This is a genomic window from Roseateles sp. AC306 (assembly GCF_979253795.1).
Genome location: NZ_CEEDEB010000001.1, coordinates 685946 through 739529, shown reverse-complemented (window position 1 = coordinate 739529; position 53584 = coordinate 685946). Strand labels below are relative to the sequence as shown.

General features: G+C 65.8%; 58 protein-coding genes (1 of these 58 only partly in view). 47 read left to right on the top strand and 11 right to left on the bottom strand.

Annotated features, from left to right (window positions below):
- Positions 1-39: 39 nt before the first annotated feature.
- Positions 40-354 (top strand): MerR family transcriptional regulator, encoded by a 315-nt coding sequence (locus AC0IZJ_RS03065; RefSeq protein ID WP_471846523.1) that lies wholly within the window; start codon positions 40-42, stop codon positions 352-354.
- Between the two features lie 7 nt (positions 355-361).
- Entirely contained in the window at positions 362-949 is a 588-nt protein-coding gene (locus AC0IZJ_RS03060; RefSeq protein WP_471846521.1) for an RES family NAD+ phosphorylase, read from the top strand.
- 58 nt (positions 950-1007) lie between these two features.
- Here AC0IZJ_RS03060 and AC0IZJ_RS03055 read toward each other — a convergent pair whose 3' ends face one another.
- Positions 1008-1646, bottom strand: coding sequence for a DUF6988 family protein (locus AC0IZJ_RS03055; protein WP_471846519.1), 639 nt, complete (start codon positions 1644-1646; stop codon positions 1008-1010).
- A 148-nt stretch (positions 1647-1794) separates the two neighbouring features.
- Between AC0IZJ_RS03055 and AC0IZJ_RS03050 the strand changes: the two genes are divergently transcribed.
- From AC0IZJ_RS03050 to AC0IZJ_RS03010, 9 genes are all read left to right on the top strand, one after another.
- Complete coding sequence (locus tag AC0IZJ_RS03050; RefSeq protein WP_471846517.1) at positions 1795-2121, top strand: ArsR/SmtB family transcription factor; 327 nt, start codon at positions 1795-1797, stop codon at positions 2119-2121.
- Between the two features lie 12 nt (positions 2122-2133).
- Positions 2134-2628 carry an arsenate reductase ArsC gene (locus AC0IZJ_RS03045; RefSeq protein ID WP_471846515.1) on the top strand — a complete coding sequence of 165 codons (495 nt, stop codon included), beginning with the start codon at positions 2134-2136 and terminating at the stop codon, positions 2626-2628.
- Between the two features lie 8 nt (positions 2629-2636).
- Entirely contained in the window at positions 2637-3140 is a 504-nt protein-coding gene (locus AC0IZJ_RS03040) for an arsenate reductase ArsC (protein ID WP_471846513.1), read from the top strand.
- A 2-nt stretch (positions 3141-3142) separates the two neighbouring features.
- Positions 3143-3835, top strand: coding sequence for an aquaporin (locus AC0IZJ_RS03035; protein WP_471846511.1), 693 nt, complete (start codon positions 3143-3145; stop codon positions 3833-3835).
- Positions 3828-4559 (top strand): arsenical resistance protein ArsH, encoded by a 732-nt coding sequence (arsH, locus tag AC0IZJ_RS03030; protein ID WP_471846509.1) that lies wholly within the window; start codon positions 3828-3830, stop codon positions 4557-4559. Before AC0IZJ_RS03035 ends, arsH begins: the two co-directional genes overlap by 8 nt.
- A gap of 105 nt (positions 4560-4664) precedes the next feature.
- On the top strand, positions 4665-5162 hold the full coding sequence (locus AC0IZJ_RS03025; RefSeq protein WP_471846507.1) for a MarR family winged helix-turn-helix transcriptional regulator: 498 nt from the start codon (positions 4665-4667) through the stop codon (positions 5160-5162).
- Positions 5153-7048 (top strand): arsenic resistance N-acetyltransferase ArsN2, encoded by a 1896-nt coding sequence (gene arsN2, locus AC0IZJ_RS03020; protein ID WP_471846505.1) that lies wholly within the window; start codon positions 5153-5155, stop codon positions 7046-7048. The genes AC0IZJ_RS03025 and arsN2 overlap by 10 nt, the downstream gene beginning before the upstream one ends.
- Positions 7049-7050: 2 nt before the next feature.
- Positions 7051-8256, top strand: coding sequence for an MFS transporter (locus AC0IZJ_RS03015; protein WP_471847135.1), 1206 nt, complete (start codon positions 7051-7053; stop codon positions 8254-8256).
- Entirely contained in the window at positions 8253-8789 is a 537-nt protein-coding gene (locus tag AC0IZJ_RS03010; protein ID WP_471846503.1) for an arsinothricin resistance N-acetyltransferase ArsN1 family B, read from the top strand. Before AC0IZJ_RS03015 ends, AC0IZJ_RS03010 begins: the two co-directional genes overlap by 4 nt.
- On the opposite strand, the gene AC0IZJ_RS03005 is transcribed toward AC0IZJ_RS03010, so the two are convergent.
- The 3 genes from AC0IZJ_RS03005 to merR form a co-directional block, all read right to left on the bottom strand.
- Positions 8786-9121 (bottom strand): YnfA family protein, encoded by a 336-nt coding sequence (locus AC0IZJ_RS03005; RefSeq protein ID WP_471846501.1) that lies wholly within the window; start codon positions 9119-9121, stop codon positions 8786-8788. The genes AC0IZJ_RS03010 and AC0IZJ_RS03005 overlap by 4 nt on opposite strands.
- Before the next feature lie 247 nt (positions 9122-9368).
- Positions 9369-9989 (bottom strand): class I SAM-dependent methyltransferase, encoded by a 621-nt coding sequence (locus AC0IZJ_RS03000; protein ID WP_471847133.1) that lies wholly within the window; start codon positions 9987-9989, stop codon positions 9369-9371.
- A 114-nt stretch (positions 9990-10103) separates the two neighbouring features.
- Positions 10104-10499 carry an Hg(II)-responsive transcriptional regulator gene (gene merR, locus AC0IZJ_RS02995; protein WP_471846499.1) on the bottom strand — a complete coding sequence of 132 codons (396 nt, stop codon included), beginning with the start codon at positions 10497-10499 and terminating at the stop codon, positions 10104-10106.
- Between the two features lie 46 nt (positions 10500-10545).
- Here merR and AC0IZJ_RS02990 point away from each other — a divergent pair, with 46 nt between their 5' ends.
- The 5 genes from AC0IZJ_RS02990 (at position 10546) to AC0IZJ_RS02970 (ending at position 12682) form a co-directional block, all read left to right on the top strand.
- Positions 10546-10920: a mercuric transporter MerT family protein gene (locus tag AC0IZJ_RS02990; RefSeq protein ID WP_471846497.1), complete on the top strand. Its 375-nt coding sequence runs from the start codon at positions 10546-10548 to the stop codon at positions 10918-10920.
- Positions 10921-10930: 10 nt separating this feature from the next.
- On the top strand, positions 10931-11209 hold the full coding sequence (locus tag AC0IZJ_RS02985; protein ID WP_471846495.1) for a heavy-metal-associated domain-containing protein: 279 nt from the start codon (positions 10931-10933) through the stop codon (positions 11207-11209).
- 2 nt (positions 11210-11211) lie between these two features.
- Positions 11212-11436 (top strand): GDCCVxC domain-containing (seleno)protein, encoded by a 225-nt coding sequence (locus AC0IZJ_RS02980; RefSeq protein ID WP_471846493.1) that lies wholly within the window; start codon positions 11212-11214, stop codon positions 11434-11436.
- Positions 11437-11842: 406 nt separating this feature from the next.
- Entirely contained in the window at positions 11843-12202 is a 360-nt protein-coding gene (locus tag AC0IZJ_RS02975) for a hypothetical protein (RefSeq protein ID WP_471846491.1), read from the top strand.
- A 9-nt stretch (positions 12203-12211) separates the two neighbouring features.
- Positions 12212-12682 (top strand): MerR family transcriptional regulator, encoded by a 471-nt coding sequence (locus AC0IZJ_RS02970; protein WP_471846489.1) that lies wholly within the window; start codon positions 12212-12214, stop codon positions 12680-12682.
- Positions 12683-12701: 19 nt separating this feature from the next.
- Here AC0IZJ_RS02970 and cadR read toward each other — a convergent pair whose 3' ends face one another.
- On the bottom strand, positions 12702-13154 hold the full coding sequence (gene cadR, locus AC0IZJ_RS02965) for a Cd(II)/Pb(II)-responsive transcriptional regulator (RefSeq protein WP_056192253.1): 453 nt from the start codon (positions 13152-13154) through the stop codon (positions 12702-12704).
- Between the two features lie 93 nt (positions 13155-13247).
- On the opposite strand from cadR, the gene AC0IZJ_RS02960 reads away from it, so the two are divergent.
- The 16 genes from AC0IZJ_RS02960 to AC0IZJ_RS02885 all read left to right on the top strand — a co-directional run bounded on the left by AC0IZJ_RS02960 (position 13248) and on the right by AC0IZJ_RS02885 (position 33458).
- On the top strand, positions 13248-15527 hold the full coding sequence (locus AC0IZJ_RS02960; RefSeq protein WP_471846486.1) for a heavy metal translocating P-type ATPase: 2280 nt from the start codon (positions 13248-13250) through the stop codon (positions 15525-15527).
- A 55-nt stretch (positions 15528-15582) separates the two neighbouring features.
- Positions 15583-17523 carry an FTR1 family protein gene (locus tag AC0IZJ_RS02955; RefSeq protein ID WP_471846484.1) on the top strand — a complete coding sequence of 647 codons (1941 nt, stop codon included), beginning with the start codon at positions 15583-15585 and terminating at the stop codon, positions 17521-17523.
- Positions 17524-17574: 51 nt separating this feature from the next.
- Positions 17575-17961, top strand: a complete 387-nt coding sequence (czcI, locus tag AC0IZJ_RS02950) for a cation efflux protein, CzcI family (protein ID WP_471846482.1) — start codon at positions 17575-17577, stop codon at positions 17959-17961.
- A gap of 68 nt (positions 17962-18029) precedes the next feature.
- Positions 18030-19253 carry a TolC family protein gene (locus AC0IZJ_RS02945; protein WP_471846480.1) on the top strand — a complete coding sequence of 408 codons (1224 nt, stop codon included), beginning with the start codon at positions 18030-18032 and terminating at the stop codon, positions 19251-19253.
- A gap of 15 nt (positions 19254-19268) precedes the next feature.
- Positions 19269-20510: an efflux RND transporter periplasmic adaptor subunit gene (locus AC0IZJ_RS02940; protein WP_471846478.1), complete on the top strand. Its 1242-nt coding sequence runs from the start codon at positions 19269-19271 to the stop codon at positions 20508-20510.
- 14 nt (positions 20511-20524) lie between these two features.
- The gene (locus AC0IZJ_RS02935) at positions 20525-23689 is read left to right on the top strand and encodes a CusA/CzcA family heavy metal efflux RND transporter (RefSeq protein WP_471846476.1); all 3165 of its coding nucleotides are present in this window, start codon (positions 20525-20527) and stop codon (positions 23687-23689) included.
- Between the two features lie 10 nt (positions 23690-23699).
- Positions 23700-24686, top strand: a complete 987-nt coding sequence (locus AC0IZJ_RS02930) for a cation diffusion facilitator family transporter (protein ID WP_471846474.1) — start codon at positions 23700-23702, stop codon at positions 24684-24686.
- A gap of 33 nt (positions 24687-24719) precedes the next feature.
- Complete coding sequence (locus AC0IZJ_RS02925; RefSeq protein WP_471846472.1) at positions 24720-24851, top strand: hypothetical protein; 132 nt, start codon at positions 24720-24722, stop codon at positions 24849-24851.
- Between the two features lie 42 nt (positions 24852-24893).
- On the top strand, positions 24894-25127 hold the full coding sequence (locus AC0IZJ_RS02920) for an RES domain-containing protein (RefSeq protein WP_471847131.1): 234 nt from the start codon (positions 24894-24896) through the stop codon (positions 25125-25127).
- Positions 25124-25396, top strand: coding sequence for a hypothetical protein (locus AC0IZJ_RS02915; RefSeq protein ID WP_471846470.1), 273 nt, complete (start codon positions 25124-25126; stop codon positions 25394-25396). The genes AC0IZJ_RS02920 and AC0IZJ_RS02915 overlap by 4 nt, the downstream gene beginning before the upstream one ends.
- A gap of 109 nt (positions 25397-25505) precedes the next feature.
- On the top strand, positions 25506-25805 hold the full coding sequence (locus AC0IZJ_RS02910; protein ID WP_471846468.1) for a BPSL0761 family protein: 300 nt from the start codon (positions 25506-25508) through the stop codon (positions 25803-25805).
- A gap of 988 nt (positions 25806-26793) precedes the next feature.
- Positions 26794-27243, top strand: a complete 450-nt coding sequence (locus AC0IZJ_RS02905; RefSeq protein WP_471846466.1) for a hypothetical protein — start codon at positions 26794-26796, stop codon at positions 27241-27243.
- Between the two features lie 235 nt (positions 27244-27478).
- Complete coding sequence (locus AC0IZJ_RS02900; protein WP_471846463.1) at positions 27479-30190, top strand: TonB-dependent receptor; 2712 nt, start codon at positions 27479-27481, stop codon at positions 30188-30190.
- An 80-nt stretch (positions 30191-30270) separates the two neighbouring features.
- On the top strand, positions 30271-30963 hold the full coding sequence (locus AC0IZJ_RS02895) for a PepSY domain-containing protein (protein ID WP_471846461.1): 693 nt from the start codon (positions 30271-30273) through the stop codon (positions 30961-30963).
- A complete protein-coding gene (locus AC0IZJ_RS02890) occupies positions 30960-32783 on the top strand; it encodes a 2Fe-2S iron-sulfur cluster-binding protein (protein ID WP_471846459.1) in 1824 nt (607 codons plus the stop codon). Before AC0IZJ_RS02895 ends, AC0IZJ_RS02890 begins: the two co-directional genes overlap by 4 nt.
- A gap of 186 nt (positions 32784-32969) precedes the next feature.
- On the top strand, positions 32970-33458 hold the full coding sequence (locus AC0IZJ_RS02885) for a hypothetical protein (protein WP_471846457.1): 489 nt from the start codon (positions 32970-32972) through the stop codon (positions 33456-33458).
- A 13-nt stretch (positions 33459-33471) separates the two neighbouring features.
- Here AC0IZJ_RS02885 and AC0IZJ_RS02880 read toward each other — a convergent pair whose 3' ends face one another.
- From AC0IZJ_RS02880 to AC0IZJ_RS02870, 3 genes are read right to left on the bottom strand one after another with little or no spacing between them, the layout of a single operon-like run.
- Positions 33472-33636 carry a hypothetical protein gene (locus AC0IZJ_RS02880; RefSeq protein WP_471846455.1) on the bottom strand — a complete coding sequence of 55 codons (165 nt, stop codon included), beginning with the start codon at positions 33634-33636 and terminating at the stop codon, positions 33472-33474.
- A 38-nt stretch (positions 33637-33674) separates the two neighbouring features.
- On the bottom strand, positions 33675-34133 hold the full coding sequence (gene cueR, locus AC0IZJ_RS02875) for a Cu(I)-responsive transcriptional regulator (RefSeq protein ID WP_471847129.1): 459 nt from the start codon (positions 34131-34133) through the stop codon (positions 33675-33677).
- Positions 34134-34171: 38 nt separating this feature from the next.
- A complete protein-coding gene (locus tag AC0IZJ_RS02870; protein WP_471846453.1) occupies positions 34172-36574 on the bottom strand; it encodes a heavy metal translocating P-type ATPase in 2403 nt (800 codons plus the stop codon).
- 169 nt (positions 36575-36743) lie between these two features.
- Between AC0IZJ_RS02870 and AC0IZJ_RS02865 the strand changes: the two genes are divergently transcribed.
- Positions 36744-36998 carry a heavy-metal-associated domain-containing protein gene (locus tag AC0IZJ_RS02865; protein WP_132572759.1) on the top strand — a complete coding sequence of 85 codons (255 nt, stop codon included), beginning with the start codon at positions 36744-36746 and terminating at the stop codon, positions 36996-36998.
- Between the two features lie 145 nt (positions 36999-37143).
- On the opposite strand, the gene AC0IZJ_RS02860 is transcribed toward AC0IZJ_RS02865, so the two are convergent.
- On the bottom strand, positions 37144-37440 hold the full coding sequence (locus tag AC0IZJ_RS02860) for a CopK family periplasmic copper-binding protein (RefSeq protein ID WP_132572762.1): 297 nt from the start codon (positions 37438-37440) through the stop codon (positions 37144-37146).
- Positions 37441-37615: 175 nt separating this feature from the next.
- On the opposite strand from AC0IZJ_RS02860, the gene AC0IZJ_RS02855 reads away from it, so the two are divergent.
- Positions 37616-38878 carry a type II restriction endonuclease gene (locus AC0IZJ_RS02855; protein ID WP_132572765.1) on the top strand — a complete coding sequence of 421 codons (1263 nt, stop codon included), beginning with the start codon at positions 37616-37618 and terminating at the stop codon, positions 38876-38878.
- 9 nt (positions 38879-38887) lie between these two features.
- Here AC0IZJ_RS02855 and AC0IZJ_RS02850 read toward each other — a convergent pair whose 3' ends face one another.
- Both AC0IZJ_RS02850 and AC0IZJ_RS02845 read right to left on the bottom strand, forming a co-directional pair.
- Positions 38888-40243, bottom strand: a complete 1356-nt coding sequence (locus AC0IZJ_RS02850; RefSeq protein WP_243655720.1) for a heavy metal sensor histidine kinase — start codon at positions 40241-40243, stop codon at positions 38888-38890.
- A 10-nt stretch (positions 40244-40253) separates the two neighbouring features.
- Positions 40254-40934 (bottom strand): heavy metal response regulator transcription factor, encoded by a 681-nt coding sequence (locus AC0IZJ_RS02845; protein WP_132572947.1) that lies wholly within the window; start codon positions 40932-40934, stop codon positions 40254-40256.
- 202 nt (positions 40935-41136) lie between these two features.
- On the opposite strand from AC0IZJ_RS02845, the gene AC0IZJ_RS02840 reads away from it, so the two are divergent.
- The 13 genes from AC0IZJ_RS02840 to AC0IZJ_RS02780 form a co-directional block, all read left to right on the top strand.
- Complete coding sequence (locus AC0IZJ_RS02840; protein WP_132572768.1) at positions 41137-41556, top strand: hypothetical protein; 420 nt, start codon at positions 41137-41139, stop codon at positions 41554-41556.
- A gap of 115 nt (positions 41557-41671) precedes the next feature.
- The gene (locus AC0IZJ_RS02835; protein WP_132572771.1) at positions 41672-42079 is read left to right on the top strand and encodes a hypothetical protein; all 408 of its coding nucleotides are present in this window, start codon (positions 41672-41674) and stop codon (positions 42077-42079) included.
- An 11-nt stretch (positions 42080-42090) separates the two neighbouring features.
- On the top strand, positions 42091-43518 hold the full coding sequence (locus tag AC0IZJ_RS02830; RefSeq protein ID WP_471846448.1) for a TolC family protein: 1428 nt from the start codon (positions 42091-42093) through the stop codon (positions 43516-43518).
- 16 nt (positions 43519-43534) lie between these two features.
- Positions 43535-44944, top strand: a complete 1410-nt coding sequence (locus tag AC0IZJ_RS02825; RefSeq protein ID WP_471846446.1) for a multicopper oxidase family protein — start codon at positions 43535-43537, stop codon at positions 44942-44944.
- 55 nt (positions 44945-44999) lie between these two features.
- Positions 45000-45524: a cupredoxin domain-containing protein gene (locus AC0IZJ_RS02820; protein WP_471846444.1), complete on the top strand. Its 525-nt coding sequence runs from the start codon at positions 45000-45002 to the stop codon at positions 45522-45524.
- Positions 45505-45984 carry a DUF411 domain-containing protein gene (locus tag AC0IZJ_RS02815; protein WP_471846442.1) on the top strand — a complete coding sequence of 160 codons (480 nt, stop codon included), beginning with the start codon at positions 45505-45507 and terminating at the stop codon, positions 45982-45984. Before AC0IZJ_RS02820 ends, AC0IZJ_RS02815 begins: the two co-directional genes overlap by 20 nt.
- Positions 45985-45994: 10 nt before the next feature.
- Positions 45995-46354 (top strand): copper-binding protein, encoded by a 360-nt coding sequence (locus tag AC0IZJ_RS02810; protein ID WP_471846440.1) that lies wholly within the window; start codon positions 45995-45997, stop codon positions 46352-46354.
- Between the two features lie 149 nt (positions 46355-46503).
- Positions 46504-48927 carry a copper-transporting P-type ATPase gene (locus tag AC0IZJ_RS02805; RefSeq protein ID WP_471846438.1) on the top strand — a complete coding sequence of 808 codons (2424 nt, stop codon included), beginning with the start codon at positions 46504-46506 and terminating at the stop codon, positions 48925-48927.
- A gap of 59 nt (positions 48928-48986) precedes the next feature.
- Positions 48987-49358, top strand: a complete 372-nt coding sequence (locus AC0IZJ_RS02800; protein WP_471846436.1) for a hypothetical protein — start codon at positions 48987-48989, stop codon at positions 49356-49358.
- A 77-nt stretch (positions 49359-49435) separates the two neighbouring features.
- Complete coding sequence (locus tag AC0IZJ_RS02795) at positions 49436-49888, top strand: hypothetical protein (RefSeq protein WP_471846434.1); 453 nt, start codon at positions 49436-49438, stop codon at positions 49886-49888.
- 257 nt (positions 49889-50145) lie between these two features.
- Positions 50146-51282 (top strand): TolC family protein, encoded by a 1137-nt coding sequence (locus AC0IZJ_RS02790; RefSeq protein WP_471846432.1) that lies wholly within the window; start codon positions 50146-50148, stop codon positions 51280-51282.
- 11 nt (positions 51283-51293) lie between these two features.
- A complete protein-coding gene (locus AC0IZJ_RS02785; protein ID WP_471846430.1) occupies positions 51294-52778 on the top strand; it encodes an efflux RND transporter periplasmic adaptor subunit in 1485 nt (494 codons plus the stop codon).
- Positions 52775-53584, top strand: partial view of an efflux RND transporter permease subunit gene (locus AC0IZJ_RS02780; protein ID WP_471846428.1) — the 5' end (the start) only. 2358 nt of this gene lie beyond the right edge of the window; 810 of the gene's 3168 nt are visible here — the first part of the coding sequence; its start codon is at positions 52775-52777; its stop codon lies off the right edge, out of view. The genes AC0IZJ_RS02785 and AC0IZJ_RS02780 overlap by 4 nt, the downstream gene beginning before the upstream one ends.

Sequence of the window (53584 nt, the reverse complement as noted above, 5' to 3'; positions counted from 1 at the left end):
AGCCTGGCGTTCCGAACGGAGCGCCTGAGTGCTGAAGACATGGTGAACACCGACGAGGCAGCCAAATTGGCCGGCACGACCCGAGTCACGATCAACGCATGGATTGCCAAGGGACGAGCCATCGGCTTGACCCAAACGCGCCGCGGCTTCCGGCTGCCGCGCTGGCAATTCGAGCCTGCGCTCTGGGACGCAATCCCGAAGCTCAGCGTCGCACTGGTGACGACGGATGGCTGGGCCCTGCTGGGCTTCCTCGAGAGCCCGTTGGGCGGCTTGAACGGGCGCACGCCCCGCCAGGCCATCGAACAGGGAAAGTTGGCACGGGTGCTGGAGTTGGCTGGAGCGGAGGGCACCTGAGCCCTCAATGAAACTCACAGACCTTGAGTACGCGCCAGCCTACGTGCTGCCGCCCTCCTTGGCCCTGTACAGGGTCCAACGCTTCGCCCCGCGGCGCGGCGACAAGAAGGCTGGTCGAATCCGGCTGGCACCGCCTGGCACGCTGAGCGGCCGATTTGATCTACCGGACGAATTGGTCGGCTACTTCGCAGAGCGGCCCGAGACCGCCGGCTACGAATGCCTCGCGCGCCGCGAGTTCGAGACGATGGACTTCGCGCAGCTGGCCCAGCGGGAACTCTTGTGCCTGACGGTCCGGCGCCAGATCCGGCTGCTCGACCTGCGGGCTCATGCGCAGTCGTGGCCCGTGCTGCAGTCACTGCGCTTCAACCTCACGCAGGAACTGGCTGCGAGCGCGAGGGACGGTGGTTTCGAGGGGATCATCTACAAGTCCGCCCAGCAGTTCGGCATGGATTGCATGGCCGTCTTCGGTCCAGCGCTCTCACGACTTCGCTACGAGTGGGCCGATCGCCTGGTCGAGCCCGGAACCGGCAACTTCCATTCAGTGGTGGCTGAGATCGCTCGCGGTGCGCAGATCAAGGTGTTGCCGCCGGCGTAGCTGCCTCAACGGAGCATCGCGTCTCTGTGCACCGGGCGTTGGCTGCACGCGCCGGTGTTCATGCCGCAAACCGTTGGCTACCGCCACTGAGCCGCTCGCCCACTTCGGCGACCACTTTCTCGCTGTTGGCGAGGCGCCCAATTTGCAAGAGCGCCAACAGGGCGAAAAGGCCCGAAGCTTTCAGAGCCTCGATGATCTCCTCCGGCGCGTAGTTCGGCTCGATGCTTCCAGCCTTCACCCGACGCGCGATCTGATGCATTCCGCCATGGGTGTACCCATTCATGGCCTTCCACCCTTCGACCTTGTAGCCGGACAGGACCTTGTCTCCAAAGTCAGCATGCTCCTCGATCTTTTCGAGCATCTGGCCAAATTTCAACGGGAGACGATCCGTCTCCATAAACGCCTGAAGCTCGTCAGCGCTGGCGCACAGATGCAGCCAAAGCCCGCGGACCAGCGCTTCGAACTGGCTTCGAATCAGGGCGAATGCCGAGCCGTTGATCTGGCTTGTCACCAGCCGGACGATGCCGACGTGATGTTCAAGACAGAGGTCCAGCAGGACGCCAGGAACCCTGGAGGCATTGTCGGTCTTGATCTCGAGCCCGTCGTGGCGTTCGGCGATCCAAGTCACAAGCTGCTGAGCGCCTGCAAGGACCGCGGCAACGTCGTCGCGCAGTGGAGGTGGCTCTTGCAAGGGCATGGCTATTACGGCGAAGTGAGGCGGGCGGTCAGTATGGTGCCTCGGCAACTGTTGAAGCACGTCGGCACATACGGCGCCCAACCGCCACGCCGCCACAAAAACCCGTATCGCGCTTGCACATATTTCAATATTCCACCAAAATGGAATAATGGAAGATAACGAAGTCATCAAGGGCCTGGCGGCTCTTGCCCAACCTCTGCGGCTGCAGGTGTTCCGCGCCCTTGTGGTGGTGGGCGACGCGGGCCTGACCCCGGGCGCGATCCACGAAGCCCTGGGCACGCCGCCAGCGACGCTTTCCTTTCACCTGAAGGAACTCGTCAACGCTGGCCTCGTCACGCAAGAACGCGCCAGCCGCAACCTGATCTATCGCGCCAACTACGAGCGCATGAACGCGTTGCTCGGCTACCTGACCCTGAACTGCTGCCAGGGCGAAGCGTGCGCCGTGGAGAACAGCTCGACATCTTGCGCCTGCTGACCCAAGGTACCCATGCTCGACAACACCTTCAACGTTCTCTTCGTCTGCACCGGCAACTCTGCCCGGTCCATCCTGGCCGAAGGCCTGACGAACAGCCTGTCAGACCGGCGCTTCAAGGCCTACTCGGCTGGCAGCCAGCCTACGGGCGTCGTGAACCCGCTGGCACTGCAGACGCTCGCCGCGCTGCACCTGTCAACCGAGGGATTCCGCAGTAAGAGCTGGGAGGAGTTCGCTGGCCCGGGCTCGCCCATCATGGACTTCGTGTTCACGGTGTGCGACTCGGCGGCCGGCGAGGTGTGCCCTGTCTGGCCAGGCCAACCGATGACCGCGCACTGGGGCGTGCCCGACCCGGCCGCCTTGCAAGGCAGCGAGCAGGCCAAGCTGCAGGCGTTTCGCGACGTGGCCATCACCCTCAAGCGCCGCATCGAGCTGCTGCTGGCGCTGCCCATCCCCAAGCTGGAGCCTTTGGCCATCCAGCACGAGATTCGACAAATCGGCACCCGCTGAGCCCTTCCATGACGACACACGTTCTCATCCTCTGCACCCACAACTCCGCGCGCAGCGTCCTCAGCGAGGGCATGCTCAACCACTGGGCCAAGAAGCTCGGCAAGGACGTGCAAGCGCACAGCGCCGGCAGCGCCCCGAGTGGCCGCATCAACCCGTTCGCCGTCGAGGCGCTGCAGAACGCCGGCGTGGACAACAGCGGCTACTACAGCAAGAGCTGGGACCAGTTCAGCCAGGACGGCGCACCGCCGCTGTCCATCGTCATCACGGTCTGCGACAGCGCCGCTGCTGAGCAATGCCCAGTCTTCTTCGGTGGCAACGGCCAGCCTGTGAAGGTGCACTGGGGCTACCCGGACCCGTCCAACGCCGAAGGTGGCGATGAAGGCAAGCGCCGCGCGTTCGAACTGACGCGCCAGGCCATCGGCTACCGCATGCTGCAGCTTCTGCAGTTGCCGCTGGAGGATCTGAGCAAGGCTGACCTGCAGCAGGCCCTGGCCGAGATTTATAAGAGCTGAGCATGAATCTGTCCCGCAAGCTCCTTGCCGAAGGCCTGGGCACCGCGCTGCTGTTGGCTGTGGTGATCGGCTCCGGCGTCATGGCCGAGCGCCTGTCCGACGGCAACGTCGCCATCGCACTGTTGGCCAACACGCTCGCGACCGTGGGCGGCCTCTACATCCTCATCGAAGTGTTTGGCCCCATCAGCGGCGCTCATTTCAACCCCGCCGTCAGCGCCGTCATGGCCTGGCGCCGCGAATTGCCGGTGGCCGCCCTGGCGCCCTACATCGCGGTACAGCTCATCGGCGCCGTGCTGGGCGCTTGGCTCGCGCATGCCATGTTCGACATGACGATCGTGCAGTTCTCCACTAAGCAGCGCACCGGCACGGGCCAATGGATCGCCGAGGGCGTCGCCACCTTCGGCCTGCTGCTGGTCATCCTGCGCGCACCCGGTTCCCGCGTGGCCGCCATGGTCGCCGCCTACATCGGTGCGGCCTACTGGTTCACGGCATCGACGTCTTTCGCCAACCCGGCCGCCGTGTTCGGCCGCATGTTCAGCGACAGCTTCGCCGGCATTGCGCCCACCAGCGCACCGGGCTTTGTCGTCGCCGAGCTGTTCGGTGCCGCCCTGGCGGTGGGCGTCCATCAACTGCTATCCGCGCCGGCCGCCGCCGCTGCCGCTTCGACCGCCGCTGGCGAGGCACGCCATGTCTGAGCCCCTGTTCGCAGACGCCACTTTCCCCGCGCTGCGCGCTGACCTGTTCGACGTGCCCACCCAGGAGCGGCTGACCGTGCCGGCCCCGTCGCAGCACCGGCCGCGCATCCTCATGCTGTACGGGTCCCTCCGTGAGCGCTCCTACAGCCGGCTGCTGACCTTCGAGGCCGCCCGCCTGCTGGAGGCCATGGGCGCCGAGGTGCGCATCTTCAACCCCAGCGGCCTGCCGCTTCCCGACGATGCACCTGACACCCACCCCAAGGTCCAGGAGCTGCGCGAGCTTGCCGCGTGGTCGGAAGGCATGGTCTGGACCTCGCCCGAACGCCACGGCGCCATGACTGGCATCATGAAAGCGCAAATCGACTGGATCCCGCTGTCCACCGGCTCGGTGCGGCCCACCCAAGGCAAGACGCTGGCCGTCATGCAGGTGTCCGGCGGCTCGCAGTCCTTCAACGCGGTCAACCAGATGCGGGTGCTGGGCCGGTGGATGCGGATGCTGACCGTCCCCAACCAGTCGTCGGTGGCAAAGGCCTTTGGCGAGTTCACCGAGGACGGTCGAATGAAGCCCTCGTCCTTCTACGACCGCGTCGTGGATGTGATGGAGGAGCTGTTCAAGTTCACGTTGCTGACCCGTGACCTGGGTCCGTACCTCGTGGACCGCTACAGCGAGCGCAAGGAGAGTGCTGATGAGCTGTCCAAGCGCGTGAACCAGCGCGCCATCTGACACCCGACGGGGCCGAGGCCCCGTTTCTCTGGTCCAGATAGTTGCTATTGACAACGAAGAAGGCAAACATCAACATGCGCCCAGATAGTTGCTACACACATCCAAATGAACGAATTCAGCTCCGGCAGCCTGTTGCGCGAAGTCGCCCGCATGTACACGCGTGCCCAGCGCGTGGTGGCGGACTGCTGCCGTACGACCAACACCCAGTGCCACCTGCTGACCGAGCTTGGGCGTTCCGGGCCGCTGCCGCTGTCCGAGCTGGGCACGCGGGTCAGCCTGGAGAAGAGCTGGGTGTCGCGTGCCGTGGAGGCCATGGCAGCCCGTGGCTTGGTGACCAAGGAGCCGAACCCGTCCGACGCAAGGAGCTGGCTCGTCACGCTCACCGCCGAAGGCGAGCGCACCGTCCGTGAGCTGAACCGAACCCTCGACGACCACGCCCAGCGACTGCTGGCGAGCCTCAGCGCCCGCGAGCGCGACGCCGTCGAGAACTCATTGCTGACGCTCCTGAAGGCCCTGCGCGAAGACCCGGCTGCCATGTGTTGCCTGCCGCCCCAAGCAGACGCCCTGAAGGAGCCATCCAGGGATTCCAAATCATGCTGCTGAACAACTCCATCTCCCTGCGTCAAGCCGGCGCGTCCGACTGGCCCGGCGTCGAGGCCTTGCTGCAGGCCAACAAGCTGCCGACTAAGGGCGCGCAGGCGCATCTGCCCACTTACCTGATCGCCACGAGCAGCGGCGAAATCGTCGGCTGCGCCGGCGCCGAGATCTACGGCCGGGTTGCGCTGCTGCGCTCGGTCGCCATTGCGCCCGGCCTGCAGAAGCAAGGCATCGGGCGGCTGCTGGTCGAGCGGCTCCTGCTGGAGGCCCGTTCGCGCGACATCGCCGCGTTGTACCTACTGACCGTCACTGCGCCGGAGTACTTCGCGCAGTACGGCTTCAAGCGCATGAAGATCGAGGATGCGCCCCAGGCGCTGAAGGCCTCGGCCGAGTTCCAGGGCGCCTGCCCAAACTGCGCCGCGCTGATGGCGCTGACGCTGCGCGAGGCGCCGACTGTCGATGCCGGTCTGCCCGTGGCGGTGCTCGGCGCGGGTCCTGTGGGTCTCGCAGCCGTGGCCCAGCTCGTGGAGCGCGGCCTGCCGTTCGTCGCACTGGAGGCCGGCGGCCAGGTGGGCGCCAACCTGCGCGACTATGGCCACGTGCAGCTCTTCTCCCCCTGGCAGTTCGACGTCGACCACGCCATGGCTCGGCTGCTGGCGCCCACGGGCTGGACCGCGCCGCCGGCCGCCGAGTTGCCTCGCGCTGGCGAGGTCGCCGAGCGGGTGATGCAGCCGTTCGCAGCGCTGCCGCAGGTGGCCCCGTTCATCAAGCTAGGCGCGCGCGTGCTGGCAGTGAGCCGCGAGGGCTTCGACAAGGTGAAGAGCGCCGGCCGCGATCAAGCCGCCTTCCTCGTGCGCTACGAGCAGGACGGTCAGGTGCTGGAGCTGCGCGCCCGCGCCGTCATCGACGCGACGGGCACATGGAACCAGCCCAACCCGGTGGGCGCCAATGGTCTGCAGGCGATCGGCGAGGCCGAGGTTCAGGACCGCATCTTCTACGGCATCCCCGATGTGGCCGGCGCACTGCGCAGCCGCTATGAAGGCAAGCGCACGCTGGTGGTCGGCGCTGGCCACTCAGCCGCGAACGCGCTGCTGTCGCTGGCGGAACTGGCCAAGCAGTCGTCCGGTACGCGCTTGGCCTGGGCGGTGCGCTCGCCGGCCCTGCAGCGCGTCTTCGGTGGCGGTGATGCCGACGCGCTGCCGGCACGCGGCGCATTGGGCGCATCGCTGCGCCGGCTGCGCGACGGCGGCGCTTTGGAGTTTTTCAGCGGCTTGCGCGTCACACGCATCGAGCGCGTTGGCGATCAACTGCGCCTCACTGGCCTGGACGTCAAGCAGCAGCCGGTCGTCGTGGATGGCATCGACGAGATCATCTGCGCCACCGGCCAGCGCCCCGACCTGTCGCTAACGAGCGAACTGCACTTGAAGCTGGACACGTGGTTGGAGTCCACCGAAGCGTTGGGCCCGCTGATCGACCCCAACCTGCACAGCTGCGGCACCGTGCGCCCGCATGGCCATCGAGAGCTGGCCCACCCGGAACCCGGCTTCTATACGGTCGGTGTGAAGAGCTACGGCCGCGCGCCGACATTCCTGATGGCCACCGGCTTCGAGCAGGCGCGCTCCGTCGTTGCCGCCATTGCTGGCGACCTGGCGGCGGCGGACCGCGTTGAGCTGGAGCTGCCGGAGACGGGCGTGTGCTCGGTCAACCTGACGCCGGCCGGTGCGGCTACAGGCTGCTGCGGCCCTGCGCCTGAAGCTGCGGTGGGTGCGTCATCCGTCGCCGTCCCGGTTGCCATACCCAAGCGTGGCTGCGGACCTGGCAGCTGCGGTCCGAAGGCCGCGCCCGAGGTTGCGGCACCGGTTGCTGCGCAAGCCTCGCGGTGCTGCGGCTGAACATGCTGGCCAGCCGCACGCGCGTTGTCGCCACGCTGGGCACGGCTCAGACGTTGGCGTGGGCATCGTCGTACTACCTGCCGGCGATGCTTGCACGGCCGATGGCGGCCGAGCTGGGGGTATCGCAGCCCACGGTGTTTGCGGCGTTCTCTGCGGCCCTGGTGGTGTCAGCCCTGACCGGCCCGCAGAGCGGCCAGCGTATCGACCGCTGGGGTGGTCGGCCGGTGCTGATGGTCACCAGCGTGCTGTTCGCGCTGGGCCTCGTTCTGATGGCCGTGGCGGGCGGGCCGGTGGGCTTGTTCGCGGCTTGGGCCGTCATGGGACTGGCGATGGGCAGCGGGCTCTACGAGGCTGCATTTGCGTCGCTCGTGCGGCTGTACGGCCATGACGCGCGCGGCGCAATCACCGGCATCACTCTGATCGCCGGCTTCGCCAGCACGGTCGGCTGGCCGCTGACCGCGGCGCTTGAACATGCGTGGGGCTGGCGTGGCGCCTGCTTGGCCTGGGCCGGGCTGCACCTGTTGATAGGGCTGCCGCTCAACGCCTGGCTGCCGCGGGCAGAGCAGCCCGTGGCGACCACCAAGGGCAGCGCGACGCCCAGCGCTGAAGCACAGCCCACCGAACCGCCGCTGACCACCGCCGTGCTGCTGGCCTGGGTGTTCGCCGTGACTTGGTTCGTGAGCACCGCCATGGCGGCACACCTCCCAGGACTGCTGGCAGCCGTGGGCACGGCGCCGAGCGCGGTGGTTGCCATCGGCGCGCTGGTTGGGCCGGCGCAGGTGGCCGGGCGACTGCTGGAGTTCGGCTTCTTGCGCCGGCTGCACCCGTTGCATTCGGCACGAGTGGCCGCTTTGATGCATCCGTTGGGCGCCGCGCTGCTGGCCGTGCTGGGTGCGCCGGTCGCCGCGGTGTTCGCCCTGCTTCACGGCGCGGGCAACGGCATCCTCACGATCGCCAAGGGCACGCTGCCGTTGGCGCTCTTTGGCACCGCCGGTTACGGACACCGCCAAGGGCTGCTCATGTTGCCGGCACGACTGGCGCAGGCGCTGGCCCCGTGGCTGTTCGGCGTATTGCTTGCAAATTTCGGCACCGCTGCGCTGTGGTTCTCGGCAGGGGTGGCGCTCAGCGCGCTGGCGGCACTGCTGCTCATCCGTGTGCCGGCGCGGGCCGGCACATCTGTATCGACCTCGCTGGAGAAGACCGCTTGAAGATCCGTACCGCCTCGCCCGAGGACGCTGCCGCCATCGCGGCCATCTATGCCCCCGTCGTGGCCCACACCAACATCGCCTTTGAGGTGGAGCCGCCGGATGCGCAGGAAATGCGCAGCCGCATCGAGAAGACGCTGGCCAGCCTGCCTTGGCTGGTGGCCGAAGATGCGGCAGGCACCATCTGCGGCTATGCCTACGCGAGCAAGCACCGCGAGCGCGCGGCCTACCAGTGGTCGGTGGACACGACGGTCTATGTCCGCCAGGATGCACGCGGTCAGGGCGTCGGACGAACTCTCTACGAGCGTCTGCTGCCGCTGCTGGCGGAGCTGGGCTACTTCCAGGCGTTTGCTGGTATTGCGCTGCCCAATGCGGGCAGCGTGGGCTTGCATGAGGCCCTAGGGTTTGAAGCGCTGGGTGTGTACCGCAATGTCGGCTTCAAGAACGGTGAATGGCGCGACGTGGGCTGGTGGCAGAAGAGCCTACGGCCGCTGGATGTGCCTTCGGATCCCGTTCCATTCGTCGCGACCGCTTAGGCTCCCCCCTGGGGCCAGAACATGATGACGGCCATGCCGACAAGGCAGATGGCCACGCCCGCCAAATCGCTTCTGGATGGTTCGATCTTGTCCACCAACCACAGCCACAGGACGGCGACGCCTATGTAGACGCCGCCGTAGGCGGCGTACACACGACCAGCGGCCGTGGGGTGCTGAGCCAGCAGCCACGCGAACAACGCCAGGCTGAGCGCCGCTGGCAACAGCAACCAGGGCGACTTGCCCTGCTTGAGCCAGAGATAGGGCAGATAGCAGCCAACGATCTCGGCCAGCGCCGTTGCCACGAACAGTGCGAAGGTCTTGAAAAAATCCATCTACTCATTGTCTCCAGGCGGTCTCGCCCGATAGCCGCCCGCATCGATCGACAGATCGAGCAACTTATCAGTGGCGGCGATGAAGGCAATCACCTACGGCTTGGAGCTTCAGAGGGCGCCAGCGATAGGGAGCCTGATGCACTTGGGCATGATCGACGGGTCCAATCTCAAGGATGTCTGGGGGCTACCGTCGCACCCGAACAGGCGGATAGACGATTTGATGCGGCATGGGCGGGTGTCAGTGCGCTCAGCTTGGCTCTTTGCGGCACAGGCAATAGATGAACTTCTGAACGGTGCCCAACGGCGTGTGGTGCTCCTCGCGCTCCTGCTTCAGGAGCGTAAACGGAACTCCGAACTCCGCGTGCAGTCCGTCGGGGCTGTAGCGCATGACCGGCAGACCACTGCACTTTTCAGGGCCATCCTCGGCGAACGTTGCCACGATGACGTGCCCTCCGGGCTTGACCGCACGCAGCACGGCACGGACATAGTCTGCGCGCTCCTCTCGCGTCGTGAGGAAGTGGAAGACCGCACGGTCATGCCAGACGTCGTAGGCGCACTGCGGTAGCTCAGCCTGAGTGATGTCCCCTACAAGCCAAGCAACATCGCGTGCGCCTTCGCCCAGGCGCGCCTTGGCAGTCGACAAGGCAGCCTCGGACAAGTCGAGCACCGAAATGTTGAAATATCCCTCGCTGAGGAGATCATCGACGAGCGTCGAGGCGCCTGCGCCGACGTCGATGACGCCGGCGTCCTTTGCGACGCCTGTCTCACGAATGAGTTGGATGGACTGACGAGCGTGTTCCTGGAACCAACTGACGCCGGTAGTGGCCTTCGTTGTATAGACCTGTTCCCAGTGCTTTTTGGACTGCATACAAACCCCTTGCTCAAGTGCCGGCATGATGGCCCCGTCTCGAAGGTATTCACGACGTCTTGCCATCGAAGTCTAGGCGGGTGGCCCGACGGGCATCAGATGCCGACACGGTCCTCAGTCCGCCGCCAGCGCTTGGATGATCGGACAGACGTTCTTGGCTGACCCGCTGTCGCACTCGTGCAGGAGCAGCGTCAAAGCGTTGCGCATGGCTTTCAGGTCGGCGAGCTTGCTCTCGACGACCTCAAGCTTGTGGGCAGCGAGGTCGCGGGTTTCGGCACAGGCGTGCGCCTCGTCGAGCTCAAGCAGGCTGGCGATTTCTTCCAATGTGAACCCGAGTACCTGTGCCCGCTTGATGAAGCGAACACGCCTGACGGCGTCGACGGCGTATCGCCGCTGGCCGTTCGTCGGCTTCTCCGGTTCGCACATCAGTCCGCGCCGCTGGTAGTAGCGGATCGTCTCGACGTTCACGCCGGCTGCGGCAGCCAGCCGCCCTATCGTCAGCTCGGTCATCACACATTCCTCTTGACTCCGTACCATGGTACGGACTCTAGACTGGTTGCCATCGAACAAGATCACCCAGCAGATGGCTACGTTCAACGTCAAAGGTTCTCTCCTCGCCGGCGTGATGGCTGCCATTGGCGCTTCGGCGTGCTGCGTCGGCCCTCTGGTGCTGCTGATGATGGGCATTGGCGGCGCCTGGGTGGCCAACCTCACGGCGCTTGAGCCGCTGCGGCCCTGGCTCATCGGCGCGACCTTGCTATTCCTAGGCCTGGCCTTCCACCGGCTGTACCTTCAGCCGCGAGCGTGCGAGCTCGGCACGGCTTGTGCCCAGCCGATCGTGCTCAGGCGTCAGCGCCTAGTCTTCTGGACCGTCGCGATCCTGCTCTTAGCCCTGTTGTCGGTGCCCTGGCTGGCGCCGCTCTTTCTCTGAAGGAACTCATATGCGCAACTCGATCACCCTTCTGATGATCGCCCTGATGCCGTTCGCTGCACTCGCGGTAACTCCGACGACGGCGGTGCTGGACGTGCAGAACATGACCTGCAGCCTGTGCCAGGTCACCATCAAGAAGTCGCTGGAACACGTGCCCGGCGTCACCCAGGTGCGCGTCGACTTCGAGAACAAGACGGCCACTGTCACGTTCGACGGTGGCAAGACCAGCACAGCTGCTCTGATCAAGGCGACCAGCGACGCGGGATTTCCTTCCACGGAACACAAATGACGATGGCGACCATCGCCGTGCTGGACTCCGTGTTGACGTGTCCACAGTGCCGGCACGTCAAGCGAGAACACATGCCCACCGACGCCTGCCAGTTCTTCTACGAGTGCGAGCAGTGCGGGACGTTGCTGCGGCCGAAGCCTGGCCACTGCTGCGTGTTCTGCTCGTATGGCTCGGTGAAGTGTCCGCCGGTGCAGGTGCAGGGCGGCTGCTCGAGTTGCGCTGGTTGATGGTTGCTGGTGGCGAGGCGACGGCGTTTTGCGCGGCTTGCCGGATGCATGGCCGCTCCTGAGCACGCAGGACGGTAGGTCAAGGGCAGCGCTTGCTCCTCAAGTGGCTTGAGGTTCTACCGTGACGGCTTGAGTCATCAAGGAGCCCTCATGAAACCCTGGAAAGTTGCCCTCGGCCTCAGCGCCGCCTGCGCCGCGTGTTGCGCGGTCCCGCTGCTCGGCATCGCCGGAGGGCTCGCAGCGTTTGGCAGCGCGCTGTGGGCCTGCGCCGACGAGTTGTTGCCAGCTGTTGCCGTGCTGGCCGCTGTTGCGGCAGGCCTGCTTGGCATTTGGGGATGGAAGCGGCGAGAGGCCGCTCGTCGTGCCAAGTGCGGGTGCGTCCAGAGCTGTTCGACGGAGGCTCAGAGTGCTTGCCGCTGAGCCGGCGGCCGTCGCCTGCAAGTTGGGCCCGTCGGAGATGGGGCCGCGCCTGGCGCGGATTCGGCAGCTCACGCTGGCCCATCTTCGCGCGCATGAGCTCAAAGGTTCGACGTTGGAACTGGTCTATGACCCCGCCGCCGCCGCCGAGTTGGCAGAGATCGTGGAGTTGGAGCGAAGCTGCTGTGCTTTCCTGGAGTTCCACATGTGCACCGAGGCCGGAGCCGTTCGACTCTGCATCACAGCCCCGCAGCAGGAATCGGTCGGCGCCCGCTGGCTGTTCTGTCAGTTCCTGCCTGATGCCCCTGCGGAGGCCGCGCCTGGCTCGGGGTGTGGCTGCAAACGCTAAGCTGAGCGCATGAACAAGTCGCCCAACCGCTCCATTGGCGTGGTCGCCCAGCAGACCGGCTGCTCGGTGCCGACGATCCGGTATTACGAGGAGATTGGGCTGCTACGGCCGGGGCCGCGCACGGAAGCCGGTCGACGGGTCTACGGTGACGACGCCATCAATCGGCTGACCTTCATCCGGCGCTGCCGCGATTTCGGGTTCTCCATCGATCAGGTGCGTGAGCTGGTGAGCCTGGTCGACGAACCCGATCAGCCTTGCATTGAGGTGCGCGACATCGCGGCGCGGCACCTGGACCAGGTTCGAGAGAAGCTTGCCGAGCTGCAGGCGCTCGAAGCCAATATGACCCAGTTCGTGCATAGCTGCGATACGGCATGCGCTGGCGGGGCTGCCGTCGACTGCACCATCCTGGAGGACCTCGCTGTGCCAGGCGGTCGAGCGCGCGTTGCAGTCGATCGCACTTGCTGCACGAGTCAACGCTGACTCTGTTCCTTTTCGGTGATTAGTGCTTGTGCACGGAGCGTAGATGGGTGCCGGGCTGCTCGGCCGGCGATGACTCTTGCGACGCCTCTGCCAAGCCGGCAAGGATGCCGCATTGGTCAGCCGGCCGGACATCGCCGCACCGCTGCCTCAGCTCCTTCAATTGCTTTTCAAGCGTACGCAGTTCTTTGATGCGCTTGGACACATGGCTGATGTGTTCGTCGAGCAGCGCATTGACGTCACCACAGTCCTCACCGGGGGCATCCTTGAAGCGCAGCAGAGCCCGCACCTCGTCCAATGACATGTCGAGACCGCGGCAGTAGCGGATGAACTGCAGCCGCTCCAGGTGCGGCGCCTCGTACACGCGAAAGTTCCCCTGCGTCCGGCCCGGCGCGGGCAGCAAGCCCTCGCGCTCGTAGAAGCGGATGGTCTCGATGGGCGTGGACGACGCGGTGGAAAGGTCACCAATCTTCATGATTTCTCCGACTATCCAGCAGAAAGTGTAGGGGCTTGACTCTGTAGCAGCTACAGGTTGTCAAATACCTCTGCACCCGACACACGAGCAAGCATGAGCACCCACGAGCACGCGCACGGCGACCATGCCGACCATCACGATGAGCACGACCATGCGCATGGGGCTGGACAAGCCCATGGGAGCGACTCCAGCCATGTGCACCCCCAGGAGTCGCCATGCTGCGGTTCGGCCTGCGGCGCAGAGACCAAGGCCCCAGTCGCCGCGACGTCCGGCGGCCTGCTGCTGCGCATCCCGGCCATGGACTGCCCAACCGAGGAAGGACAGATACGCCGGGCGCTGGAGCGCTTCCCTGAAGTCCGCGGGTTGCGGTTTGACCTGCCCGCACGCGCGTTGGACATCGACGCCCCGCAGGCAACCTGGGAGCCGGTCATTGCCGCCATCAATGGCATCGGCTTCAAGACGGAGACGCTGTCAGCACCGCCTCCTGCGGAGGACACAGCCAAGGCTCAGCGCGCCGAACTGATTCGCCTGGTGTCGGCGCTGCTCGTTGCCGTCGGCGCGGAGCTGGTCCACTTCGTCGCGCCGGACACCTTGGCCTGGAAGGCCGTGGGTATGGCCATCGCGGCAGGTGCCATTGCGCTGTCGGGTCTTGCCGTGTTCCGCAAAGGCCTTTCAGCCCTCTTGCACGGGCAGCTCAACATCAACGCCCTGATGTCTGTGGCCGTCGCCGGTGCATTTGCCATTGGGCAGTGGCCGGAAGCCGCGATGGTGATGGCGCTGTATTCCCTGGCCGAGCTCATCGAGGCGCGCTCGGTGGAGCGGGCGCGCAACGCGATCACCGGCCTGCTGGCTTTGTCGCCGCCGCAAGTGGAGGTGCGCCAGACTGACGGCGCCTGGGCCAGCGCGGACGCCAAGACCGTGGCGGTTGGCTCGACCGCCCGCGTCAAGCCCGGAGAGCGCTTCGCCCTCGATGGCCGCGTCACCGCCGGTCAGAGTGCCGTCGACCAGTCCCCAGTCACCGGCGAAAGCATTCCTGTCGACAAGGCGCCAGGCGACAGCGTCTTCGCGGGGACCATCAACCAGAGCGGCTCGCTCGAGTTCGAAGTGACCAAGTCCGCCAGCGACACAGTGCTGGCCGGCATCATCCATGCGGTCGAACAAGCACAAGGCCAGCGCGCGCCAACTCAGCGTTTCGTTGACAAGTTCGCGGCCATCTACACGCCGGCCATCTTCGTCCTGGCGCTTGCTGTCGCTGTCGGAACGCCGTTCCTCATGGGTTGGCCGTGGATGACAGCGCTCTACAAGGCGTTGGTCCTGCTAGTCATTGCCTGTCCGTGCGCTCTCGTCATCTCGACGCCCGTGACCGTCGTCAGCGGCTTGGCCGCTGCAGCGCGTCGCGGCATCCTCATCAAGGGCGGCGTCCACCTTGAGGAGGCGCGAAAGCTCAAGGTGGTCGCGCTCGACAAGACCGGCACGTTGACCGAGGGGAAGCCGCGACTCGTCGCCCACGCGGCTTTGCCGCAGGACGTGCCGGAAGCGGAGGTCCTGCGCATCGCCAAGAGCCTGGCCGCGCGCTCAGACCACCCCGTGTCCAAGGCCGTCGCGACCGGCCTGGACGGCGAGACACTTCCCGTCGAAGACTTCGGAGCCGACATGGGCCGAGGCGTTCACGGCACGGTAAATGGCAGCCAGTACATCCTTGGAAATCACCGCTGGGTGCATGAGCGAGGCCTGTGCTCCGCCGAGCTAGAGGCCCGGCTTGAAGAGCACGAGGCGCAGGGGCGCACGCTGTCCTTGCTGGCAGACCAGGAGCGCGTCCTGGGACTGTTCGCGGTCGCCGACACCGTCAAGGAAACCAGCAGGCAGGCCGTCGCTGACCTCAAGGCACTTGGCATCCGCTCCATCATGCTGACCGGCGACAACCCGTCGACCGCCAAAGCGATTGCCGGCCAGGTCGGCATCGACGACGTGCGGGCCAACCTGCTCCCGGAGGACAAGCTCAAGGTGATTTCCGAGCTGGGTCGGGCCCAGCAGACGGGCATGGTCGGCGATGGCGTCAACGACTCGCCAAGCCTGGCTGCGGCTGCCGTGGGCTTCTCGATGGGTGGCGCTGGCACCGATACGGCCAAGGAGGCGGCCGACGTGCTCATCATGAACGATGACCTGCGCAAGGTGCCCGAGACCATCCGGCTGTCCAAGCGGACCTACGCCATCCTCTGGCAGAACATCGTCCTTGCACTTGGCATCAAGGCCGTCTTCTTCGTGCTGGCGGTGTTCGGCAGCGCGACGATGTGGATGGCTGTTTTTGCCGACATGGGTGCCAGCCTGTTGGTTGTCTTCAACGGACTGCGCCTGTTGAAAAGCTCCCGCTAAGTCCTCGACCGAATGGCTCGCGTTGCGCGGGCCATCTTTTTGCACAAGAACCGAAATGAGTCTCACTAAGACGGTCCACCGCAGCACCAAGGTCCTCGCCGTCCTCGCTGCGTTCATCTTCTCAGGCGTTTCACAAGCGTCGGAAGCCGACGTGAAGCGCGTCTGGCAAATCCTCGACTACCTGGCCGTCGACTACGCCGGTGCCGTCAAGGATGGGAAGGTCGTCTCGCAGTCCGAGTACGACGAGATGAAGGAGTTCGTGCTGACGGCGCGAACCAAAATCGAAGGACTGGAGGCCAAGGGCGAAAAGGCCGCGCTGATTGCCCAGGCTACAGAGCTTGAGGCGGCCATCGGCGCCCAAGCTGAGGCAAGCAAGGTCGGCACGCTGTCCAAGGCTCTGGCCAAGCACCTTGTCGCTGCCTATCCCGTCCCGCTGGCGCCGTCGAACATCCCAGACGTGGGACTTGGAGCCAAGGTCTACGCCGAAAACTGCGCGAGCTGCCACGGCGCGACGGGCAACGGCATGGGCCCGGTGGGCAAGGCATTGAACCCTCCGCCCGTCGCCTTCACCGACAAGGAGCGTGCGCGCCAACGCAGCCTCTTTGCGCTCTACCAAGCTGTGTCGCAAGGTATCGCCGGAACAGCGATGCCCGCGTTCGGCCAGCTTTCCGAGGAAGACCGATGGGCCGTTGCCACCTACCTTGGAACATTCGCGCATGACAGCGACGAGGTCGGGCAAGGCAAGAAGGTGTGGGCTGAGGGAGAGAAGGCAAAAACCGCTGTTCCCAATGTCGACCGCTTCGTCGGTCTGACGCAGAACGACTTGGCTGAGTCGCTTGGCGAAAAGGACGCGAGCGCCGTGATGGCCTATCTGCACGCGCATCCCGATGCACTGAGCAAGGCTGCAACCGGCAGCCTGTCGCTGGCACGCAAGCAGCTCAAGGACAGCCTGTCCGCGTACAAGGCCGGCGACCTCAAGAAGGCACAAGACCTTGCCCTGTCGTCCTATCTGGATGGTGTTGAGCCCTACGAGCATGCACTCGCGGCCAAAGATGGCTCGCTGAAGAACCAAATTGAAGTGTCGATGGGCCGCTACCGGTCAAGCATCTCGGACAGGTCCCCGGTCGAACAAGTGACCGCATCGGCGGCCGACGTGGAGCAGCTCTTCACGCTGGGAGACAGGGTGCTTGCGGACTCAACGGCGGACTGGACAGCTGCCTTCCTGGGCAGCCTCACCATCCTGCTGCGCGAGGGTCTTGAGGCCCTGCTCGTCGTGGTTGCCATGATTGCGTTCCTGCGCAAGGCGGAACGTCCTGATGTGCTGGGCTACGTCCACGCCGGCTGGGTAACGGCGCTTCTTGCAGGCGCGGCGACGTGGGGTGCTGCAACGTACCTCGTCACCATCAGCGGAGCGAACCGTGAAGTGACGGAGGGGTTGTCGAGCCTCTTCGCTGCGGCAGTGCTCGTGAGCGTTGGCGTGTGGATGCACCAGAAGAGCGTTGCCGGGCAGTGGCAGGCGTATTTGCGTGAGCGCATGTCTGCCGCCCTGAACCGCAAGTCGGCGTTCTTCATGTTTGGCCTGGCCTTCATCGCGGTGTATCGCGAGGTCTTCGAGACCATCCTGTTCTACGCGGCGCTTTGGGGCCAGGGCAACGACCACGCCATCCTGGCTGGGCTGGCTGCTGGCATCTTGTCCTTGGTAGCAATCACCGTCCTGCTTCTGCGCTTCAGCGCGAGGTTGCCCGTTGGCAAGTTCTTCTCCGCCAGCTCCTGGCTGGTCGCCGTGCTCGCCGTCGTGCTCACAGGCAAGGGGGTCGCAGCTTTGCAGGAGGCCGGTTGGATTGTCCCGAGCGCGCTGCCGTCCCCTCGCCTTGAACTCCTGGGGGTGTACCCATCCACCATCGGTCTGGCCGCCCAGGCGGCCGTTCTGGCGTTCGTGCTTGGGTTCTTCCTCTGGCACGGACGTGCCTCATCCAAGCCGGAGCAGCAGACATGATGGCGTGCGGCGGGCGCCAGCAAAAGCCGAACCGCTAGACTGCCAACACTGATGACCATCCGTCGCCTCCACCGCCTGGCCACCGCCTTCCTGGTGGCGCTGTCATTCCTGCTGCCTCTTCAGGTCGCCTGGGGCGCTGCGGCCGCGTACTGTGAGCATGAGACGACAACGCAAGGTGCCAAGCACTTCGGCCACCACCAGCACGAGCACAAGGCAGACGCACACGAGGCTGAAGCGAAGAAGCCCATGGCGAAGAAGCTGGTCGTCGACAACGACTGTGCTTCTTGCCACATCAGCAGTTCGGCTATAGCCGCCGATGCACTGGCAGGCCTATGGCCCATAGGCCTTGCGGCCGGCTTGGTCGCCGTCACCTCTGACGCTCATGCGTCCGCGCCCACAAGGGCGCCAGACCGCCCTCAGTGGCGCCGTCTCGCCTAGCCGGCGAGACAGGAGGACCTCCAACCACCCCGTCTCGCCGAATCCCCGGTTTCAACCTATGAGATTCGATGAGAAGACTTCTTTGGCCGCTCGGGCTGGCGGCCGCATTGCTCAGCCCTTTCACCGTCCGCGCCCAGCAGGCGACGACGACGGACACACTCACCCTCGAACAGGTACTCGACCTGGCGACATCGCGAAGCTTCGTGGTGTCGGCGGCGCAGCGAGAGCTTGAGGCCCACGACGGTTCCGTCCGGCAGGCCGGTGCATTCCGGAACCCGGAACTCGCTGCAAGCGTCGAGGACACCCGCAGCGCGACGCGAACGACTACGACAACGCTGAACATTCCGTTGGAACTGGGTGGCAAACGCGCCGCCCGTGTCAACGCGGCTGAGCGTGCCCGCGACCTTGCTCAGGTCGAGCTGACCAACGCGAAGGCCCAGGTTCGTTCGTCGGCCATCGCGGCGTACTTCGCGGTGCTCGCAGGTCAGGAGCGCTCAAAGCTTGCCGGCAACTCGGCAGACCTCGCCACGAGCGGCGCTCAGGCCGTATCCAAGCGGGTGGCGGCCGGCAAAGTCTCGCCGGTGGACGCCACGCGCGCCCAGGTCGACCAGGCCAACGCGCAGCTCGAACTCGCCGAAGCCCAAGCGGAACTTTCGACCGCCCGCCGTGCGCTGGCCAACCTCTGGGGCGACGCGGAGCCACGGTTCGTTCGTGTCGCGGGCGACATCAACGTCATCCCGGAACGCGCACCTCTGCCTGAGCTAATGGCCCGGCTCGAGGAAGCTCCAGCGCTGCTAACCGCCCGCACCGAGGTGGAGCGCCGCAAGGCGTTGGTGGATGTCGAGCGCAGCAAGGCGACGCCGGACGTGACGCTGAGCGTCGGCGCGAAGCGCGACAACGAACTGGGGCGCACCCAGGCCATCATCGGCCTGACCATCCCGTTACCGCTCTTCGACCGCAACCAGGGCGCGGTCTACGAGGCCAGCAAGCGCGCCGACAAGGCCGAGGACGAGTTCCAGGCCGCGCGCCTGCGTGTCCTTGCCGACCTGCAGACGGCGGCAGCGCAGCTGTCGATTGCTCGCACATCTCTGCAGGCGCTGCAGTCGACGGTCCTGCCCGCTGCGCAGCAGGCCTACGACTCAGCTAGCAAGGGCTTCGAAGCCGGCAAGTTCGGCTTCCTTGACGTCATCGACGCGCAGCGATCCCTGCTGCAAGCCCGAGCGCGCTACCTGAGCACGCTCTCCAACGCATACCAAGCCGCCACGGCCATCGACCGCCTGCTCGGTCGCTGAGAACGGAACACCAACATGGCAATCACGAAGAAACAACGCATCGCGATGGCGGTCATCGTCCTTGTCGGCATCTTGGCCGGCGGCGGACTGCTGCTCACCGAACGGCACAAAACCGGCGAAGAGGCAGAGCATGGGGAAGAGACCGGCCACGCACGCAAGGAGGGCGACGACGACAAGAAGGCGGCGCCGGCTGCCAAGGAAGCACATGAGGGGCATGAAGAGCGCTCAGTCAAGCTGACCGAGGACCAGGTCAAGAAGGCGGGCATCGCCGTGCAAGTCGCAGGCCCGGCAAAGCTCCAGGCTGCCGCCGAGTTCACCGGCGAAATCCGGTTCAACGAGGACCGCACGGCCCACGTCGTGCCGCGCTTGGCCGGTGTGGCCGAGCAGGTCGTCGCCAATCTCGGCCAGTCGGTACGCAAGGGCGAGATGCTGGCCGTCATCGCCAGCAACTCCTTGTCCGAGCAGCGCAGCGAGCTGCTGACTGCCCAGGAGCGCCGCGACGCCGCCCGCGTCACCTATGAGCGCGAGAAGAAGCTCTGGCAGGAGAAGATTTCCGCCGAGCAGGACTATCTGCAGGCCCAGTCTGCCCTGCGCGAGGCGGACATCGCCGTCCGCAACGCGACGCAGAAGCTCGCGGCCGTTGGCGCGATCGGTGCGACCGGCTCAGCGGCGAACCTCAACCGCTTCGAGCTGCGTGCGCCGTTCGACGGCACGGTAGTCGAGAAGCACCTGGCGCTCGGCGAGGCGGTCAAGGAAGACGCCAGCATCTTCACCGTCTCGGACCTCCGGTCGGTCTGGGCGGAGTTCAACGTCGCGCCCAAGGACCTGGCCACGGTTCGTGTCGGCCAGCGCGTGTCGGTCTCGTCGACCGCGTTCGAGAGCAAGGTCGAAGGGACCATCTCCTACGTCGGCGCGCTGCTGGGCGAACAGACCCGCACCGCCCGCGCCCGAGTGACGCTGACCAATCCCGACGGCGCATGGCGGCCAGGGCTGTTCGTGACCGTATCGGTCTACGGTGAAAACCAGGACGTCCCCCTGACGGTGCCGGCAGACGCGGTCCAGACCATCGAGAACCAGGCGATGGTCTTCAAGGCCGTGTCCGGCGGCTTCGAGGCTGTGCCCATCAAAGTGGGCCGCTCCGACGGCCGCTTGGTCGAGGTCCTGAGCGGACTCAAGGCCGGCGACCAGGTCGCGTCCAAGAACACCTTTGTCCTCAAGTCCGAACTGGGTAAAGCCAGCGCGGGCCACGAACACTGAGCGGGGGGACGGACATGTTTGAACGCATCATCCGTTTCTGCATCGAACAGCGTTGGCTGGTCATGCTCGCCGTGCTGGCCATGGCAGCCCTCGGGGCCTACAGCTACACCAAGCTGCCTATCGACGCCGTCGTCGACATCTCCAACGTGCAGGTCGTCGTCAACAGCCAGGCACCCGGCTATTCGCCGCTGGAGACCGAGCAGCGCGTCACCTATCCCATCGAGACAGTCATGGCCGGCCTGCCAGGCCTTGAGCAGACACGTTCTCTGTCGCGCTACGGCCTGTCCCAGGTCACTGTCATCTTCAAGGACGGCACCGACATCTACTTCGCGCGCCAGCTCGTCAACCAGCGCCTGCAGGAGGCGCGCGAGCGGCTGCCTGCCGGGGTGACTCCAAGCATGGGTCCCATCTCCACGGGTCTCGGAGAAATTTACCTGTGGACGGTTGAGGCGGTGAAAGGCGCCAAGAAGCCCGACGGCACGGCCTACACGCCGACCGACCTGCGCGAAATCCAGGACTGGGTCGTCAAGCCGCAGTTGCGCAACGTGCCCGGCGTCACCGAAATCAACTCCATCGGAGGGTTCGCTAAGCAATACGTCGTGGCGCCCAACCTCGAGCGTCTCGGCGCGTTCGGCCTCAGCCTGGCCGACGTCGTCAACGCACTGGAGAAGAACAACTCCAATCTCGGTGCAGGCTACATCGAGCGGCGCGGCGAGCAGTACCTCGTGCGTGCGCCTGGACAGGTCAAGTCCATCGAGGACATTGGCGAAATCATCATCGGCACGGCGCAGGGCCAGCCCATCCGCGTGCGGGACGTCGCAGCCGTGGAACTTGGTCGGGAGTTGCGCACCGGCGCAGCCACCGAGAACGGTCAGGAGGTGGTGCTCGGCACCGTCTTCATGCTGATGGGCGAGAACAGCCGCACTGTCTCGCGTGCCGTGGACAAGCAAATGGAGGCCATCAACAAGACGCTGCCGGCCGGGGTCAAGGCCGTCACGGTCTACGACCGGACCACGCTGGTCGACAAAGCCATCAAGACCGTCCAGAAGAACCTGGTCGAAGGTGCGTTGCTGGTCATCGCGGTGCTGTTCGCCTTCCTGGGCAACCTCAGGGCCGCGCTCATCACGGCGATGGTCATCCCTCTGTCGATGCTCTTCACTTTCACCGGCATGGTCAAGTACGGTATCAGCGCCAACCTGATGAGCCTGGGTGCACTGGACTTCGGCATCATCGTGGACGGCGCGGTGGTCATCATCGAGAACGCGGTGCGCCGACTGGCGCACGTCCAGGCGCACAAGGGCCGTGCGCTGACGCGCGCCGAGCGCTTCCACGAGGTGTTTGCGGCTGCCAAAGAGGCTCGCCGGCCGCTACTGTTCGGACAGCTCATCATCATGGTGGTCTATGTGCCCATCCTTGCCCTGACCGGCGTGGAGGGCAAGATGTTCCATCCGATGGCCTACACAGTGCTGCTCGCGCTGCTTGGCGCGATGGTGCTGTCGGTGACCTTCGTGCCCGCGGCGGTGGCCCTGTTCATCGGCGAGCGGGTGACCGAGAAGGAGAACCGTCTGATGGAGTGGGCCAAGCGCCGCTACGAGCCTGCGCTCAAGGCGACGCTGGGAAACGCGCCTGTCGTGATGACGCTCGTCACTGTCGTCGTGGCTCTGTCCCTCATCGTGGCCACCAAACTGGGCAGCGAGTTCGTGCCCAACCTCAACGAGGGTGACTTCGCCATCCAGGCGCTGCGCATTCCTGGGACGAGCCTGACCCAGTCCGTGGAGATGCAGAAGCAGCTCGAGTCGACGCTCATGGCCAAGTTCCCGGAGATTGAACGCATCTTTGCCCGCACCGGCACCGCCGAGATTGCTTCGGACCCGATGCCGCCGAACATCAGCGACGGCTACATCATGCTGAAAGCCATGGACCAGTGGCCCGAGCCGCGCAAGACGCGCGACGAGCTGCTGGCCGCCATCCGCGACGAAGCTGCAAAGGTCCCTGGCAACAACTACGAGTTCTCGCAGCCCATCCAGCTCCGCTTCAACGAACTCATCAGCGGCGTGCGTTCCGATGTGGCGGTCAAGGTGTTCGGTGACGACAACGACGCTCTGAACGAGACGGCCAACAAGATTGCGGCCGCGCTGCAGAAAGTGCCGGGTGCAACCGAGGTGAAGGTCGAGCAGACGACGGGCTTGCCCATGCTCTCAGTCAACATCGACCGGGCCAAGGCCACGCGCTACGGCCTGAACATGACCGACGTGCAGGAGGCAGTGGCGACGGCCGTGGGCGGGCGCGAAGCCGGCACCTTCTTCCAGGGTGACCGACGCTTCGACATCCTCGTGCGGCTGCCGGAAGACGTGCGTCAGGACGTCGAGGCGCTCAAGCGCCTCCCCATCCCGTTGCCGAAATCTGGTGCTGAAGGCCGCGCGTCGTACATCCCGCTTGGGGAAGTGGCGACGCTTGAAGTTGCGCCGGGGCCCAACCAGGTCTCCCGGGAGAACGGCAAGCGCCGCGTAGTGGTCAGCGCCAACGTAACGGGGCGAGACCTCGGGTCGTTTGTCGCCGACGCGCAGGCAGCGATGGCGGGCGAAAAGGTGCCGACAGGCTATTGGACGGCCTGGGGCGGCACCTTCGAACAGTTGCAGTCCGCGTCGCAGCGCCTGCAGGTCGTGGTGCCGCTGGCTCTGGCCATGGTCTTCGCGCTCCTCTTCACCATGTTCGGCAACGCCAAGGACGGCCTCCTAGTTTTCACCGGCATCCCGTTTGCCCTGACCGGTGGTGTGCTGGCACTTTGGCTGAGAGGCATCCCGCTGTCGATCTCGGCGGCGGTCGGCTTCATCGCCTTGTCCGGTGTCGCAGTGCTCAACGGGCTGGTGATGCTGTCGTTTATCCGCAGCCTTCGCGAGGAGGGCAAGAGCCTTGATGAAGCCATCTGGGAGGGTGCGCTGACCCGGTTGCGTCCCGTGCTGATGACGGCCTTGGTTGCCTCACTTGGCTTTGTGCCCATGGCAATCGCCACCGGCACCGGCGCCGAAGTGCAGCGCCCACTGGCCACCGTCGTCATTGGCGGCATCCTGTCTTCGACGGCGCTGACGCTGCTGGTGCTGCCGCTGCTGTATCGGTGGGCGCACCGGCGGGATGAAGACGAGGTCGAAGCTCCAGTCGCGACCCCGGTAGAAGCCTAAGGAGACGAAGATGTCGCACGACCACGCTCACGGGTCAGCAGGCCACGACCACACAGCGGGCGCGAACCAGCGCTCGCTGAAGATTGCCTTCGGGCTCACGACGGTGTTCCTGTTCGTCGAGCTGGTCGGCGGCATCGTGTCGCAGAGCCTCGCGCTCATCTCTGACGCAGCGCACATGTTCACGGACGTCGCGGCGCTGGCCATCGCACTTGCGGCCATCCGGATAGCCAAGCGGCCGGCCGATGCCCAAAGGACCTTCGGCTACCACCGCTTCGAAATCCTGGCCGCGGCCTTCAACGCCATGCTGCTTTTCGGCGTGGCGGTCTACATCCTCTACGAGGCCTACCTGCGCATCAAGGCGCCGCCAGAAATTCAGTCGACCGCGATGCTCGTCATCGCAGTCATCGGCTTGCTGATCAATCTCATCAGCATGCGCGTCTTGCAGGGCGGCCAGCAGTCGAGCCTGAACGTGAAGGGCGCCTACCTCGAGGTGTGGGCCGACATGATTGGTTCCGTCGGCGTCATCGTCGGCGCGATCATTCTGAAGTTCACAGGCTGGGCCTGGGTCGATTCGGCCGTCGCCATCCTCATCGGCCTGTGGGTCGTGCCTCGGACCTGGACGTTGCTCAAGTCGAGCATCAACATCCTGCTGGAGGGGGTGCCCGAAGACGTCGACATGGTCGAGCTGAAGAAGCTTCTGCTGGCAGTGCCCGGCGTCAGAAGCCTGCACGACCTGCACGTCTGGGCGGTGACGAGCGGCAAGAGCACGCTCACGGTCCACCTTGTGACGCAGCCGGAGGTCATCGCTGAAAAGGAAGTCCTTCCCGAGGTGCGCAGGCGCCTGGCGGAGGCATTCGGCATCCACCACATCACCGTGCAGTGCGAGCTGGAGCCTTGTGGCCAGACCGACCAGGAGGACCATTTCAAGAGCGCTACAGCCGCGCTTGCCGAGGAGCATGACGAGAAGGCCAATTCACCTCTCGACCCTGCTGCCTGAATCTGTGGCGCCAAACTTTGGACTCCCGGCCCGGTGCTCTCCGCAGGCATCGACAACCTCCCGGTTTCCGGCCGTGACCGGCTCAGCACCACGGCCGACAGCATGACGATGCAGCGCATTGGCGTCAGCCAGGATTGGTTGTCTGCGGAAAAGCGCACTGCCTAGCGTGCAGCGGCTAGGCGGCGGTCGACCGCGAGGCGGCCGTCACTGCGCTTCAACCGCACGCAGGAGCTGGCGGCTAACGCGAGGGACGGTGGTTTTGAGGGGATCGTCTACAAGTCCGCACAGCAGTTCGGCACGGATTGCATGGCCGTCTTCGGTCCTGGGCTCTTACGGATTCGCTACGAGTGGGCCGAGCACCTGGTCGAGCCCGGAAGCCGGCTGAAGGCCGCCGGGCTTTTGCTGCAACCACGGTGCCTTTCTGCGAAAGTCCACGCATGAAACGAGTTCGCATTGCCCCTGGCAAGTTCGTCGCCATCTCCCCCGACTTGGCGGAGAAGGCCGAGCGGGTCTTGGCAACGGGCCTCACCCGCAAACAGGTTGCCGAGCTGAGGGCAACAGAGCCGAAGCGTTTCATCGGAGCCATGGCGGGCTCGCCCAAGCCGCTCGCCATTGCCAAGCCCAGAGCCAACGTTCTGGCCAAGGCTGCTGCCGCGTCGCCTGCGAGCGAGATTTCGGCATCAGGCGCCCAGCGTCGCAAGAGCGGGTGAAGCGCCGGCGGGGCCGGCGGCCTCACGTCGTCGCCTTGAATATCAAGAGTGTTGATATGGGCCTGAGCACAGATATGTTGAGGTGCTCAAAGCTTTCCATGGAGGCCGCGTGACGACGCCGGACGAGCGCAGAAGAAACTTGATCTGGGGGCGTGAAACGCTCGACGAGTTCTCCAGGGACTCCTCGCTGCCATCGTCTTGGCGAGAGGAAGCAGCTCAGCTCCTGGACGGCTATCCGACGGTCGAGTACCTGCAGCGTTTCAACGCCTGGGATTTGGCCGAGCTTGATGAATACGCGGCGCTGCTGATGAAGGCGCGGCTGCTGTTCCTGCGCGTTCGGGCGAGCGCAGATTGCTCCGAGCAGCGTCGATACAGCCTGGGCGTCGTGCTCAGGCATTTCTATGGGTAGGCGTTTCAGCTTGGGGCAAGGTCGTTGCGCAACGCGCACGAAACTCGGCTGCGGGATGCCCCATTTGGATTCGTGGTGGCGTGGCTGCTAGAGTCGCCATCGAGGCCGGCACTGCTGGCCTCCCTGCTTACCTCCCTGGCAGGCTTCAGCGCCGACAGCGATGAAGGTTCAGCCCTCGGCCAAAACCGAGGGTTTTTTCTTGGTGCGCCAGGCATGGCGCGCAGCGCCGTGACTGGCGCTGCCTGGCTCGCTGTGGTGGCGAGCTGGATGACTTGGGGGTGAAAGTCCCCTACGGACCTTGATGATGGGAACCGTTAGCCGAACAGCAAGGGTGTCCGCCGCGAGGCGGAATCTGAAGGAAGCTGTACGCAAAGCTGTGGCCCGACGAACAGGAACCGCATATGAGGCAGACTCAACTGGGCGAGGGGGCCAAGAAACCCGAAGCCCGAAATCATCCGGAAGGTGAGCAAGTAGATGCGGCGGGTATATGCAGTGAAGGTCGCGCGTCTTACCCTGGGAGACCTGCCAGCCTGCCCGAAAGGGCTACCGGCGTCGCAAGGCATCGGGATGGGCTGACAGGGGTCAGCAGAGGTCGTAGTAGCCGCTGGAGACCGCAGCTGCGAAGGGCCGAACCTGTCATGAGTGGACAGTCACGCGTGCTCTCTGACGCTCCAGGGCAGAAGTCTTGGCGTAGACCAAGAGCCACGACAAGCCTGCATCGAGGCCGGAAGCCTCGGCGCGGTGTCGTGGTGTCCGACGGACGACAGGCGACACGATGAACGAAACCAAGCTCGCTGGGGCACTCTGCCCAGTAGACAGGAACCGCCGTATGCCGAGCGGCACGTACGGTGGTGTGGGAGGACGGCGGGGGTAACCTCGCCTCCTACCCGATCGGGGCCGGGTCGCATTGCAGTCCGGGGGCGCCATGCGATCGCGGCATCTTCAAGGGGAACACCCTAGGTAGACAGGCCCATGCACGCTTGGTGCAATGCAGCATCTCGTGACCTTCTCCATGAAACTCCTCGGCTTCTGGCTCCTGATCGTGCTCGCGGTGCTCGTCCCCGCGACTGCCAGCGTGGCCACGTCGCTGTTCTGCCCCACCGTCGCGGTTGCGAAGGCGAAGCTGTCTGGACAGGTCGCCGAAGCGAAGACCCTGAGCAAGCATGCGGCGCTCTCAGGCGCCCATGCAAGAGCGCCGATCACCAAGGCGGCTGGCAAGAAGCCGGTTGCCACAGAGTCCGATGCACAGACGCAGCACTGCTGCGATGCCTCGCCTTGCAACCACTGCACGAGCTGCGGTTCCTGCGTGTCCATGGTGACCGAGCTCGCCATAGTGGCGGCTGACCATCCGCTGGCCGATCTGGTCCTGCCGGATCCTGGTGGACCGCGCGCTGAGTTCCTGCGCTCCGGGCAGGAACGGCCACCCCGAACCAGCTGACTCAGCACGACCGCCAGCCGGCGGCCTGCGCGAACGCGCATGCCGAGACGAGCTGGCCACGCGTCGGCTGAGTGGCATGCGGTGGCTGCCGGAGCTCCTGATCCCCACGGGTTCCCCGTCAAACGACTCTTCTCGTGTCCATCGCCATGTGCTCGCCGGCGAACCTCGGTTCGAAGGTGCCTGATCCGTTTTCGCCCTTGATGGCGGCGGCACGGCACCGTACTGGATGCACTCAATGTCTAAACAACTCCCGCGCACCGCCGTTGCGACGGCCGTCCTGCTCTTCGTCAGCCATGCATTCGCGCAACAGAGCGCTCCTCCCCCCTCTGATGCCCAGCCTGCCTCCCTTGAGAAGGTCCAGATCACCGGCAGCCGGATCAACCTGAAGCAGGCGCAGATCTCAGGCGTCGGGCCGGTCACCGTCATCGATGCGGAGACCATCCAGCGCACCGGCGCCATCTCCGCGGAGACGCTGCTGCAGCGCCTGCCTGCATCGGCCGGCACGGCCGGCAATCAGACCAGTGCCTACTGGACGGGCAACGGCTACGGCACGACCCAGGTCAACCTGCGCGGCCTGGGCATCAACCGGACCCTGGTCCTGCTCAATGGCCGCCGCGTCGTCAACGGGGGCACCGGCGCCAACAGCTCGGTCGACCTCAACATGATTCCCGTGGCCATGATCGAGCGCGTCGAGGTGCTCAAGGATGGCGCCTCGGCCATCTACGGCGCGGACGCCGTCGCCGGCGTGGTCAACATCATCACCAAGAGCGGCATCAAGGGCGGCGAAGCCTCCGTGCGCTACGGCCAGACCAGTCGCGGCGACGGTGAAGAGATGGCCGTCGACCTGGCGTATGGCCTTCAAGGTGCGGCAGGGTCGCTCGTCACCGGCCTCAACTATTCAGAAAGCGGCGCCATCAACATGGCCACGCGCGCGCCTTGCGGCCTGGCCGAAGTGGACGGCAAGCTCGCATGCGTGGGCAGCTCCTCTACCATTGGTGGCCGAGCGCGGCTCGCCGACGGGCGGCGCGTCAACTTCAAGCAGACGCTGGGTGGCGACCCGAACTTCTACGAGACGTACTCGGCCACCAAGCACAACTACAACAGCAATCCGACGCTAAATGCCGTCAACCCGATCAAGCGGTTGAACCTGAGCGCCTTCGGCACGGTCAACCTCGCCGAGGACACCCAGCTGTTCACGGAAGCGCTGTTCTCGCATCGCGAGTCGAACCAGCTCGCCACACCGGGTGCGCTGGGCGTCTACCGGCCGATCAACATCGCGGCCAACCACCCGACGAACCCGACCGGCCAGAGCATGGTGCTTGAGCGCAGGCGTCTCGAGGAAGGCGGTACGCGCACCTTCGGCCAGGAATCCAACATTTTCCGGATCGTCGCCGGCGCCAAGGGCAGCTTCGGCAAGAGCTGGGACTGGTCGGCGGCTGTGAACTGGGGGCGCAACACCGGCGTGGACAGCACCACGAACGTGGCCAACCTGGACCGCGTGGACCAGACGCTGGACCGCAGCAAGTGCAGCACCACCGCCGGTGCCGCCATCCCCTGCGGCAACTACCTGGGCTATGGCAATGTGACGCCGGAGGTGCTTCGCTACATCATGATGAAGACCCGGGACACCGGCGGCAACGACCAGAAAGGCGTCAGTGCCAACATCAGCGGCGAGCTCTTCGACCTGCCGGCCGGCACGGTCGGGTTTGCTGCCGGCGCCGAGGTGCGCAAGGAAAGTGGCTGGCGAGACCCTGACAACCTGACCGTCCTCGGCGTGGCCAACACCAACCGCCAGGACCCGATCGCCGGCAAGTACACGGCGCGCGAGGTGTATGCCGAGCTGGCCGTGCCGCTGCTCAAGAAGCTGCCGTTCGTCGAGTCGCTGCAGTTCAACACCGCGGCGCGCTATTCCGACTACAGCCTGTTCGGCTCCAAGAGCACCTACAAGGCCGGCCTGGACTGGCAGGTGCTGCCCGGCCTCAAGGTGCGCTCCAACGTGTCGTCGGCGTTCCGGGTGCCCAACATCCCCGAGCTGTACGGCGGCGTGTCGGAAGGCAACCTGACGACGACGGACCCGTGCAGCAACTGGAGCACCTTGCCGACGTCGTCCGTGGTCTCGAAGAACTGCCAGGCCGCCGGCGTGCCTGCCGGCTACAAGCAACTCGGCAACACCATCCTCACCACGGTGGGCGGCAACCCGACCCTGAGCCCGGAAGACGCCAAGACGATGACCGCCGGTGTCGTGTGGTCCCCGACGAAGGCGCTGACGCTGACTCTGGACTACTACAACATCAAGATCACCAACGCGATCCAGAGCGTGGCCGGGTCGACCAAGCTGGCCGTTTGCTACAACACGCCCGGCTTGGCGCACATCTTCTGCAGCCCGTCGAGCTTCACCCGCAACAAGACGACCGGCGAGATCGATTTCCTCTCTTCACAGCCCGTCAATGCGGCGGACGAGAAGATCTCCGGCTTCGATGTGGGCGCGCTCTACGAGTTCAACGTCGCGGGCTTCATGACGACGCTCAACGCCGAGGCCTCCTACCTGAAGAACTACCAGGTGCGGCCGTTCCCAGGGGCTGATGCCATCGACTACACCGGCAAGATCACCGGTGGCCGTGGCAGCTACACGCAGTGGCGCTCGCTCAGCTCAGTGACGGTGGCCAAGGGGCCGTGGTCAGGGTCCTACACGTTGCAGTACATCGGTGCGGCGGATGACATCAACGCTGCTCCGACGGACATCGGCGCCAAGGCACCCACCGTCATCTACCACTCGGTCCAGGTCAAGTACGCGTTCAACAAGCAGCTCGACTTTGCAGTCGGCGTCGACAACCTCTTCGACAAGAAGCCGCCGTTCATCCAGTCGTATACCGACGCCAACACGGACACGATGACCTACGACCTCCAGGGGCGCCGTTGGCACGTTCGCGCCGGCTATCGCTGGTAAGGCCTCGGCAAAGCGGCAAGGCGCTGCAGACTTCGGTCTGTGGCGCCTCACGAACGAATGAACGCAGTGAGACAACCTCTATGAACCTGCCCTTCTGGGTACGCCGAGCCCATAAATGGATCGGCCTCGTCATCGGTGTCCAGGCCTTGCTCTGGATGCTCAGCGGCGTCTACATGACGGCCATCTCCCTCGAAGTGATCCATGGCGACCATCTCGCCCACGTCTCGGACGCGCCGCTGGAGCGGCATGCCGAGCGGCTGGACGTTGCGCAGATCGCCCAGATCCGCCCAGGCTTCGAATCGTTCAAGCTCAAGCGCTTCCTCGGCAAGGAGGCCTATGAGCTCAAGGGCGGCGGCAAGGCCAGCCTCGTGGACGCGCGCACGGGCCAGGTGCTGAGTCCACTGCCGCGCGAGCAGGTGGTCGCGCGCGCCAAGGACATCTACCAGGGTGAGGCCGAGATCCGCGAGGTCACGTGGATCACCCAGGCGCCGCAGGAGGTGGCCAAGCGACCGGTGCCCATGTGGGCCGTGCGCTTCGACGACCGCGCCAACACCACGCTGTACTTTTCTCCGGACACGGGCGACCTGCTCGCCCGTCGCCATGACCTGTGGCGCTGGTTCGACTTCCTGTGGATGTTCCACATCATGGATTACGACCAGCGGACCGATGTCAACAACAGCTTGCTGCGCGTCGCCGCAGGTGTCGGCCTGGTCTTCGCGCTGAGCGGCGCCTGGCTGGTGTTCTACAGCCTTCGCCGGAGGGCTCAGCCATGACGCCCTGGATGCGCAAGATTCACAAATGGATTGGCCTGCTGATCGGGCTGCAACTGGTGCTGTGGATGTCCAGCGGCTTCGTCATGAGCCTGCTGGACGCCGAGAAGGTGCGGGGTCGCGAGTTCCGGGCGCCGGCGCCAGCCAAGCAGCCGTGGCCATCCGATGTCGTCGCGGTAGGACCCCTATTGGCATCGGCACGCGATCAGGCGGTGGCGGTTACGACGGGCTGGTTGCTGGACCGCCCTGTGTACCGGCTGACCGGCGAGAAGTCGACGGTGCTGATCGATGCAAGAAACGGTGAACGTGTCGAACTTGATGCATTGCTGGCACGGCGGCTCGCGCAGGCGTCGTACACCGGCACCGGCACGGCCAGTCCAGCCCAGCTCGTCGAGCCATCGCTGGAGACGCGCGCGCATGAAGGCAAGGTGTGGCGGGTGGCGTTCGCGGATGGGCAGGACACGACCGTCTACCTGTCCCAGCAGGGCGACGTGCTCGAGCATCGCAACAGCACCTGGCGGTTGTTCGATGTGTTCTGGATGCTGCATATCATGGACTACACCGGGCGCGAGAACTTCAACAACCCGCTGGTGGTCACGGCGGCCGTGGGCGGTTTCTGGCTGGCGCTGAGCGGCATCTGGCTGCTGTTCACAAGCTTCAGCCTGGCGGAGTTCATCCCGAAGCGCTGGCGATCGACCCGGGTGCTGATGGTCCATGCCCCCGATGGCAGTCGCCTGCGCAGCCTTCGCGCCCATTCAGGTGATACGGTCTTCGTCGCACTCGCTCAGCAGGGCCTGCAGCTGCCATCCAACTGCGGCGGCGGACAGACCTGTGGCCTGTGCGAGGTGCGGGTTCGGGGTTCAGCGCCAGACGCGACCGCGGCGGATCGAGCGCTGATCTCGCCGCCCCGGATCGAAGCCGGCTGCCGGCTCGCATGCAACCTCAAGCTGGACCGCAACCTCGATGTGGAGGTCAAAGGCGGTGCTGAGCTCGGCACCGTCAAGGAGGCCGAGGTGGAACGGGTTCGTGCCTTGTCGCCCTTCCTTCGCGAAGTGGTGCTGCGGCCCAAGGGCAAGCCAGGTCCTGAGTACCGCCCAGGCGCCTATATCCAGATCCATGTGCCGGCCTACCGCATGGCCAAGCACGAGATCGAGACACCCCAGGAGCACCACTCGGCCTGGGCCGGCCTGCACCTGCCGGCGCAATGGTCCAGCGGCTCCCTGTTGCGCAGGTCGTATTCGCTGTCGACGCCGGTGCAACAGGCTGACGGGCGTCTGACGCTGCTGGTGCGTTTCTGCCATGGCAAGCACAGCGGTGGCAAGAACCACCCCCCGGGCAAGGGCTCGGCCTTTGTTTTCGGGCTCAAGGCCGGCGACCGGCTGCAGTACAGCGGGCCGTTCGGTGACTTCGCGATCCAGCACGGCCAACGCGAGAAGATCTTCATCGGTGGCGGGGCTGGCATGGCGCCGCTGCGCGCCATGATCCTCGACCTGCTGAAGTCGGGCGCGACGGAGACTATCCACTTCTGGTACGGCGCACGAACGGCGGCCGATGCGCCCTATGTTGAGGAGATGCAGGCGCTCGCCGAGCGCCATGAGAACTTCCACTGGCAGCTGGTGCTGTCGGAGGAGCGTGGCGCAGAGCTTCCCGCGGGCATGGTCCACGACGTGGTCAGGGAGCAGCTGTTGAAATCCCACGCCGACTTGCAAGGATGCGACTTCTACCTGTGCGGCCCTCCGGTGATGCTGGCGGCGACGCGGACAATGCTGAGGGAACTCGGGGTTTCCGACGACCATGTCGCGTTCGACGACTTCAAAATTTGAACCCTGTCGCAACTTGGTTCAATTCCTTCCGGACGGTAGCGCCCACGCGTTGGGGCCCGGCGCACCATGGGCTTGGGCCTCGCAAGCGCTGCCTGTCCCGGGTAACCCGAGCGAGGTGATCGGATGGACCTCAGTACCGAGCAAGTGCACTGGTTGGGCGGCGCGTTCTTCACGGCCACTGCCCTGTTGCTGCTGTTGCGCCGCACCGCGGTGCTTCAATGGCGTTGGCTGGACTTCCTGCTGCCGCTGCTGTTCGTGGGCTACGGACTGGAGAGCGCTGCCGACGTCTGGCTACACGGCAGTGCCGTGCCGCAGAACTATGCTGGCGAGGCGCGGCAGCACCTGATACAGGGTGGCGCCATGATGATCGCAGGCGTCGTGCAGGGCTTGATCGAATGGGGCAAGCTGAAGAACCGCTGGTGGCAGCTGGCCGTGCCGGTCGCGCTTGCGTTCACCGGGGCGGTGTTCTGGATGCACGCCCACGAGAACATGGCTGGGTCCATGGCGTTGGTCATGACGCAGCACCGGTTCTTTGCGGCGTCGTTGTGGGTGGCGGCCGGCGCGAAGGCCTTGGCGGTTCTGGGCGGCCAGCGAGCCCAGGCATTGGAGGTGGCGTGGCTGCTGCCGCTGCTGCTGTTCGGCCTGCAGTTGCTGCTTTACACCGAACAGGCGTAAGCGTCTTTAGGCCTCACCGGCGGCGGCGTTTTGAGCGGGTCGCCGGGGCTCGTCCGGACGGCCCGCTTTTCTTTCGCAGGCGCCATACGATCACGGCGACGATGCAGACGCCGACGAGCCAGATGACGATCAACTGGTTGAACAGTTCTTTCGAAAACCAGCGGCCTTCAATCCACATACCGTCCCTTGCGCGGGGTGAGCAAACGGGTTTCCACCTTATTGGAACTGCGCCTTCTTGCGCCGGCCTTGTGGCACATCGGCTGGCGATGCTGGCGCCGGAGCAGCGACATCAGCCGCCAGCGTGTCGATGATGGGGCAGTCGGGCCGTTCGTCGCCGTGGCAGTAATGAACCAGGTGCTCGAGCGTCGCCTTCATGGCGAGCAACTCCTGAGCCTTGGCCTCCAGCGCCTGGATATGCGCTTCGGCCAGCGCCTTCACGACGCGGCTGGAGCGGCGGCGGTTCTGCCACAGGCTGACCAGTTCGGTGATCTCGGCAATGGAGAAGCCCAGGTCGCGAGCCTGGCGGATGAACCGCAGCGTGTGGACCTCGTTGTCACCGTACTGGCGGTAGCCCGCCTCGGTACGCCGCGCCGCCGGCAGCAGGCCAACCAGCTCATAGTGCCGGATCATCTTGGCGGTGACGCCTGACGCTTCGGCCGCCTGGCCGATGTTCATGCCTTGCATCGAATGCTCCTTGTTCTTTGATCTGCGACTCAACGGGCTTGCCAGCGGCGCAGCAGCAGTGCGTTGGCCACCACGCTGACGCTGCTGAGCGCCATCGCCGCCCCGGCCATCATCGGGTTCAACCAACCAAATGCCGCCAGCAGGATGCCGACGAGGTTGTAGATGAAAGCCCAGAACAGGCCGCGCTTGATGGTGGCGTAGGTCCGCCGGGAGATGTCCAGGGAGGCAGCGACCAGCGTCGGGTCACCACGCATCAAGGTGATGCCGGCCGTTTCCATCGCCACGTCGGTGCCAGTCGCCATCGCAATGCCGACGTCGGCCGCGGCCAGGGCTGGCGCATCGTTGATGCCATCACCGACCATGGCCACCGTCCTGCCGCTGGCACGCAGCCGCGTCACCGTGTCGGCCTTGTCGCCGGGCAGGACTTCGGCTTCGATCTGACGGATGCCAAGGGCCCGACCGACCGCCTGGGCGCTGCCTCGGGTGTCACCGGTCAGCAGCACGGTGTCTATACCCAGCGCATGCAGGCGGTCCACGGCCTGTTTTGCAGTTGCCTTGATCGTGTCTCCGAAGGCCAGCAGGCCCAGCAGCACATTGGCGCCGTCGGTTTCGCGGATGAGCCACGAGATGCTGCAACCCTCACCCTCAAGGCGTCGGGATTGTTCCCCGAGCGCGCCGGGTTCCAGGCCGAGTTCACCCAGCAGCCGGTTGCTGCCGATGGTGACTCGCTGGTCTCTGACGGTGGCTTGCATGCCGCGTCCGGGCAGAGCCTGCGTATCGCGGGCTTCCGGCACCGGGAGGCGATCAGCGCGCACCCGCTCGATGACTGCATGTGCCAAGGGGTGCTCGCTGTGGCGCTGCAGCGCCGCCGACAGGCTGAGGACCTCCGTCTCTTCCACCCCCGGAGCGCCGCGGACCTCGACCAGCGTGGGACGCCCCTCGGTCAGCGTGCCCGTCTTGTCGAAGACGACCGTGTCGACGGAGTGCGCGACTTCCAGGGCCTGTGCGTCCTTGATCAGCACGCCATGCTGTGCGGCGACGCCGGTGCCGGCCATGATCGCGGTGGGCGTGGCCAGTCCCAGCGCACAGGGGCAGGCAATGACCAGCACCGCGACGGCGTTGATGAGCCCCTGTTCCCAATTGCCCGTCGCCAGCACCCAGCCGAGGAGGGTCAGCAAGGCGATGCCCAGCACCACCGGCACGAAGACCGCACTGACCCGGTCGACGACACGCTGGATCGGCGCCTTGGCGGCCTGGGCGTTCTCGACCAGCCGGATGATGCGCGCGAGCGTGGTTTCCGCGCCGACGGCCAGGGTCCTGAGGGTGAGCACGCCTTCGGCATTGACCGAACCGCCCGTGACGCGGTCGCCCACCGACTTGGTGACGGGCAGGCTTTCTCCGGTGATGAGCGCTTCGTCGACGTGGCTGCTGCCTTCGACGATTTCACCGTCTACAGGCAGGCGGTCGCCGGGGCGCACGCGCACCAGGTCGCCCACGCGGACCAGCCCGATCGGCAGCTCGGACTCGACGTCGTCACGCAGCACCCGCGCAACGGCCGGCCGCAGTTCGTTGAGTGCCTGCAGCGCTGCCGTGGTGTGGCGCTTGGCTCGCGCCTCGAGCCACTTCCCAAGCAGGACCAGCGTGATCACGGCGGCCGACGCTTCGAAGTACAGGTGCGGCATGCCGTGTTGGCCGTGACGAAGCAGCAGGTAGACCGAAAGACCGAACGCAGCGGAGGTGCCCAGGGCCACGAGCAAGTCCATGTTGCCGCTGCCGGCGCGCAGCGCCTTCCAGCCGGCACGATAGAAGCGCGCGCCGAGCCAGAACTGCACAGGCGTGGCGAGCGCGAGCTGGACCCAGCCGTCCAGCATCCAGTCAATGCCAAGCAGCTGCAACAGCATCGGCGCCACGAGCGGCAGGGTCAGCCCGGCGCCAAATGCGACGGGCAGCCAATCGGGCGTTGCATGTGCTGGCTGCGTCGGCAACGAACTGTCGGTCACCGGGCTGGCGTGGTAGCCGGCCTTCTCGATGGCGGCGACGAGCGTCTCGTCGTTGACCGACGTCACGGCGCCGATATTGGCGCGCTCGGTGGCAAGGTTGACCGAAGCAGTCAACACGCCGGGCACCTTGAGAAGTGCCTTCTCGACACGCGAGACGCAGGAAGCGCAAGTCATGCCTTTGATCTGCAACGCGACGTCGCGGGTCTCGACGTCATACCCGGCCTTCTGAACGGCGGCCGTCAACTGGGCGGCGCCGACCGAAGGTGCTGCCGTCACGGAGACCTTCTCGGTGGCCAGGTTGACGGTCGCGTCCTGCACGCCCTCGACGGCCTTGAGGGACTTCTCGACACGCATCACGCAGGATGCGCAAGTCATGCCGCGGACCTGGAAGCTGAGGGATGCTTTCCCCGGAGTGGTGATGGAAGTGGACATTTTTCTCTGACCGGCTGGTGGCGATGGCGAGATGCTCAAGCTTCCCATCGTGGCAAAGTCAAGCGTGGTCGATCACCCCACCGCAATTGTGTCCATCCGCAAACAGGCCTTGACCCTCCCACGGTGGCAAGCCTGACAGTGAAGTCTCAGATTCACCAGGAGATTCACCATGATCACGTTTGAAGTCAGCGACATGACCTGCGGCCATTGCGCCAGCACCATCACCAAGGCAGTGAAGAGCGTCGACCAGGGCGCTCGGGTGGCGATCGATGTGGCATCGCATCGCGTGCAGATCGAACCTACCGAGGCGGACGCGACGGAGCTGCTCGAGGCCATCAAGGAAGCGGGCTATTCGCCCGTGGAGGTTGCTCAGCCCGCGGAAGCTGCACCTTCCACCGGCAAGAAGGGTTGCTGCTGCGGCTGAGCCCGACTGGCGGTGAGCGAAACGGGGCGTCGGACTGCGGTTCGACGCCCCTGACTCATTGGGGATGTGCAAAAGCGGCTCGGGCCGGCTCTGGGCCGGCTCCGCGGTCGGCCGGCGCGGAGCGCCAGCCTGCGTGCGCGCGGCGTCAGCCGTTGTGGCCTTCCTTCAGCAGCGCGTCCAGTCGGGCGACCTCGTTGCCGACGGCGACGATCTTGGAGCCGTCGACGGTGGTGAGGGTCTCGCCACGCTTGAGGAACACGGCGCGGCCGAAGCGGTCTTCCCGAGCCATCTTTCCGTCTTTGAAGACATAGAGAGTGCTGCCGTCCACCAGCTGAACTTTGGATTTGACAACGCCGGAAGTTTCCAGCGCATCGTGGGCGAAGGCAGGGGCTGCGGCGGTGGCAGCTGCGGAAATCGCGAGAGCGATGGCGAATGACTTCATGGTGGGATCCTTTCGTGGAAGCAGTGCCTTGAGCACGCTGCAACTCTAGAAATCCGACCCCGACATGCGACGGTCCGCTACATGACAGTTTCGTCATCTCAACATGCGGCCCGGGTACCGCGCGACTGCCTGTGACAATCTGCCTATCTCAGCCTCTGATGCCAGCCCTGACACCATGACGGACAGCCTCACCCGCCTGATCGACCACTGGAAGGCCGACCCGCACAGCAGCTTCAACAGCTGGTTCCTCTGGGAGGAGCGGCTCAAGAACTTCCGTTCGATCCGGCGCGGCATCGGTCAGGTGGTTCGCGACATCGACGCCGGGACCTTCGGCAACCAGTACCGCGGCTCCTCGTTGGAGACGGTGGTGGGGTCGGTGGCCGAGCAGCGCCAGATCTTCAAGGGCGCTGACCATGCGTTCCTGTGGAAGCCCAAGCTGCGAATTCCCGACATCTACGAGAACGGCGACAACCAGAGGGCGTTCTCGCGCCTGCTCAACGCCTGCGATTGCTGCGACACCGCCGAGGCGGTCATCGCGGCGATCCAGCGAATCGACGCGTCCAAGATCAAGGGGCTCGGGCCGGCGGTCGCCAACCTGCTGTATTTCATTCACCCGACGCTGGTCATGCCATTCAACACGGCGATCGTCAGGGGCTACAACGCGATCACCGGCGGCAACGTGAAGCTGGGACGCTGGGACCACTATCTGTCCATGCGGGAAGGCGCAATCCGACTCAACAGCCAGCATCGGGCCCAACTGTCCAACGACTTTGGCGCCATCGCGGGGTTGCTGTTTGACGTGGGCAGCGGCCGCTACCCGGCGCCGCCGCGCGCGGACGACGTGGACGGCTTGCGGGCGTGGGAGGCGGACCTCGACAAGGTCCGGCAGGAGTCCGCCGCGGCGCAGAAGCAGTGGGTCGCGGACCGGGAGAGCGACACAGGCCATACCGAGATCCAGAGCTGGTTGCGCGACATGGGCCGGTCGCTGGGCTATGCGGTGTGGATCGCCTCCAACGATCGCGGCCGCCTCCACCAGGGTGTGCCCCTGGGAGACGGATGCCTGACGCAGCTGCCGGTCGGCGCCCAGGCCGGCGCCGAGGCGGTCAAGCTGATCGATGTGGTCTGGGTCGATCCGGCAACGCAGTCGGTCGCCGCAGCGTTCGAAGTTGAGCACTCCACCTCCATCTATTCCGGCATCGTGCGCATGCTGGACCTGGCCTTGGGCACGGAGGTCGGTGCCAAGAGCACGCTGTTCCTGGTTGCGCCCGACAACCGCCGCGACGAGGTGGCGCAGCAGCTGCGTCGGCCTGCATTTTCCCGCGTGTCGGAGCTGGGTATCCGCTACCTGCCTTACAGCCAGCTGCAGCAGCACCGCGAGTCGATCGCGCGCTTTGGCACCGGCTTGAAGCCGCTGATGGAGATCTCCCAGACGCTGTAGGTGGTCGCGTCAAGGGTCGCGGGGCGCCTGCTGCATTGTCAAACCGACGCGGGTCTTCTCATCGCTGGACTCGGCGAACGGCTCGCCGCCGTGCATGCGGGCGATGGCGGCGACGATGGACAGGCCCAGGCCATGGTTGACGCTGGCCTGGGAGCGCGAAGGGTCGGCACGGTAGAAGCGGTCGAACAGGCGAGGCAGGTGTTCCGCTGGAATGCTTGGACCGTGGTTGGCCACGGACAGCTCGAGCATGCCGGACTGCGGCGCCGCGATGCGCACGATGACTGTGGAGTTCGGGGCCGCGTAGCGGGTGGCGTTTCCCAGGAGGTTGGAGAGCGCGCGCTTGAGAAGGGACGCGTCAACCTGGCCGGCACCGTCGCCCTGGACCTCGACGGTCAGGCCAGCCTCGGCGAGTGCGGCCTCGTGGTAGTCCACTACGTCGCCGGCAAGAGCCGCAAGGCTGGCCACCGGTTGGCGGCGGGCGACGGCGCCACTGTTCGCATGCGACAGGAAGAGCATGTCGTTGACGATGCCGGTCATGCGGCGCAGCTCCTCGAGGTTGGAGCCCAGCAGGTCGGCCGTGGCATGCGGCAAGGACGGATCCCGCAGCGCGACCTCGGTGCTCGTGATGAGGGTGGCCAGCGGCGTGCGAAGTTCATGCGCGACGTCCGCGTTGAAGCCTTCGAGCTGGGCGTAGGCGCGGCTCAGGCGGGCGAGCAAGGCGTTGAACTGGTCCACCAGGGGCTGCAATTCCTGCGGCTGCATGGAGCCGTCCAGCCGTTCATGCAGCTTCTCTGCGGCCAGGCGGCGCGTCTGGTCGACCAGGTGGCGGACAGGTCCAAGGCCGCGGCGCACGAGCAGGAAACTGCCTGCCGACACGATTGCGGCGCCGATCATGGCGGCCGTCATCAGCGTAAATCCGAGTCGGCGCAGGAACTTCTGGTCTGGCGAGATGTCCAGCACCATCTCCGCGGCCAGCATTGCGCCACCGGGTTCCCAGTAGGCCAGCTCGAACGTGTTGCGCTTGATCCGTCCGAAAGCATGCGCCGAGGCGGCGTTGTCATAAAGGATGCTGCCGTCAGGATGGCGCAGGGTCAGCGCCAGGTCTCGGTGGCCGAGGAAGAAGTCGTCGAGCTTGTGCTTGAGCGTTGCAAGGTCCCGGTCACTGCGGGCCTCCGAGAGCACATGCTCGATCAGCTCGCGCTTTTGCTGCAACGATTCGGTCTGCCGGTTGTCCAGGTCAATGGCGGTCAGCAGGTAGACCACCGTGGAGACCAGCGTCAAGCCCAGGAAGGTCTGGGCCGCAAGCCACAGGGACAAACGCTGGCCGAGCGCGCGAGGCGCGTTGTGAGCGAGCGGCAAGGTCACCGCCTCTCCTTCATGGCCGGTCTTCAAGCACGTAACCCATGCCCCTGACGGTGTGCAACAGGGGTCGCTCGAATGGCACGTCAATCTTGCCGCGCAGCCGCCGGATCGCGACTTCCACGACGTTGGTCTCGCTGTCGAAGTTCATGTCCCAGACCTGCGAGGCCAGCTCGGTGCGCGACAGCACCTCACCCTGGCGCCGCAACAGCAGCGTCAACAGATTGAACTCCTTGGCCGTCAGGTCCAGCCGCTGGCCGGCGCGGGCCGCCTTGCGCCTGAGCAGGTCCACCTCCAGATCGGCGAGTTGCAAGGTCGTGGACTCGACGCCGCCGCGCGGGCCGGCACGTCGCAGCAGAACCTGGATGCGGGCCAGCAGTTCCGAGAAGGCGAAGGGCTTGCCCAGGTAGTCGTCCGCGCCGGTCTGCAGGCCTTGCACCCGGTCGTCGACGGCCGAGCGAGCCGTCAGCATGAGCACGGGCGTCTGCTTGGTGCGGCGCAGGGTGGCGAGCAGGCTCAGCCCGTCAATGCCTGGGAGCATGCTGTCGAGCAACAGCAGGTCGTGATCACCTTCCAGGGCCAGATGCAGGCCTTCAATGCCGTCGTTGGCGACCTCCACGACATAGCCCGCTTCGGTCAGGCCCTTGCGAAGGTAGTCCGCCAGTTTGACCTCGTCTTCGATCACCAGCAGCTTCATCCAGGCATTTTGCGAGGAAGCGCATCCGCCATAGATGACAAATTCGTAATGTGCGGGACGGCCGGCAGTCTGCGGCTTGTCCTTACAGTTCACTCCATCGCGCCGGCTTCCGGCGCCTCACTGCCCCGGAGGACGGCAAGTCCTCGGATGGTCATGTTGACCACGACAGTGTCTTTCCGTTTTTAGACCTTAGACTCCGGAAATGAGCAAACTCTTGCGCATCGTGCTGACGTGGGTCCTTGCAGTGGCGCTGCCACTGCAGGGCTACGCCGTCCATGCCATGACAGCCTGCGGGCCCGCTCACAATCAGGGCAAAGCCGCCGCGGCTCAAAGTTCCGCTCAGCATCTCGACAAGGCGGCGGCTGATCACGGTCGTCATGGTCACGACCATGTCAGCTCTACAGATGGTGCCCATGCCGAGGTTGCCAAATCCGGCACGGCCGGTCATGCGGACAAATGCAGTGCCTGTGCCTCGTGCTGCCATTTGACGGCCATGGCGTCGACGGCGGTGCACTTCGACGTGATCCCCTCGCGCCCCGTGGGTGTGGCCACGACGCCGACCGCGCATGACCGCGTATTGCTCGGCAGGCTGGACCGCCCCCCTCGATCCCTGCACGCCTGAGCACGGCTTGCCGCTGCATTGGCAGCGTGCGTGCTCGCTTTGAACTTCCCCAGACGATGAAGTCCGCGCGAGCGTGAATCCTCGTCGCCCCCCGCCGTTCAACAGCAGGATCACCATGACCGAAATTTCTACGCGACAGCGCGTGGCCGTGGCGTGCGCCATGCTGGCCACCGCCCTGTCGGCCACCGCGCAAGCTCAGCCCCCAAATCCGGCCGCCTCAGCCGTGCAAGCCGCCCCAGGGCAGCGTGGCGACCCGACCGACGCCCGCTCCGACGTCCCGCTTCTCGTCTACCGCTCGCCGCTCCAGGGCTACCGCCCGTATGCAGACACGGAGCCGGCCTCGTGGGTCGAGACCAACAAAACCGTGGCGACGGTTGGCGGCTGGCGGGTATATGCCAAGGAAGCTCGCCAACCGGATGCGCCCGACGCTGCCAGCGCGCCAGCGTCCGGTACCAAGTCCGATGCCAAACCGGACGCAGGCAAGCCGCAGCCAGCAGGCCATGCAGGCCACAAGATGAAATGAGGACCCGCCGCATGAGCACAACAAACCCGTCTTACCCCGTCCTGCGACGGCTGCGAAATGTGGCGCTGGCCGCCTCCCCGCTGCTGCTCGCCGGTTGCGCCACCCTGAGCGCCGATGGCGGCATGCAGCCGGTGCAGTCCGCCGCCCAGCAGCACCTCGGCCAAAACGTCGAGGTCGTCAAGACAGCCGCCGACCAGGACCGCGTCGCCACCCGTGTGGCGGAACTCCTGGCTCGGCCACTGAACGCCGACAGTGCGGTGCAGATTGCGCTGCTGAACAACCGCGGCCTGCAGGCGAGCTTCCAGGAGCTGGGCATCGCCGAGGCCGAACTCGTCCAGGCCAGCCGGCTGCCGAACCCGGGATTCAGCTTTGCCAAGGTCCGCCAGGGGGATACCCGCGAGATCGATCGCAGCTTTTCTTTCGACCTGGCACACCTGATCGCGCTGCCACTGACGCGCCAGCTCGAGGCACGGCGGTTTGCCGCCACGCAGCGTGCCGTGTCGTCGGAGATGCTGTCGCTGGCTGCCCAGACCCGCAAGGCGTTCTACGCCGCCGTGGCTGCCGAGCAGACCGCCCGCTACATGCGCGACGTCCGCGAAACCGCCGACGCCGGCGCCGAACTCGCCAAGCGCCTCACCCTGGCGGGCAATTGGAGCAAGCTGCAACAAGCCCGTGAGCATGGCTTCTTCGCGGAGGCCGCGTTGAATTTTGCGCGTGCCGAGCAGAACCGCCTCGGCTCGCGAGAGCACCTCATCCGCCTGCTGGGCCTGTGGGGCACGCAGACGCAGTTCACGCTGCCCGAGCGCCTGCCGGACCTGCCGGCGGAGCTGCAGGACCAGCCGGACATCGAGAGCGTTGCGATGGCGCAGCGCCTGGACGTGCAGGCCGCCAAGCTGCAGGCTGAGGCGACCGCCAAGAACCTGGGCCTGACCAAGGTCACGCGCCTGATCAACGTGCTGGAGTTCGGCTACCAGCGCAACACCTTCAACGACGCCCCTCGCGAGACCGGGTACGAGGTCAGCGTGGAGATCCCGCTGTTCGACTGGGGCACGGCCCGCATCGCGCGCAGCGAGGCGGTCTACATGCAGAGCGTGCACCGCGCCGCGCAGGCGGCCATTGAAGCGCGGTCCGAGGTGCGTGAAGCCTACGTGGGCTACCGCAGCAGCTACGACGTCGCGCGCCACTACCGGGACGACATCGTGCCGACGGCCAAGCGGGTGTCGGAAGAAAACGTGCTTCGCTACAACGGCATGTTCATCAGCGTGTTCGAGCTGCTGGCCGATGCACGCGCCCAGATCGCCGCCGTGAACGGCGCGATCGAAGCGCAGAGGGATTTCTGGATGGCCAAGGCCGACCTCGACATGGCACTGGTCGGCAAGCCGAGCCTTGGCGGCGGCACAGCTGCCGAAGTGGCTGGCGCCGCCGGTCCCGCCCACTGAATCAGGAGCAAGAACAATGGTTTCTCGACGTGATTTCTTCCGCAACGCCGGTGCTGTCACCGCTGCGGTTTCAGCGGCTTCAGTGAGCAGGGTAGCCTTGGCTGCGCTGCCCGAGCCGATGCTGCAGACCAAGCCCGACACCATGGCGCCGCTGCTGCCCGAGACCGGGCGGCCATACAACCCGGTGGTGACGCTCAACGGCTGGACCTTGCCCTGGCGCATGAACCAGGGCGTCAAGGAGTTCCACCTGGTGGCCGAACCGGTCGTGCGTGAACTGGCGCCCGGCATGAAGGCTCACCTGTGGGGCTACAACGGCCAGTCGCCTGGTCCGACCATCGAGGTGGTCGAAGGCGACCGTGTGCGCGTGTTCGTCACCAACAAGCTGCCGGAGCACACCAGCATCCACTGGCACGGCCAGCGCATTCCCAACGGGATGGACGGCGTAACTGGGTTGACGCAGGCGGCCATCCAGCCGGGCAAGACCTATGTCTACGAGTTCGTGGCGCGCCGTCCCGGCACCTTCATGTACCACCCGCATGCCGATGAGATGACGCAGATGGCGATGGGGATGATGGGCTTCTGGGTGACGCACCCGAAGGCCAAGCACCCGCTGATCGACACCGTCGACCGCGACTTCTGCTTCTTGCTCAACGCCTTCGACATCGATCCGGGTACGGCGACGCCCAAGATCATGACGATGCTGGACTTCAACCTGTGGTGCTGGAACAGCCGCATGTTCCCGGGCATCGACTCATTGAACGTGCGCAAGAACGACAAGGTGCGCATCCGGATTGGCAACCTGACGATGACCAACCACCCGATGCACCTGCACGGCCACGAGTTCCAGGTCACCGGGACCGATGGGGGACCGACGCCCAAGAGCACACGCTGGTACGAAGTGACGACCGACGTCGCCGTCGGCCAGATGCGCCAAATCGAGTTCCTCGCCGACGAGGAAGGCGACTGGGCCTTCCACTGCCACAAGAGCCACCACACGATGAATGCGATGGGACACGACGTGCCCACCATGATCGGCGTGGATCACCGCAGCGTGGCCAAGAAGATCACCAAGCTGGTCCCTGACTACATGGTGATGGGCGAACGCGGCATGGCGGACATGGGCGAGATGGAGATGCCCCTGCCGGACAACACCGTTCCCATGATGACGGGGGAAGGTCCGTTCGGCGGCGTCGAGATGGGCGGCATGTTCTCGGTCGTGAAGGTGCGCAAGAACCAGAAGCCGGGCGACTACAGCAACCCAGGCTGGTACCAGCACCCCAAGGGTGAGGTCGCGTTCGAGTGGACCGGTGCACTGCCTGAGCCGGCGCGGTTTGCGGCCGAGGGCGGGCAGTCCATGCCGCGCAAGAAGCCCTCGCCGCCTGCCGAAGTCACCGTCCGAAAGCCCACGGGTCATTCTGAGCACTGATCTTTTCCCTGTCTTTGATTCAACAGCCGTGCACACGGCGCTCCCAAGGAAAACCATGAAACTGAAGTCCCTTTCCGCCATCACCGCCCTGACCCTTGCCATTGGCTCAGGCGCGGCATTTGCCAGTGGCAACCATCCCGGTGGCCACGGTCACGACAGCGACGCCATCGGCAAGCCCGGCGTTGCGGCCAAGGCCACCCGCACCGTGCAGATCGACATGACTGACGCGATGCGCTTCACGCCGTCAAGCGTGGACGTGAAGCAAAACGAAACCGTGCGCTTCGTCGTGAAGAACTCGGGCCAGCTCAAGCACGAGATGGTGCTGGGCACCGAGAAGGAGCTCAAGGAGCACTACGAGGTCATGAAGAAGAACCCGGAGATGGAACACGCCGACCCCAACATGGTCACCGTCGCGCCCGGCAAGACCGGCGAGATCGTGTGGCAGTTCACCAAGGCGGGCAGGATCGACTTTGCCTGCCTGCAGCCGGGCCACTACGACGCCGGCATGAAGGGTGCTGTGAACGTGGCCGGCAAGGCCGGCGCTGCCAAGCCTGACGGCCATGCCGACCACAAGCACTGAAAGCCGGCGCCAGATGCTGCTGTGCGGCGTGGCTTTGGCCATGCTTCCTCGATTCGCATGGGCGCAGGCCGCTTCGCAGTCACCCATGGTGACGGTCTGGAAAGACCCGAACTGCGGCTGCTGCAAGCTCTGGGTGGAGCACCTGCGCGCCAGCGGCTTGAGCGTGCAGGTGCGCGATACCGGGAACATCGGCGCAAGGCGCCGCCTCGGTGTGCCATCTGGCCTGGCGTCTTGCCACACAGCCGAGGTGGCTGGCTATGTCGTCGAAGGCCACGTGCCGGCACGCGAGATCCAGCGCCTGCTCAAGGAAAAGCCCGACGCCTTGGGCTTGACCGTTCCCGCCATGCCCATCGGTTCACCCGGTATGGATGGTCCCGTCTACGGCGGCCGCAAGGACGCCTATGAAGTGCTGCTGATGACCAAAGACGGCGGCACCCGTGTTTATCAACGCTACCCCTGAAGGAGATCCCATGAAAGCATCCAAGAAACTCACCCTGTCTACCCTCGCTGGCCTTGCCCTGGCCGTGGGCGCAACGCTGAGCCTGCCGGCGCAGGCGCAGGCCATGGACCACAGCAAGATGCCGGCGGCCAGCGCTGCTGCGGCGGAGATGACTGACGGCGAGATCAAGAAGGTCGACAAGGAGACCAAGAAGATCACCATCAAGCATGGCGAGATCAAGAACCTCGAAATGCCGGGCATGACGATGGTGTTCCAGGTGAAGGACCCGGCCATGCTCGATCAGGTCAAGACGGGTGACAAGGTGCGCTTCAAGGCCGAGAAGGCCAACGGCGCCATCGTGGTCACCGAGATCCAGCCTGCCGGCAAGTAGTCCTCGCCGCCTCACCGTCCTGACCGGCCGGCCGAGGCGGTTTGGAACTCGATGACGGCAGCATGCGCAAACGAGGTGGTTGACCTTGCCACGGTGGCAAGGTCCACAGTGGAGCTGGACGCCACATCACACAGCGACAGGGGAGCCGAATGAAGCACCAGCATCACCATGCCACTGCTGACACCGGTCCGGGGGCGAGCGGCGCCACCGCTGGCCAGTCCGCCCCGGTCTATACCTGCCCGATGCATCCCGAGGTCCGGCAAGACCAGCCGGGGCGTTGCCCGACCTGCGGCATGACGCTCGTGCTCGCCGGGGCTGGCGAGCCATCGACGGCGCAGATGCATCCCGGGCACGGTTCTGAGCCTGCACATCACGGGCATCACGGTGACCATGCCCACCATCCGCACGCCGCGGCAGGCCACGCGCCGGCCGAGCCACCGCCGCCCTCGGGGGGCGACGGCGCTCAAACCCAGGACGGCGCCACGACCTACACCTGCCCGATGCACCCGGAGATCCGGCAGGACCACCCCGGTAACTGCCCCAAGTGCGGCATGACGCTGGAGCCGCTGCTGCCGAGCCTCGAGGACGATGACAACCCGGAACTCCACGACTTCCAGCGGCGTTTCTGGGGTACGTTGCCGCTGACCGTGGTGGTGACGGTGCTCGCGATGCTCGGGCACCGGCTGCAGTGGTTCGAGATGAGCACCCAGAGTTGGATCGAGCTGGTACTCAGTTTGCCCATCGTGCTGTGGGCGGGTTGGCCGTTCTTCCAGCGCGGCTGGCAGTCCCTGGTCAATCGCAGCCTGAACATGTGGACGCTGATCAGCCTGGGAACCGGTGCAGCGTTCGTCTACAGCGTCGTGGCCACCGTCGTGCCGGAAGTCTTCCCCCAGTCGTTCCTGGCGATGGGACGGGTGGCGGTGTATTTCGAAGCGGCGGCCGTGATCATCTCCTTGACACTGCTCGGGCAGCTGCTGGAACTGCGGGCCAGGTCGCAGACCTCTGGCGCGATCAAGGCCTTGCTGGGCCTGGCGCCCAAGACGGCGCGACGCATCGATGCAAAGGGCATAGAGAGCGACATCCCGCTGTCCCATGTCCATGTGGGTGACCTGCTGCGGGTGCGGCCGGGCGAGAAGGTGCCGGCGGACGGTTTCGTCGTTGAAGGCAGCAGCTCCGTCGACGAATCGATGCTGACGGGTGAGCCGATACCCATCGTCAAGAAGGCGGGTGACCGCGTCATCGGCGCGACACTCAACACGAGCGGCACCCTGGTCATGCGGTCCGAACGCGTCGGCGCCTCCACCATGCTGTCGCAGATCGTCCAGATGGTGACCGAGGCGCAGCGATCACGAGCCCCCATGCAACGCATGGCCGACCAGGTGGCCGGCTACTTCGTCGCGGCGGTGCTGGGTGTGGCCGTGCTGACGCTCTTGGCCTGGGGCATCTGGGGGCCGCAGCCCAGCTGGGTGTACGGCCTGATCAATGCGGTGTCCGTCCTGATCATCGCCTGCCCCTGTGCGCTGGGATTGGCGACGCCGATGTCCATCATGGTGGCGACGGGACGTGGCGCGGCCAACGGCGTGCTGTTCCGCGACGCGGCGGCCATCGAGAACCTGCGCAAGGTGGACACGCTCATCATCGACAAGACCGGGACGCTGACCGAAGGCCGCCCGGTCTTCGACCAGGTGGTGCCCGCCGCGGGCATCGAGTCGGAAGAGGTTTTGCGCCTGGCAGCCAGCCTCGACCAGGGCAGCGAGCACCCGCTGGCGGATGCCATCGTGCGGGCGGCGCGCGACAAGGGCCTGGCGCTCGAGAAGGCGGAAGAATTCGAATCCGGGTCCGGTATCGGCGTGCGGGGCCGGGTTTCGGGCCGGACGCTGGCGCTGGGCAACACCGTGCTGATGGAGCAGACGGGGGTCAGCGTCGAAGCGCTGAAAGCGCAGGCCGAATCGCTACGCAGCCAGGGCGCGAGCGTGATGTACCTTGCCGCCGACGGCCAGTTGCTGGGCCTGCTGGCCGTTTCCGACCCGGTCAAGGCCAGCACGCCGGAGGCCCTGCTGCAGCTCCATGCCGCCGGCCTGCGCATCATCATGGCGACGGGCGACGGCATGACCACCGCGAAGGCGGTCGGCACCCACCTTGGCATCGACGAAGTGCACGGCGAGGTGAAGCCGGCCGACAAACTGGACCTCGTCAGCCGGCTGCAGGCCGAGGGCCGGGTGGTCGCGATGGCTGGCGACGGCATCAACGACGCGCCGGCGCTGGCCAAGGCGAATGTCGGGATCGCCATGGGCACGGGCACCGACGTCGCCATGAACAGCGCCCAGGTGACGCTGGTCAAGGGCGACCTGCGCGGCATCTCCGTGGCGCGCGACCTGTCGGAGGTGACGGTCGCCAACATGAAGCAGAACCTGATGTTCGCCTTCCTCTACAACGCGCTGGGCATTCCCCTCGCGGCCGGGCTGCTGTACCCGCTGACCGGCTGGCTGCTGTCGCCGATGATCGCCGCTCTCGCGATGAGCCTGAGCTCCGCGTCGGTCATCGCCAACGCCCTGCGCCTGCGTCGCGGTTAACACCGGATCTGACACCCGACCATCCCATCTACAACGAAGGAGACCGCTTGAAGATCACCATGAATCCCACCATCCTGGCAGGCGCTGCCATGTTGATGATCGCCGTGCAGGCACGGGCAGAGCTTGTCGAGATCCGCTTCAATGAGCAGGGCCGCTTCGAGCACAGCGCGCCGGTGGCGGCCGGCAAGTTCGTCGAGATCTGCAGCAAGCTGACCAAGGGGCAGGCGCTGCCCTGGACCTTCAAGTCCGACCAGCCGATGCAGTTCAACATCCACTATCACGAGGACAAGAAGGTCGAGTTCCCGGCGAAGCTGCAAAGCGCCACCTCCGCCGAAGCGCGCCTGGATGTGCCAATCGATCAGCACTATTGCTGGATGTGGGCCAACAAGGGCAGCACGGACGCCCAGCTGACGTTCTCGGTGCAGAAGTGACGCGTGCCTGCCACCCGTTCGCCCGGGTCTTGATCTGCAGCAAAGCCGGCTGCTCTCGGCCACGCTAGGCTACGCCCATGTTCACCGCCAGACGCATCGTCAAAGCCTGGGGACGCCGGATCATCGGCGGCTTCATTGCGACCTTGCTGCTCAGCCAGCTTGCGCTGGCGGCGTACGCCTGTCCGAAACTCGGCGCCAGCCACGCGGCCGCGATGCAGGCATCCGGCATGGCGATGAGTGTTGCGGCCGAGATGGCCTCGATGCCGGACTGCCATGCGATGCCGGGCACGATGGACGAGAAGGCGCCGCAGCTCTGCCGCGCGCATTGCAGCAACGACGGGTCCGCGGCCTCGGTGCCGCATGCTCAGGACTTCAAGCCCAGCGCCGTGCAGCTGATCGGGTTGGCCTATGTGGCGGCGCCTGTCCTGATCGTGCCGGAAGCAGCCGAGCCAGGACGCTTCACGCTCCTGCCGGACGAGCGATCCGGCTTCCCACCGCGCTACCTCACCCTGCAGGTCCTTCGGAATTGACGCCTTGAGACGCGTCTGCCGCGCCGTTGTCGCGGCGGGCGGGCTGTTTGCGGCTTTCAGTTTCGAGGACCACCATGAACATCTCTTTTTCCGGTGCGCCTATGGCGCGGCGGTGTTGCGGCCAACCGGCCGGAGCGTTCCCATCCACGTTCCCATCGGCTTGCCGTGCGCAATGCGTCGCCGGCCTGCTGCTGGCCACCTTGCTGGCATGTTTACCGGCCGCATCCCAAGCTCTCAGCTTCAATGAGGCGGTCGCATTGGCGCAGGGCCAGAGCCCCGCACTGTCGGCACAGCAGCTGCAGATCTCCGCAGCAGCCTCGGTCCAGGTGTCAGCCGGCGCTCTCCCTGATCCGAAGCTGTCGGTCGGCGTCGAGAACCTGCCAGTCAGCGGCATGGATCGCTGGAGCCTGACGCGGGACTTCATGACGATGCAGCGCATTGCGCTGATGCAGGACGTGCCCAATGCAGCCAAGAGAGAAGCGCAGCGGCAGACCGCCCAGGCTCGCACCGAACGTGAGCGAGCCTTGCTGGTGATTCAGCGGCTGCAGCTCCAGCTCGATCTCAGCCTGGCATGGATCGCGGCGCAGTCGGCCGACCAGCGCAAGTCGCTGCTGGATGAATTGCTGGCCGAAAACCAGCGACTTCAGGAGAGCCTGCCCGCGCGCATCGCCGCCGGCAGCACCCAAGCGACGGACCTGTTGATGGCACGTCAGGAAGCCCTGGGCCTCAAGGATCGGCAGGACGAGCTGGCACGAGATCGTCTCAAGGCGCGGTCCGCGCTGCGCCGCTGGCTGGGCGCCCGCGCCGACGAACCGCTCGCGGACCCGCCGCCAACCCTGCGCATCCCTGTGGAGCAGCTGCGTGCCGATCTCGACCGGCACGCCGAGCTGGCGCTGTACCCGGCGATGCGGCAGATGGCGCAGGCCGAAATGAGCGAAGCACAGGCGGAGAACCGCGGTGACTGGGGTTGGGAGGTGGCCTACAGCCGGCGCGGCCGGCAATGGGGTGACATGGTGTCGGTGCAGTTGAGCTTCGACTTGCCGTGGCAGAAGGAGCGCCGGCAGCAGCCGCAGATCCGGGCCAAGCAGTTGGAGGCGCAGCGAGTCGAGGCGGAGCAGGAAGACGCGGCCCGTCGCCACCTGCAGGAGTTGGATGACGCCGCTGCAGAGCTGGCTACCTTGGAGCGCCAGATCGAACGGCTGGCGTCCACCGGCATCAGCCTGAGCCGTGAACGCGCCTCGCTGGCACTGACCAACTACCAAACCGCCAAGGGTGACCTGAGCAACGTGCTCGGCGCGCGAGCCCAGGTGCTGGAGAGCCGACTGCGGCTGATTGACCTGACCGCGCAGCGCGATGTCCTCATCGCCCGCCTGAACAGCCTGACCGCGCCCTGAGGAGCACGACCATGAACACGAAGAAGATCATCGCCGGGGTCACGCTGCTGGCCGCCGGCATCGCGATCGGCTATGGCGCCTCACAGTGGCGCAGCTCACACTCGACGGGCGATACCCAGGCGCCGGGCGCCTCGGAAACCCCTGACCGCAAGGTGCTGTACTGGTACGACCCCATGCAGCCGACGCAGAAGTTCGCCAAGCCCGGCAAGTCGCCCTTCATGGACATGCAGTTGCAGCCCAAGTACGCCGACGAAGGCTCTGGGGCCGACAACGGCGTGACGGTGTCCGGGCAGACCATTCAGTCGCTGGGCCTGCGCACTGCACCTGTCGAGCGCGGCCGGGTCGCCGCCAGCGTCGATGTGGTGGGCACGGTGCAGCTCAACGACCGCGATGTCAGCATTGTGCAGGCCAGGTCCGGCGGCTTCGTCGAGCGCGTCTACGCCCGGGCGCCCGGCGACGTCATTGCGGCAGGCGCGCCCCTCGTGGACCTGCTCTTGCCGGAGTGGATCGGCGCGCAACGAGAGTTCCTCGCCGTGCGCGCCCTGAAAGACGAAACCCTGCTGGGAGCGGCCCGGCAGCGCCTGCAGTTGCTCGGCATGCCGGCGACGGTCATCGACCAGGTCGAGCGCAGCGCGGATGTCCAGGGCCGGTACACGGTGACGGCGCCCCAGGGTGGCCTGATCGCCGAACTGATGGTTCGCCAGGGCATGACGGTGTCTGCCGGCATGAGCCTGGCGCGCATCAACGGCCTCTCGACGGTCTGGCTCGAGGCGGCCGTGCCGGAGGCGCAAAGCGGGACCACCCAGGTCGGGCAATCCGCCGAGGTCCGGCTGGCGGCGTTCGCGGGCGAGACCTGGCGGGCGCGTGTCGCGAGCATCCTGCCCGAAGCCAACAAAGAGTCCCGCACGGTGCGGGTGCGCCTGGAGGTTCCCAATCCGGGGCAGCGCCTGAAGGCCGGCATGACCGGTCAGGTGAGCCTCAGGGGCCGCCAGCTTGAAGCCCTGCTGGTTCCGAGCGAAGCCGTGATCCGTACCGGGCGGCGCGCAGTCGTCTATGTCGTCGACGCGCCGGGCAAGTTCCACCCGGTCGAGGTGCAGCTGGGCGCGGAGGTCGACGACAAGCTGGCCATCCTGGGAGGGCTGACGGCCGGGCAACAGGTGGTGGCCTCCGCGCAGTTCCTGATCGACTCCGAGGCCAGCCTCAAGGGCATCCTGCCCGCAGCGGCTGCCGCGTCGGCGGCAGGTGGTGCGGCATCGGCCGCCACGGTGCCGGCTGCGTTCTCGGTGACCGGTGTCATCCAGAACGTCTCGCCGACGGAGATGACTCTGGCGCACGAGGCTGTGCCTGGCTTGAAGTGGCCGGCGATGACCATGGCCTTCAAGCTGGCGGATCCCAAGCTGGCCCAAGGCCGCAAGCCCGAACAGAAAGTCCGGTTCACATTCGAGCAGCGGGGGGACGACTACGTCATCACGCGCATCGAGGAGGTGTCGCGATGATCGCCCGCCTGATTCGCTGGTCGGTCAAGAGCCGCTTCCTCGTGCTGCTGGCGACGCTGATGCTGACCGCCTGGGGCATCTGGGCGGTGCGCAGCACGCCCGTCGACGCCTTGCCCGACCTGTCCGACGTGCAGGTCATCATCCGCACAACCTACCCCGGGCAGGCGCCGCAAATCGTCGAGAACCAGGTGACCTATCCGCTGGCGACGACGATGCTGTCGGTGCCGGGTGCGAAGACGGTGCGCGGCTTCTCGTTCTTCGGCGACTCCTTCGTTTACGTGCTGTTCGAGGACGGGACGGACCTGTACTGGGCCCGCTCGCGCGTGCTGGAGTACCTCAACCAGGTGCAGGGCCGGCTGCCGGCCGCCGCCAAGGCCAGCCTCGGCCCCGATGCGACCGGGGTGGGATGGATCTTCCAGTACGCGCTGGTGGATCCCAGCGGCAAGAACGACCTGGCGCAGTTGCGAGCGCTTCAAGACTGGTTCCTGAGGTTCGAGCTGAAGAGCCTGCCCAACGTGGCGGAGGTCGCCTCCGTCGGCGGCATGGTCAAGCAGTACCAGGTCGTGCTGGACCCGATCAAGCTGGCGGGCTACGGCCTGAGCCAGGCGCAGGTCCGCGACGCGGTGATGCAGGCCAACCAGGAGTCGGGCGGCTCGGTGCTGGAGCTTGCAGGCGCGGAGTACATGGTGCGGGCCAGCGGCTACCTGAAGACGCTGGATGATTTCCGCGCGATCCCGCTGGTGTCGCGTGGCGGCGTGCCGGTCAGGCTGGGTGACGTCGCAGTCGTTCAGCAGGGGCCCGAGATG

Excerpts from the sequence above, each read along its gene's own strand:
- AC0IZJ_RS03045 (WP_471846515.1), top strand. The coding sequence starts at position 2,134 with ATGCTCGACAACACCTTCAACGTTCTCTTCGTCTGCACCGGCAACTCT.
- czcI (WP_471846482.1), top strand. The coding sequence starts at position 17,575 with ATGACCATCCGTCGCCTCCACCGCCTGGCCACCGCCTTCCTGGTGGCG.
- AC0IZJ_RS02825 (WP_471846446.1), top strand. The coding sequence starts at position 43,535 with ATGGTTTCTCGACGTGATTTCTTCCGCAACGCCGGTGCTGTCACCGCT.
- AC0IZJ_RS02890 (WP_471846459.1), top strand. The coding sequence starts at position 30,960 with ATGACGCCCTGGATGCGCAAGATTCACAAATGGATTGGCCTGCTGATC.
- AC0IZJ_RS02945 (WP_471846480.1), top strand. The coding sequence starts at position 18,030 with ATGAGAAGACTTCTTTGGCCGCTCGGGCTGGCGGCCGCATTGCTCAGC.
- AC0IZJ_RS02940 (WP_471846478.1), top strand. The coding sequence starts at position 19,269 with ATGGCAATCACGAAGAAACAACGCATCGCGATGGCGGTCATCGTCCTT.
- AC0IZJ_RS03050 (WP_471846517.1), top strand. The coding sequence starts at position 1,795 with ATGGAAGATAACGAAGTCATCAAGGGCCTGGCGGCTCTTGCCCAACCT.
- arsN2 (WP_471846505.1), top strand. The coding sequence starts at position 5,153 with ATGCTGCTGAACAACTCCATCTCCCTGCGTCAAGCCGGCGCGTCCGAC.
- cueR (WP_471847129.1), bottom strand. The coding sequence starts at position 34,133 with ATGAACATCGGCCAGGCGGCCGAAGCGTCAGGCGTCACCGCCAAGATG.
- arsH (WP_471846509.1), top strand. The coding sequence starts at position 3,828 with ATGTCTGAGCCCCTGTTCGCAGACGCCACTTTCCCCGCGCTGCGCGCT.
- AC0IZJ_RS02930 (WP_471846474.1), top strand. The coding sequence starts at position 23,700 with ATGTCGCACGACCACGCTCACGGGTCAGCAGGCCACGACCACACAGCG.
- AC0IZJ_RS02870 (WP_471846453.1), bottom strand. The coding sequence starts at position 36,574 with ATGTCCACTTCCATCACCACTCCGGGGAAAGCATCCCTCAGCTTCCAG.
- AC0IZJ_RS02915 (WP_471846470.1), top strand. The coding sequence starts at position 25,124 with ATGAAACGAGTTCGCATTGCCCCTGGCAAGTTCGTCGCCATCTCCCCC.
- cadR (WP_056192253.1), bottom strand. The coding sequence starts at position 13,154 with ATGAAGATTGGTGACCTTTCCACCGCGTCGTCCACGCCCATCGAGACC.
- AC0IZJ_RS02860 (WP_132572762.1), bottom strand. The coding sequence starts at position 37,440 with ATGAAGTCATTCGCCATCGCTCTCGCGATTTCCGCAGCTGCCACCGCC.
- AC0IZJ_RS02955 (WP_471846484.1), top strand. The coding sequence starts at position 15,583 with ATGAGTCTCACTAAGACGGTCCACCGCAGCACCAAGGTCCTCGCCGTC.
- AC0IZJ_RS02800 (WP_471846436.1), top strand. The coding sequence starts at position 48,987 with ATGAATCCCACCATCCTGGCAGGCGCTGCCATGTTGATGATCGCCGTG.
- AC0IZJ_RS02840 (WP_132572768.1), top strand. The coding sequence starts at position 41,137 with ATGAGCAAACTCTTGCGCATCGTGCTGACGTGGGTCCTTGCAGTGGCG.
- AC0IZJ_RS03060 (WP_471846521.1), top strand. The coding sequence starts at position 362 with ATGAAACTCACAGACCTTGAGTACGCGCCAGCCTACGTGCTGCCGCCC.
- AC0IZJ_RS02935 (WP_471846476.1), top strand. The coding sequence starts at position 20,525 with ATGTTTGAACGCATCATCCGTTTCTGCATCGAACAGCGTTGGCTGGTC.
- AC0IZJ_RS03005 (WP_471846501.1), bottom strand. The coding sequence starts at position 9,121 with ATGGATTTTTTCAAGACCTTCGCACTGTTCGTGGCAACGGCGCTGGCC.
- AC0IZJ_RS03035 (WP_471846511.1), top strand. The coding sequence starts at position 3,143 with ATGAATCTGTCCCGCAAGCTCCTTGCCGAAGGCCTGGGCACCGCGCTG.
- AC0IZJ_RS03065 (WP_471846523.1), top strand. The coding sequence starts at position 40 with ATGGTGAACACCGACGAGGCAGCCAAATTGGCCGGCACGACCCGAGTC.
- AC0IZJ_RS02865 (WP_132572759.1), top strand. The coding sequence starts at position 36,744 with ATGATCACGTTTGAAGTCAGCGACATGACCTGCGGCCATTGCGCCAGC.
- AC0IZJ_RS02960 (WP_471846486.1), top strand. The coding sequence starts at position 13,248 with ATGAGCACCCACGAGCACGCGCACGGCGACCATGCCGACCATCACGAT.
- AC0IZJ_RS02905 (WP_471846466.1), top strand. The coding sequence starts at position 26,794 with ATGCAGCATCTCGTGACCTTCTCCATGAAACTCCTCGGCTTCTGGCTC.
- AC0IZJ_RS02895 (WP_471846461.1), top strand. The coding sequence starts at position 30,271 with ATGAACCTGCCCTTCTGGGTACGCCGAGCCCATAAATGGATCGGCCTC.
- AC0IZJ_RS03025 (WP_471846507.1), top strand. The coding sequence starts at position 4,665 with ATGAACGAATTCAGCTCCGGCAGCCTGTTGCGCGAAGTCGCCCGCATG.
- AC0IZJ_RS02820 (WP_471846444.1), top strand. The coding sequence starts at position 45,000 with ATGAAACTGAAGTCCCTTTCCGCCATCACCGCCCTGACCCTTGCCATT.
- merR (WP_471846499.1), bottom strand. The coding sequence starts at position 10,499 with ATGACCGAGCTGACGATAGGGCGGCTGGCTGCCGCAGCCGGCGTGAAC.
- AC0IZJ_RS02855 (WP_132572765.1), top strand. The coding sequence starts at position 37,616 with ATGACGGACAGCCTCACCCGCCTGATCGACCACTGGAAGGCCGACCCG.
- AC0IZJ_RS02845 (WP_132572947.1), bottom strand. The coding sequence starts at position 40,934 with ATGAAGCTGCTGGTGATCGAAGACGAGGTCAAACTGGCGGACTACCTT.
- AC0IZJ_RS02805 (WP_471846438.1), top strand. The coding sequence starts at position 46,504 with ATGAAGCACCAGCATCACCATGCCACTGCTGACACCGGTCCGGGGGCG.
- AC0IZJ_RS02900 (WP_471846463.1), top strand. The coding sequence starts at position 27,479 with ATGTCTAAACAACTCCCGCGCACCGCCGTTGCGACGGCCGTCCTGCTC.
- AC0IZJ_RS02985 (WP_471846495.1), top strand. The coding sequence starts at position 10,931 with ATGCGCAACTCGATCACCCTTCTGATGATCGCCCTGATGCCGTTCGCT.
- AC0IZJ_RS03000 (WP_471847133.1), bottom strand. The coding sequence starts at position 9,989 with ATGCAGTCCAAAAAGCACTGGGAACAGGTCTATACAACGAAGGCCACT.
- AC0IZJ_RS02785 (WP_471846430.1), top strand. The coding sequence starts at position 51,294 with ATGAACACGAAGAAGATCATCGCCGGGGTCACGCTGCTGGCCGCCGGC.
- AC0IZJ_RS02795 (WP_471846434.1), top strand. The coding sequence starts at position 49,436 with ATGTTCACCGCCAGACGCATCGTCAAAGCCTGGGGACGCCGGATCATC.
- AC0IZJ_RS02830 (WP_471846448.1), top strand. The coding sequence starts at position 42,091 with ATGAGCACAACAAACCCGTCTTACCCCGTCCTGCGACGGCTGCGAAAT.
- AC0IZJ_RS02970 (WP_471846489.1), top strand. The coding sequence starts at position 12,212 with ATGAACAAGTCGCCCAACCGCTCCATTGGCGTGGTCGCCCAGCAGACC.
- AC0IZJ_RS02810 (WP_471846440.1), top strand. The coding sequence starts at position 45,995 with ATGAAAGCATCCAAGAAACTCACCCTGTCTACCCTCGCTGGCCTTGCC.
- AC0IZJ_RS02815 (WP_471846442.1), top strand. The coding sequence starts at position 45,505 with ATGCCGACCACAAGCACTGAAAGCCGGCGCCAGATGCTGCTGTGCGGC.
- AC0IZJ_RS02980 (WP_471846493.1), top strand. The coding sequence starts at position 11,212 with ATGGCGACCATCGCCGTGCTGGACTCCGTGTTGACGTGTCCACAGTGC.
- AC0IZJ_RS02880 (WP_471846455.1), bottom strand. The coding sequence starts at position 33,636 with ATGTGGATTGAAGGCCGCTGGTTTTCGAAAGAACTGTTCAACCAGTTG.
- AC0IZJ_RS03015 (WP_471847135.1), top strand. The coding sequence starts at position 7,051 with ATGCTGGCCAGCCGCACGCGCGTTGTCGCCACGCTGGGCACGGCTCAG.
- AC0IZJ_RS02835 (WP_132572771.1), top strand. The coding sequence starts at position 41,672 with ATGACCGAAATTTCTACGCGACAGCGCGTGGCCGTGGCGTGCGCCATG.
- AC0IZJ_RS03040 (WP_471846513.1), top strand. The coding sequence starts at position 2,637 with ATGACGACACACGTTCTCATCCTCTGCACCCACAACTCCGCGCGCAGC.
- AC0IZJ_RS03055 (WP_471846519.1), bottom strand. The coding sequence starts at position 1,646 with ATGCCCTTGCAAGAGCCACCTCCACTGCGCGACGACGTTGCCGCGGTC.